Origin of the sequence: Actinoplanes aureus (assembly GCF_015704865.1) — a bacterium.
Classification (GTDB): domain Bacteria; phylum Actinomycetota; class Actinomycetes; order Mycobacteriales; family Micromonosporaceae; genus Actinoplanes; species Actinoplanes aureus.
This window is the reverse complement of record NZ_JADQTO010000011.1, coordinates 55074-111131: the sequence shown is the minus strand read 5'-3', so window position 1 is coordinate 111131 and position 56058 is coordinate 55074. Positions and strand designations below refer to the sequence as shown.

Below are 56058 nucleotides of genomic sequence, written 5' to 3'. Positions count from 1 at the left end.
GCGGTCTCCCCCGTCCTCGGCAGGTCCTGGCGCACCGGGACGACCGGCAGGCCGGCGCGCGCCACCTTCACCACGGCCAGGTCGGTGATCTGATCGGCGCCGGTCACCTGGCCCGCGAGCCGGGTTCCGTCGGCGAACGAGACCGTGACGGTCTTGGCGGCACCGACCACGTGCTGGTTGGTGACGATGACACCGTCGGCACGGTAGACGACGCCGCTGCCGATCCCGCCCGTGGTGTTGTGGATCGTCACCACGGAGGGTTCGACCCGCGCCACCACGTCGACCATCGGGGGCACCGGCGCAACGGTCTGCGCCGGCCGGTCAGCGACATACACCCCGGCCATCACAAGCGCTCCGACAACTCCGGCCACCGGCCATTCCGCGACACGCATCCGCATCCCCCTTAAATCGTCTGAAATACGACAATACCGGCTGAACCTTGTCCTCGTCCTTTTGTTAGTTGACACTAACGTTAGCAGCGACTAACGTATGGGCACCGACGACGAAAGGGAGGCGGTCATGGGCCGTCCAGTTGCGTTCTTCGAGATCACCAGCACCGACGCCGAGCGGGCGCGGTCCTTCTACTGCGACCTGTTCGGCTGGTCCGCACCCACCGATCCGGAGGACGGCTACGCCCTGGTGGACACCGGGGCCGGCGAGGCCGCGATCGGCGGCGGCATCGGCCCCGCGCAGGGCGCCGGCGACGCGGGTGTGAAGATCTACGTTCAGGTGGAGGATCTGGAGCAGTCGCTGCGGCGCGCCACCGCGCTGGGTGGCACCACCCTGGTCGCACCGACTCCCCTGCCCGGCGACTACGGTCGGTTCGCGGTGTTCGCCGACCCGGACGGCAACCCGGTAGGCCTGTGGGGGTGAGCTGATGTTCGAGGACGAGCCCGCGGTCGACGACGCCCTGAGGGCGTTGGCGGAGCCCCGCCGCCGGGCGATCCTGCGCCTGGTCGCCAGCGACGAGCTGGCGGCCGGCGAGATCGCCGCGGCGTTCGACGTGACTCGTACCGCGATCAGTCAGCACCTGACCGTGCTCAAGGACGCCGGCCTGGTGAGCGAGCGGCGGGCCGGGACCCGGCGGTTCTACCGGGCCCGGCCGGAGGGGCTCGCCGGGCTGCGCGAGTTCCTCGACTCGATGTGGAGTGACGCCCTCGACGTGGGGCGACGCCTGGTCGAGGCCGAGCGGGCGGGCGACCTGCCGGAGGCCTCGCCGGACGTCGCCTGACCAGGGCGACCGCCTGCCATGATCGTGCGGAACGCGGCCGGGGGCGCCGCGCCGACCACATGGGAATTCGCGTGTCCGACAATGTTCGTCCGTTGCGACGCCCGCCGATCCGGCAGTCCACGCTGGTACGCAGCGACCAGACGCACACCTTCGAGGTGTTCGTCCGCGACATCGGCACCTGGTGGCCGACCCGGCCGTTCTCCCAGGGCGAGGAGAAGGTCGCCGGAGTGACCTTCGAGCGGGAGCTCGGCGGGCGGGTCTACGAGACCTGGGCCGACGGCACCACGGTCGACTGGGGCGAGGTGATCGCCTGGCAGCCGCACGAGCGGTTCGCCATGACCTGGACCGTGCTGCCGGCGGTCACCGAGGTCGAGCTGCGTTTCACCGCGCTGGGCCCGGCACTGACCCGGGTCGCTCTCGAACACCGCGGCTGGGAGCAGCTCACCGAGGAACAGCTCGCCGCCGCCACGTCCGTGCCGGGCGGGTACGCCGCCGGCTGGAAACAGATTCTCGACATATTCGCCAAGACGGTTGAAGGAGTTTGACAGTGCCGTTCGACGAGTGGGAGCGACAGGACGAACTCCGACATGCTCATGTCGTAGCGGTGCCACGGCTCGATGCCGTCCTTGCGGGCGACCACCGGCCGTACGGGGCGTACAGATGCGCGTACTGCGGGCGTGTCTGATGGCAGCGCCACTGGTAGAGCAGGCCGTCGACCGTCTGGTCACCGTCGGCTGCATGAGCCGCAGGAACCCGGAGTAATAGCCGTCCCCGAGGAGTGAGCAGAGCTCGCGGTAGTCGGCCGGAAGAGCAGTACCCAGTTCGGCTTCGACCGGCGCCCGGTCGATGTCACGCGACACCGTCCGCGCGCCGGTCACGTCGATGAGCCGCTAACTCCCATTCATGATCGTCATGATGCCCGCCCGGCGCCGCCGGGTCCCGGTCGGGTAGCAGGAGCAGGACCGAGAGGATCAGCAGCCCGCCGAGCGCCACGACGTTGCCGATCTTGTCGGCTGCCGGGAACACGTCGAGGTGCAGGACGTGCCACAGGAAGTGCTCGGCGTTGAAGATCAGCCAGGCGCCTCCGGCCATGCGCAGGGTGGTCGGCGTCGGGCGCCGCCAGGCCAGGACGCTGAGCACCAGCAGTGCCAGGAACAGTCCGCCGACGTCACGGGTCAGATGTTCGTTGTACGGTCCGAGCGCGGAGACCCAGTGGCGGCCGGGAGCCGGGAAATCGGTGTAGAACGACAGCGGGAAGGCCGCCGCCCAGACGCCGGTGACTGCCGCGGCGACCGCCAGCACCGCGACGATCCGCTGCTTGCTCTTGATGGTCATGACGTGAGGACGAGGCACGGGGTCGTTTCGTGACAGGTCACCGCGGCGGCCGCAGGGCTCCGTCGCGCAGGTAGGTGAGCACGGCGGCGACCCGGCGGTGCACCTGCTGCTCGGCCAGCCCCAGCTTCGCGAAGATCGAGTTCACGTACTTCTCCACCGACGACTCCGACAGCGACAGGTGTTCCGCGATCCGGGCGTTGCCGTGCCCCTGCGCCATCTCCCGGAGCACCTGCGTCTCCCGGGTGGTGAGCCGGGCCAGCGGCGACTCGCGCAGGCGGGCGCGGCGGGTGACGAGCGCGTCCACCACCTGCGGGTCCACCACGGAACCGCCGGCGATCACCGCACGCAGCGCGCCGAGCAGCTGGTGCACGTCGCCGACCCGGTCCTTGAGCAGGTACGCCAGCCCGGCCGTCCCGCTGCGGAACAGCTCGAAGGCGTACGCCTCGTCGGCGTACTGCGACAGGACGACCACGCCGACCGACGGGTTCGCCGCGCGGATGCGGTGTGCCGCGTCGATGCCCGCCATCGACGGTCCGGTGTCCGGGCGGGTGCCGGGGCCGGGCATCCGGATGTCGGTGAGCACCGCGTCCGGCCGGATCCGGGTGACCGCGTCCACCAGTTCGCCGGCTGTCCCGACCGCCACCGGCACCGTCACCTCGCCGGACTCCTCCAGCAGCCGCCGCGTGCCCTCGCGCACCAGGTAGTTGTCGTCGGCGATCACCACACGCAGCGGATCAGGCATCGGCGGCCGCCGGCAGCGGGATCTCGGCGCGCAACGTCGTACCGTGCCCGGGTCTGCTCTCCACCCGCAGGGTGCCGTCGATGGTGGCGACCCGGTCGGCGAGCCCGGCCAGCCCGTGGCCGCCGGTGGTCCCGGTGTCGAATCCGGTGCCGTCGTCGCGTACCTCCAGGGTCAGCCGCCCGTCCGGGCGGCCGAGCCGCACCCGGACCTGCCGGGCGCCGGCGTGCTTGACCACATTGGTGAGCGCCTCGGACAGCACGTACCAGGCGGTCGCCTCGACGTGCTGCGGATAGTGCACGCCGCGCAGCGCCGCGTCGGCCTCGATCACCACGCCGAGCGGGAGCCGCGCCGCCTGCGCCTCGATCGCCTCCAGCAGACCCTGGTCGGCGAGGACCGGCGGGTGGATCGCATGGGCGAACTCGCGGACCTGGTTGAGCAGCCCGGTCACGTCCCGCTGGGCCTCGGCGAGCAGGCCGTCGGCACCGGGACCGCCCCGGCCGAGGCGCTGGCGGACCATCGCCAGCTTGGCGGCGAGCACCACGATCTCCTGCTGGACACCGTCGTGCAGATCGCGCTGGATGCGGCGGCGCTCGGCGTCCTGCGCGGTGACGATCCGCGCGCGGGAGGCGGCCAGGTCGTCGGCCTGCTGCCGGATCACCCGCAGGCGGGCGGTGAGCTCCGCGGTCAGGTGCAGGTTGCGCACCGCGGTGGCGGCCTGCCCGGCCAGGTGTTGCAGCAGCCGGCGGTCCTCGTCCAGCAGCGGGCCGTCGCGGCGGGGACCACACTCGATACGGCCCAGGTGCGCACCCGCTTCGACGAGCGCCACGACCAGTTCCGGTTCCCCGGCGACCGAGCCGGCGACACCGGCGAGGCCGGGTTCCAGGCGTACCCGTACCCAGGTCAGCTCCAGGCCGTCGCGGACCGCACCGGCCATCTCGGTGAGCAGGTCGGCCGAGCGGGGCGCGGACTCCAGTGCCCGGCCGAACCGGGCGAGCACCCGGTAGCCGTCGAGGCGGGCGCCGAACACCCAGCGGTCGGCGACGCGCTCGAGGCGGCGCTGGACCGGCTGGAAGAGCAGGGCGGCGCCGGCGGCGAGGAGAATCGCGGCGCCGGTCGAGAGGAAACTCGCGGCGAGCACGCCGAGGGCGGCGGCGGCCGAGACGTACGCGGCCGCGATCAGCGTCCACAGCACCCGGTAGAGCATGGACCGGCGCAGCGGCTCGTCGATCGTGAATTCGCCGTCGTACACCAGGCCGATCACGACCGAACCGAGCGTGGTCAGCAGGATCAGCGGCCAGAGGATCACCGTGACGATCCGTTCGATGGGCGCGTCGAGCACCGAACCGGCCACGTACTGGGTGACGAACAGGACGGTCGCGACGCTCATGCCGAGCAGCAGCAGCCGGATACGCCGCTTGTCCTGCAGGGAGGTGTGCCGGTAGCGGATCGCCAGCATGCCGAAACCGATCAGCGACCAGCCGATGACGGAGGCGGCCGCCGCGCCGATCACCGGTGCGGCGAAGGCGAGCTCCGGCCGGTAGAACGGGCTGGCCACGCGCGCGGCGTCCGGGTCGGGGTACACCCCGGGGGCCATCAGCGGGTGGGTCAGCGCGTACAGCAGCGGCAGGATCGCCGCGGCCGCGGCCGCGACGTGCACCACCCACCGCTCCATCGACCGTTGCGGGCGCCCGCCGGGGTACCACCCGAACAGTCCGAGCGCGCCGAAGCCGCTGAAGCACTCGGCCCACTGCCGCGCCAGCGCCACCGACCACGCGCCCGGGTGGCCGGCGACCATCCGCAGCACGACGTCACCCAGGACGACCGAGACCATGAACATGGTGCCGGTGAACAGGAACCACACGCCGACCGGCCGGTCCGGCCGGCGCACCGCCACCGCGAGTCCGACCAGGTAGAACGGTCCCGGGCCGGCCAGCATCCACCCGGCCACGGCGAACCGGCCGGTCGCCAGCGCGACGGTCAGGCCGGCGGTGAACGCCACCGCGCCCAGCGCACCCAGCACCACCGTTGTCGGCCGCATGCGCCAAGTCTGGACCGCCCGGCGCCGCCGGCACACCAGGTGAACCGGAAACGAGACTGCGGTTCACCTGGTCCACCCGCGCGGTCACGGTTCCTAGCGTCGAGACATGACTACCTCAACCGTTTCTCGTACCGGTCTCTACGCTCTGGGCGCCGCGGGTCTCCTCGACGCCGTCCAATTCGTCCTCGCGACCGCCGCGCCGGCGGACGACGGTCCACCGGCGTTCGTCGCCGTCGCGACCGTCGTCCTCGGCGTGCTCACCCTCGCCGGTGTCGCCGCCGCCTTCCGTGGCAGCCGGGCCGGACTGGTGACCGCCATCGCCGCACGCGTGGTCGACACCCTGCTGCTGGGCCTGCCCGCCTTCTTCCTCGACGCGCCGTGGTACGTGCTGGTGACGGTCAGCGTCATGGCGGTACTCACGGTCGCCGGCATCTGGTGGTCGCTGCCCGCCCTGCGCCGGACCCGGACCAGGGTGGCGTGACACCGTGCCGCGCCCGGTCCCGCGGCCGGAAATCAGGCGGGTGTGCGACGACCGGCTTCCGCGCACCGTCCAGGGGGTGCCACGCTCGTCGATGTGGGCAGGCTGGCGGTGACCATAGCCGTGACGATCCTCGCGATCGCGCTGCCCGTGCCTGCCCACGCCGCCGAGGCGATCGAGTTCGTCGACATGCGACCGGCGGTGATCGACGTCGCCACCGCGAAAACGGGGCAGCGCTGGCGGGTGCCGGTCATCGACAGCCGGCCGGGCCGGCGCGCGCTCTCGCTCACGGTCGCCTTCCGGCCGGCCGGGGTGCTGCGCGTGGAGCGGTCGCGGCTGACCCTGGACGCGGGCGAGGTGGGCTCGTTCGTGGTGACGCTACGCCGGCCGCTGGAGGGCTCCGGCGAGCTGATCCTGTCGAGCGACGGGGTGATCGTCCGGCGGGCGATCAGCACCAGTCGCCGGCCCGGCCGGGTCGCCGTACCGATCAGCCGTCTGCAGTTCGCCGGGGTGCGCCTGACACCGTTCAGCGAGCGGGTTCGCGCCGGCAGCGTCACCGTGCCGGACGCACCCGGCTCGGCCGACGGCCGGGTCGGCCTGCTCACCTCGCGCCGGGGTGACACCGCCGAGGTGGTCCGTGGCGGGGACACCTTCGCGGTGGCCGGAGCGAGCCGGCCCGGCGAGTACCAGGGCACGGTAGATCTGCTGCCCGGCACGCCGGGCGGTGAGGCGGACGGCGTACTGCGGGTTCGCGACCTGCCGGTCTGGCCGCTGCTGGTGCTGATCCTGGGCCTGCTGGTGGTGCAGCTCCTGGACCGCTACCAGCATCGGGAGCGGCCCCGGCAGATGCTGGACCTGCGTCTGGCCCGGCTCCGCGACCGGGCGCTCGACGTCCAGCGCGACCTGAACGACACGTACCGGATCGCGGCCGGACCGCGAGAGCCGAACCTCCTGCTGGACACGCTGGCGGCCGAGGCACGCAGCCGCTACGACGACGAACTCACCGACGCCGAACGCGCCCGGTGGGACGTCGAGGGCGCCGAGTACCGGAAGGTCGCCGCGCTGGTCGAGTCGTTCGAGACGCTGGCCGAGTCGATCCGGGCGCTGAGCAGCGAGCGTCTCGCGACCGCGGCCGACGAGCAGGCCGAGCGGGCCCTGGACGCTTCGCCGGTCGGCCGGGCGCTGCGCGGGCGGCGGCTGCTTTCGGCGGTCGACCTGGCCGACGCGCTGACGGAGGTGGCGGAGGCCCGCGACTACCTGCGCGACTTCCGCCGGCTGTACCGCCAGGCCACCGAGCTCGCGGCGCAGGACCTGCTGGCGAAACTACGGGCCGGCCCGGAACGCCTGGCCGCCCTGGAGGAGCAGGTTCAGGAGCGCTACCGGGCCTGGAGCCCCGGAGTGCGGGTCGAGATGCCGCGGCGCGAACCGCAGCCACAGCCCGGATACCCGTTCCCTCCGCCGGCGTCGTGGGAGCCGTCGCGATCCCGGGCCCGCCGCCGGTGGCCGGTGCTGGTCGCGGGCGCTGCCGGCCTGGTCCTCGTCTCGTGCCTGGCGGTGTTCTTCCTGGCCCTCACCCGGGACCAGGACTTTGGCGCCGCTCCGGCGCCCACCCAGGCGGCGCCGTCGGCGACGGCGTTGCCGGAACTGCCGGTCGCCCCGGAGCCGAAGCCGCCACCCGCCCTCGACCTCGGGCCGGCCGAACCCAGCACCTGGCAGCTGGGGCTCTACGGCGGCATCGTGCCGCTGCTGCTGACCGGTGCGGCGATCGGCGTGGCGGAACTGGCCCGCCGCCGGTGGAAGCCACGGCGAACCGCTCTCGACAGCACCTTGCTGAACCGCCGGGTGCGGCGGGCCGACCGCCGATTCGCTCTCGCCGGTGGCACCCTCGTGGTGCTCAGCGGGATGTCGGTGCTCTACTTCGCCAACCCGACGTTCGGCACCCCGGGCGACTATCTCGCGGTGGCGTTGTGGGGCACCGCGTTCGGCGAGGGGCTGACCCTGGCCCGGCGGCTCTGGCCCATTCCGGCCTGACAACGGTCAGGGCTTGCGCCCCACCGCGGTCCACACGTTGATGTCCGAACGCACGGGAACCTCCGCGTCCGGCTCCGGGCGCCACTCGCTGGCCGGCACCACGCCCGGATCGACCAGCTCGAGACCGTCGAAAAGCTCGGCGAACTCGTCGCGACCGCGGGTCCACACGTCCGACCGGCCCTGCTCGACGAGCTGCTGATAGAGCGCCTGCTGTTCCGGCGTACCGAAGTCGGAGGTGGCGTGCGTGGCCACCAGGTAGCTGCCCGGCGGCAGCGCGTCGAGCAACCGGCGGACGATCGGCTTGGCCGCGCCCGGCCCGTGGATGAAGTGCAGGACCGCGATCAGCATGAGACCGACCGGCTGCTTGAGGTCCAGCGTGTCGTGCAGCACCGGGTCAGCGAGGATCGCCTCGGGATCGTTGAGGTCCGCCTCGATGTACGCGGTCCGGCCTTCGGGGCTGCTGTTGAGCAGGGCGCGGGCGTGCACCATGACGAGCGGGTCGTTGTCCACGTAGACGACGCGGCTCTCCGGGGCGTGCCGCTGGGCCACCTCATGGGTGTTGTCCGCGGTCGGCAGGCCGGTGCCGATGTCGAGGAACTGCCGGATCCCGGCCTCCGCGGTCAGGAACCGGGTGGCCCGCCGCAGCAGCGCCCGGTTCGCCAGCGCGCCGAGGCGTACCTTCGGGAAGTGCCTCTCCAGCTCGTCGCCGGAAGCCCGGTCGGCGGCGAAGTTGTCCTTGCCGCCGAGCCAGTAGTTGTAACGCCGCGCGGGGTGAGGCTGGGTCGGGTCGATCCCCAAACTTGTGTGATCCACGCGTGCACAATAGACCGGCCCGTCGCACCGGTCTTGATCGTCATCGCGGGGAGGGCGACGCCCGTCACAATTGCCCTATTTACCCTATCCGGCGAGGTGGTCGTCGATAGCGTTCCGTGCGGATCAACCGCCCGCGATAGAAGGCTCCACCAGTGCCCCAGCCACTCGCCGAATTCGTCAATCCACTCACCGTCGTCGCCGTGAGCCTGGCGCTCTGCGCGGTAGCGGCGACGCTTCTGCGCCGCACCGCCAAACCCGCCGTCGAAGGCGTTCTCCGCGCCGTGCTCGCCCGGCTGCGGCCGCATCTGCCGGCCCGGTTGCGCCGGGTGACCCACCGGTACCGTGACCGGATCGACGCGGCCGCCGCCCGGTCGGTGCTGGTGACCGGGGTGGCTGCCGGGATCGCCTGGTCGGCGGCCGAGACCCTGGATCTGGCCGGCTCGATGACCGCGACGATCTCGGCGACGCTGTCGGTGCAGATGAGTTCCCACGCGTCCCTGCGGGAAGGCACCCAACGCCTGGTCGGCACGCTCGCCGGAATCGCTCTGGCGGTCGCGGTGTGGGGCGCGTTCGGCCTCACCCCGTGGTCGATCGCGGTGATCGCCGGATGCGGGCTCGCCGTCGGGCGCCTGCTGCGCCTCGGCGACAGCTCGGTCACCGTGCCGCTGACGTCGCTCGGCATCCTCGTGGCCGGCAGCGCCGTCACCGAGGCGTTCGTCTGGGAGCGCGTCGCGGCGACGGTCCTCGGCATCGCGATCGGAGCGATCCTGTCGCCGCTCGTCGGCGGGATGACGCCGCTGGAACGGGCCCGGGGCGAGCTCGCCCACCTGTCGACCGGGATCGCGCGGCTGATCGGCGACCTCGGCGCCGGAGTGTGCGGCGGGTACACGCCGGACCAGGCCAGGGGGTGGCTGGCGCGCTCGCGTGAGCTCGGCGAGGACCTCGACGACGCGGCCGCCGCGGTCGACGACCTGGCCCGGCAGGCCCGCTGGTCGCTGACGACGCCGGTGACCCGGGTGGCGCCGCTGCACCAGACGTCCCTCGCCCTCGAACACGGGGTGCACCAGGTCAACTCGGTGGCACGGTCGATGTTCGACGCCGCCGCCACGCCGTACGCCGCTCGCGTACCGGAACAGATCGGCCAGGTCCTCACCGCCGCGGCGGAGGCGTTCGCGGCGCACGCCGCCCTGGTCGCGGACCCCGACGCGGACGCCGCGCAGCAGGCCGGGCACCTCCACGACCTGCTCGACGGACTGCGCGACGCGCGGAGCCGGACGCTGCGGAAGGTACGCACCGAGGTCGACGACACCGGCGTGCTCGTTCTCACCGGCTCGATCATCACCGACATCGACCGGATGACCGGAACACTCGAACGGTCCGCGCCGGCGCTCACCGTCGGCGTGCGGGAACCGGGCCCGGGCATCCCCGCGATCTCGGAGATGCTGCCCGCCGCCCGGCTGATCTGGGCGAAGAAGGTGACCGCGAGGAGCGGGCGCTGACCCCCGTCGGTTCTGTACAAGACGGCCGCGCCGTCCACTCCGTAGCATGCCTGACGCAAGCTCACGAGGAGGAACCGCACATGCGTGATCTGGTCTATACCGCGTTCATGTCGCTCGACGGCGTCGTGGACTCCCCGGGCGGCGGGCCGGGTGAGGAGCACCGCAGCGGCGGCTGGGTGTTCAAGGACATCGAGATGCTGCCCGAGGCGTTCGCGCTCAAGGGCGAAGAGCTCGCGGACACCACGGCGCTGATGTTCGGCCGCCGCAGCTACCAGGCGTTCGCGCCGACCTGGCGTGAGTCGGAGGACCACGCCGCCTACAAGGAGCTGCCCAAGTACGTGGTCTCGTCCACGCTGGCCGAGGACGCCCTGGTCGACGGGTGGGGACCGACGACGATCCTGCGCTCCACCGACGACGTCGCGGCGCTGAGGAAGGGCGAGGGCGGTGCGATCTTCATCCACGGTAGTGCGGAGCTCGCCCGGCGCCTGTCCGACGCCGGCCTGATCGACCGGTACCACCTCCTCGTCTTCCCGGTCCTGCTCGGCGCCGGCAAGAGCCTGTTCAGCGACGCGGACCGGGAGAAGCAGGTGCTGCGCCTGCGGGAGTCCGCGGCGTACCCGAACGGGATCGTCAAGATGATCTACGACGTGGTGCGCTGACCCAGGTCCAGGGCGATCGCGCCGCCGACGCCCTCGCGCAGCTGCCCCGCCGTACGCCCGACGTACCGCTGCAGCGCGCGGGCCAGGTGCGGCTCGTCGAAGTAGTCGAGCCGGGAGACGGCGTCGGCGGCCGGGACACCGGTCGCCAGCAGGGCGGCGGCCTCGCGCGCGCGTTCGATCTGCCGCACGGCGCCCTGGGTCAGGCCGGTCGCCGCCCGGAACCGGCGTTCGACGGTTCGCGCCGTGACCGCGGCGGGCTCGCCGCGCCGGACCCCGGTGACCAGCGGGTCCCGGATCAGGGCGCCGGACCGGACGAGACGGGCGACAAGCGCTTCGGCGTCGTCCGGGCCGGGCGTCTCCCACCGGGTGCCGTCCAGCCGGAACGACCGACGCGTGGCGTCCGGCAGCTCGGCGCCGCCGTCGACGAGGGCCGGGACGGGCACGGCCCGCAGCGAGGTGCCGATCGCGAACTCGATGCCGACGAAGGCGGCGCCGTCCGGCACCGGCGCTGGGGTGGACCTGGTCTCGGGACCGGAGAGGGAGGCGTACGCCGTGCCGTCGCGTTCCCAGAACACCAGACCCCAGCGCGGCGTCGCGACCGAGGTCATCTCGGTGACCGTCCCGCTCGTACAGGTCCACACGGCATCGATCCACGGCGAGTCGGACGCGCGTGTCGTGAACCGCATTCCCACGAGAGGACGATACGTGACGATCTAGTCTTGCTCCCATGCACTCCTGGCCCGAGCACGTGATGTGGTGGCACGTTTACCCCCTAGGCTTCACCGGCGCTCCGATCCGGCCGGCCGAGACCGAGTCCGGCGTCGTGCACCGGCTCGCACACCTCGAGGCGTGGCTCGATCACGTGGTGCGGCTCGGGCTCAACGGCATCGCGCTCGGGCCGATCTTCGCGTCGGCCACCCACGGCTACGACACGGTCGACTATTTCCGCATCGATCCGCGGCTCGGTGACGACGGCGACTTCGACCGGCTGGTGGCGGCGGCCCACGATCGCGGCATCCGGGTGCAGCTCGACGGGGTGTTCCATCACGTCGCGCGTACGCATCCCGCCTTCCGTGAGGTGGAGAGCGCCGGGCCGGACGCGCCCTCGGCCGGCATGTTCCGCATCGACTGGGCCGGATGGCAGCCGGGCGACGCCGTCCGGGCCGACGTCTTCGAGGGCCACGACACGCTCGTGGCTCTCAACCACGAGGCACCCGAGGTGACCGACCTCGTCGTCCGGGTGATGAACCACTGGCTGGACCGGGGTGTGGACGCGTGGCGCCTCGACGCGGCGTACGCGGTGCCGCCGACGTTCTGGGCCGGCGTGCTGCCCCGGGTGCGGGAGAGCCACCCCGAAGCCTGGTTCAGCGGCGAGGTGATCCGGGGCGACTACGCCGGCATCGTCCGTGTCTCGACCATGGACACGGTCACCCAGTACGAGCTGTGGCAGGCCATCTGGCACGGCATCGCCGACCGCAACTTCTACGAGCTGGCCCACGCCGTCAAGCGCAACAACGAGCTGCTCGCCACGTTCGTCCCGTCGACCTTCGTCGGCAACCACGACGTCACGCGCCTCGCCTCCGCGGTCGGCGCCGACTTCGTGCCGCATGCCGTGGCCGTGCTGTGCACGGTGGCCGGGGTGCCCAGCGTCTACGCCGGCGACGAGTACGGCTGGAGCGGGGTCAAGGAGCAGCGCTTCGGCGGCGACGACGCGGTGCGACCCCAGTTCCCCGACGTTCCGCCGCCGGGCAACGACACCGTACGAATGCACCACGACCTGATCTCCCTGCGGCGCCGGAATCCGTGGCTGCTGCGCGCGCACACCGATGTCGTGCACCTGGCCAACAAGCAGATCGTGCTGCGCACCGGAACCGCATCCGGCGCGGTCATCGCCGCGCTCAACCTCGACGACGAGCCGGCGACCGTGCCGGCCGCCGACGCGTCCTCGATCCACGCCGGCAATGGGCGCCTGGCCGGCTCCGAGATCCACCTGCCCGCGCGCGGATGGGCCGTGTTCGTGTAGCTCAGAAGTTGATGTCGGTGCCGGCGGCCTTGCAGGCGGCGGTGAGCTCGGTGCTGAGCTGTTCGAAGTCCGACTCCGCAGCGGTACCGATCGGGTCGGCGGCCGCGGCGGCCGCGGAGATCTCTTTGGCGACGGCACGCGCCGCGGTGGCCACCTTGCTGTCGGCGCCGGCGAGCGCCTCGTTCACGGTGGTGTGGAACTCGGAGAAGATCTTCTTAACGTCGGCCGGCGGGACGCTGCCGTCGGCCCGCTGTGCGTTCGAGATGTTGGTCTTCATGGTGGATCCGGCCGTGTTCACGGTCTTGCAGAGCGCCTTGTCGTCGGCGGCGACCGGGGCCGCCGAAGCCGCGGCGGCGGACGGGGCCGCCGGACCGGCACCGGTCTCGGTCTCCGCGTCGTCGCAGGAAGCGAGGCCGAGCAGGCACACGCAGAACAGCACGGCGGGAACGATCCGGGAACGCGTCACGTAGACGGACGGTAGCCGACGGCGGTGCACCACGCCCACCGGGGATGCACCCAATGGTCCTCAGCCGGCCGGGCGTCCCTCGACGGCGGCGACGAGCGTGCCGAGCTGCCCACAAATCCGGGCGGCGGTCAGGTGGTCGTTCCGGCACTTCCCCACCAAGGCGGCGCTGCTGCAAGCCGTGCTCGTCCGGCGCTACGACCGGCTGCGGCAGGCGGTCGGCACGCTGCTGCGGCGCGCCCAGCAGGCCGGCCTCAGGTAAGCGGTACGAGGTACGAGTCGACGCGGGCGATCAGCCCGTCCCGGAACGTGAACAGGTCGCTGAACGCGAACCGGAACGGCCCCTGCTCCACGCTGACACCCCCGCCTTCACCGGTGGTGACGACGACCGGCCCATCCACGTAGACGCGCTGAACCTCGAGCTCGGGGCTGCCGCTGAACGCCGGGTTCTCGATCTCGTCGTCGAACTCGGCCTTGCCGCGGGTGGTCCGGTGGCCGTGGATGACCCACTCGACGTCCTCGGTGAGGGTCGCCAGGATCCGCCGATGGTCGCTGGTGCGGAATCCGTCGAAGTACTCGGCGACCAGGGCACGCTGGGTGTCGTCGTGCCGCAGGTATGCGGCCAGGGCGTCGAGGATCGAGGCGAGCCCGTTCGCCGCCTGCTCGGTACGCAGCTCCGGCGGAAGCCGGCGCTGGTGCACGGCGAGGTCCGCGCCCTCGCCGGCCGGGCGGATGATGACGGTCGTGCGCAGGCCGGTAACGGGCTCGTCGAACACCAGCTCGTGCGGTGCGGTGACGCTCACATAAACGAATCGGAGGCGGCGGGTGGCGCCGTCCGGTGCACGGGTGTCGAGGGCGAACTCGCCGCCGGGACGCAGGTCGACGGTCACCGACCCGGCGGGAACGGTGGCGTGCGAGCCGCCCCAGAACGCCGCGACGCCGGCCGGTGTGGTGAAGGCGGCCCAGACCCGGGCGGGCGCCGCGGGCAGGTGGCGCCGGGCGATCAGCTCGTCCCCACGCAGCTCGGCGGTCACCGCGCTGTCCCGTCGTCGCTCAGATGCTGCTCGAGGACGTCGAGCCGGTCGTCCCAGGCGCGGCGCTGGTCCTCGATCCAGGTGCTGAGCAGCGACAGCTGCTCGACATTGAGCCGGCACGGGCGACGGGTGCCCGCCCGTCGCTGCTCGACCAGGCCGCACTGCCGCAGGACACCGATGTGGTGGGAGATCGCCTGCTGGGTCAGGTCGAACGGCTCGGCGAGCTCGCCGACGGTGGCGTCGCCCCGGGCGAGCCGGGTCACCAGGGCACGGCGGACGGGGTCGGCGAGAGCGGCGAAGGTGGAGTCGAGTGCGGTCGGCATGGCTTGAACCCTACAACAAACATCTGTTTGTACAAGCCTTCATTTGTACTAGGAACTCAGAGCCAGCCAGGGACCACGAAGATCAGCCAGGTCACGATCGGGATGATGACCACCATGTGGAAACCCCACCGCATCAGGCCCTTGTAGACGTAGTCGCGCCGATCCTCCGGCGTATTCGCGACGGTGAGCGCCCCGCTGGTGGAGAACGGGCTGGAGTCGACGATCGACGACGACAGGGCGAGGGCGGTGATCAGGCCGACCGCACCCACCGCGTCGGTGCCGGTCAGGAACGGCACGGCGAGCGGGATGAGCGCGCCGAGGATGCCGGTGGTCGAGGCGAACGCGGAGACCGCGGCCCCGATGAAGCAGATGACCAGGGCGGCGATGAGCGGGGTGCCGACGGTGGCGACCTCCTCGCCGAGCCAGTCGATGGTGCCGATGCTCTGCATGACGCCGACGTAGAGCACGATGCCGCAGACCAGCAGCACGGTCGGCCAGGCGACGTGGCCGACGGCGTCCTTCGCGGAGCTCGGCGAGATCAGGGTGAGGATCACCGCGACGGTCATCGCGACCACGCCGACGTTGAGGTCGAAGAAGAGCGCGGTCACGGCGAGGACGAGCAAGCCGGTGATCGTCATGATCCGGTCGCGGTCCAGGGTGAGCGTGGGCGCCGTACCGGTCTCCGGTTCGGCTGTCGTGGTGCCGGCACGAGACGCGGAGCCGCCCTCGGCCGGCGGCGAAGCGGCCGGCGAGGACCCGGCCGGGCCGGATTCGGAGGCAGGCGGCTCGTCTGCGGGGTCGACGCGGCGGCCGAACAGTTCCCGGCCGCCCCACATGAAGAACGCGACGACGCTGATCGCCAGGTTGACGAAGAACGAGGCGAGGAAGAGCAGGATCGGATCACCGGGCAGGCCGGCCTCCTCGACCACCCCGTTGGTGATGCCGCCGAAGATGCTGATCGGCGAGAAACCGCCGGCACTGGCCCCGTTGATGATCAGCAGGCCCATCATCAGCGGGTTGATCCGGTAGCGGACCGCGAAGCCCATGCCGATCGGCGCGATGATCGCCACCGAGGCGGGCACGACCGCGCCCATGGCGGTGAGCAGCGCCGTCACCAGGAACATGATCCACGGGATCAGTCCGATGCGGCCCTGCACCGCCCGGATCGCGCTCTGCACCAGCCAGTCGACCGTGCCGTTGGCGGACGCGATGGCGAACAGGTAGGTGACACCGACGAGGATGACGAACAGCTCGCCCGGGAAGCCGGCGAACACGGCATCGGTCTTCTCGTCCAGATCGGCTCCGTCGAGTACCGCGACGCCGAGGATGAAGCCGGCGACGATGGCGAGCGCTCCGAGATTCACCGATGGCCGCACCGTGGCGATCAGGAAAATCAGGGCCAGGACGAGGATCGAGACGAGTTCTGCCGACATCGCAACCTCCGGGATCACTATAGGCTTGGCGATAGATCAATGTCGATCTCCGCCGAATCGAGAGGTGACCGCGGCATGACACCCACCGGTCGTCACTTCCTCCAGATCCCGGGGCCCACCAACACGCCGGACCGGGTGCTGCGCGCCATGGCCGCCCCGACCATCGACCATCGCGGCCCGGAGTTCGCCGAGCTGGCCCTCGGCGTGATGGAGGGGCTCCAGCCGGTGTTCGGCACCAGCCAGCCGATCGTCATCTACCCGGCGTCGGGCACCGGCGCCTGGGAGGCCGCACTGGTCAACACGCTCAGCCCCGGCGACCGGGTGCTGTGCTTCGAGACCGGCCACTTCGCGACGCTGTGGCAGGAGATGGCGCGGCGGCTCGGCCTGGAGGTCGACTTCGTGCCCGGCGACTGGCGGCACGGCGTCGATCCGCAACAGCTGACCGAGAAGCTGGCGGCCGATACCGGGCACGAGATCAAGGCCGTCCAGGTCGTACACAACGAGACCTCGACCGGCGTGACCAGCCGGATCCCGGAGATCCGCGAGGCCATCGACCGGGCCGGGCATCCCGCGCTGCTGCTGGTGGACACCATCTCGTCGCTGGCGTCGATCGAGTACCGGCACGACGCCTGGGGCGTCGACGTCACGGTGGCCGGCTCGCAGAAGGGCCTCATGCTGCCGCCCGGCCTGAGCTTCAACGCGATCAGCCCGAAAGCCCTGCGGGCTTCGCAAACGGCCCGGCTGCGCCGGTCCTTCTGGGACTGGCAGCCGATCATCGAGGCGGGCCGGCGGGGGTTCTTCCCCTACACCCCGGCAACCAATCTTCTGTACGGGCTACGCGAGGCCCTGCGCATGCTGGACGAAGAGGGATTGCCCCAGGTTTACGCCCGGCACCGGCGCCACGCCGAGGCGACCCGGCTGGCCGTACGCGGCTGGGGCCTGGAGGTGCTCTGCGCCGACGAACGCGAACACTCCGCGTCGCTGACCGGCGTGCTGGTCCCGGCCGGCCACGACGCCGACAAGGTGCGGGCCGTCGTCCTGGACCGGTACAACATGTCGCTCGGCACCGGCCTCGGCAAGCTGGCCGGCCGGGTCTTCCGGATCGGCCACCTCGGCGACTTCAACGACCTGATGCTCGCCGGCACGCTCGCCGGGGTGCAGATGGGCCTGGTGGCGGCCGGCGTCCCGATCGATCCGACCGGCGTCAACGCCGCTCTGGAGAGGTTGCAAAGGTCATGACCAACTGCACCGAGCGGCACCCGGCCGCACCGGCCAGGAGCCTCGCAGGCGAGGGCCCGGCGGGCATGACAAGGCTGGCCCAGCCGTGAACGGTCTCGCCCACGACCTGGAGAAGGCGCTCGACGGTGAGGTCGGGTTCGACGCGTACACCCGGCACCTGTTCTCCCGCGACGCCAGCATGTACACGATCCGGCCGCTCGGCGTGGCCTTCCCCCAGCACGCCGGCGACGTGGCCGCCGCGATCAGCGTGGCCGGCTCGTACGGCGTACCGGTGGTCCCGCGCGGTGCCGGAACCAGCCTGGCCGGCCAGACCATCGGGCGCGGCCTGGTCCTCGACCTGTCCCGGCACATGCGGGACATCGTGGAGATCGACCCGGAGCGCCGGGTGGCGCGGGTGCAGCCGGGCGTCGTGCAGGACCAGCTGAACCGGGCGGCCGCGCCGCACGGCCTGATGTTCGGGCCGGACACGTCGACCAGCAACCGGGCCACCATCGGCGGGATGCTCGGCAACAACTCGGCCGGCAGCGGGTCGGTCCGGTACGGCATGACCATCGACCACGTCCGCGAGCTCGACGTGGTGCTCGCCGACGCGTCCACCGCCCGGTTCGCCCCGGTGGACGCCGGGGAACGGCGTCGCCGCGCGGAGGCGAAGACCCTCGAGGGTGAGATCTACCGGCGTCTGCCGGAGCTGCTGACCGACGAGATCGTCGCCGGCTTCCCGCCCTACTGGCGGCGGGCCTGCGGATACCGGCTCGACCGGCTGGCCGGCGACCCGTCGTTCAATCTGGCGCCGTTCGTCGTCGGTTCCGAGGGCACCCTGGTCACCGTCACCGAGGCGCTTGTCGGCCTGGTGCCGAAACCCGCGCGCACGGTGATCGCGGTCGGGCACTTCACCTCGACGCTCGGCGCGATCGAGGCGACCGGGGACGCGCTGAGCTGCGACCCGGCCGCCGTCGAGATGATGGACCGGACCATCCTCGACCTGTCCCGCCAGAAGATCGAGTACGCCGATCTCGGGCAGATCCTGGAGGGTGACCCGGAGGCGCTGCTGTTCGTGTCGTTCAGCGGCGACGACGAAGATGAGCTGATCGGGCGGCTCGACCGGCTGACCGCCCTGTGGACCAAGCACAAGCACGGCTACCACACCCTGCGCGCCGAGACCCCGCAACAGCAGGCCGGCCTGCTCAAGGTACGCAAGTCCAGTCTCGGCCTGCTGATGGCGGCCAGCACCGGCACCCTGCGCCCGCTCGCCTTCGTCGAGGACACCGCCGTCGACCCGAAGCACCTGGCCGAGTACACCCGGCGGTTCCAGCAGGTCCTCGACCGGCACGGCCTGCGGGCCGGCTTCTACGGGCACTGTTCGGTCGGCTGCCTGCACATCCGGCCGTTCGTCGACGTGCGCCGGCCGGAGCACGTCCGCGCGATGCGCGAGGTGGCCGTGGAGATCAAGGATCTGGTACGCGAGTACGGCGGCGTCAACTCCAGCGAGCACGGTGACGGGCTGGCCCGCAGCGAGTTCAACCGGGAGATCTTCGGCGACACCCTGTACGAGGCGATGCGTACCGTGAAGGAGATCTTCGACCCGGACAACCGGATGAATCCCGGCAAGATCGTCGACGCGCCGACGATGACCGCGAACCTGCGCGACGCCCTGCTCCCGCCGGCGCCGCCGCTGCGCACCCACCTGGACTTCGAGGTGGTCGGTGGGATGCGCGGCGCCGCCGACCGCTGCATGAACATCGGGTTGTGCCGCAAGGACTCGGCCGGCGTGATGTGCCCCTCCTACATGGCCACCTACCAGGAGGAACACGCCACCCGGGGCCGCGCCAACGCGCTCGTGAAGGCGCTGTCCGAACCGGACCCGGCGGCCGCGCTGGACGACGAACGGCTGCACGAGATCCTCGACCTGTGCCTGATGTGCAAGGCGTGCAAGAGCGAGTGCCCGCTCGGCGTGGACCTGGCGGCGCTCAAGGCGGAGACTCTGGCGCAGCGGCATGAGCGGCGCGGCGTACCGTTGCGGTCCCGGGTCTTCGGTGGCATCCGCCGGCTGAACCGCCTCGGCTCGGCCACCGCACCGCTCTCCAACCTGCCCGGCCGGATCCGGCCGGTGCGCCGGTTGCTGGAGCGCGGCCTCGGCATCGCCGCCGAGCGGCCGCTCCCGGTCTTCCACCGCGCCAACCTGGTCCGCTGGTTCCGCGGCCGCCCGGCGGCGGCCGGCGGCGACGAGGTGGTCCTGCTCGCCGACTCCTTCACCACCTACACCGAGCCGCGGATCGGCCGCGCCGCGGTGGAGTTGCTGACCGCCGCCGGCCGGCGGGTCCGTCTCGAGAGCGACGGGTGCTGCGGGCGGGCCAGCTACTCCAAGGGCCTGCTCGACGACGCCCGCCGGCAGGCGGGAGAGCTGGCGCGGCGGCTGGCCGGATCGTCGTCGCCGATCGTGGGATGTGAGCCGTCCTGCGTCCTCACGCTGCGCGACGAGCACCGCCGGCTGCTTCCCGACGACCCGCACGTGCGGGAGGTCTCCGGCCGGGTACGCCAGATCGAGGAACTGCTGCTCGAGGACCTGGACGCCGGCCGCCTGACGCTGAACCTCTCGTTCACCGGCCGGCGCATCGTCTACCACGGGCACTGCCATCAGAAGGCCGAGGTGGGCACCGCCGCGACCGTCGCGCTGCTGCGCCGCATCCCCGGCGCCGAGGTGGTCGAGCTGGACGCCGGCTGCTGCGGGATGGCCGGCTCGTTCGGTTTCGAGTCCGAGCACTACGAGGTGTCGATGGCGATCGGTGAGAGCCGCCTCTTCCCGGCCGTCCGGCAGGAACCGCCCGGGACGATCCTGGCCGCCACCGGCGTCTCGTGCCGCCAGCAGATCCGGCACGGCACCGACCGGGTCGCCTGGCATCCCCTCGAACTGATCCAGAAGGCGGTGGTCGATGTCGCACCGTGACCTCATCCGGCGGGAGTTCGCCCGGCAGGCCGGCACGTTCGAGGACGCGCGCCTCAACACCGCCTTCACCAGCCACCTGAACCGCCTGATCGACTTCGCCGGCCCGGCACCGGACGACGTATGCCTGGACGTAGCCTGCGGCACCGGACTGGTCGCCCGGGCCCTCGCCGCGCGGACCCGGCACGTGACCGCGCTCGACCTGACCCCGGAGATGCTCGCCACCGGCAAGGCCGGAGCGGACGCGGCCGGCGTGCTGAACGTGGTCTTCCAGGAGGGCGACGCCACCCGGCTGCCGTTCCTGGACGCCTCCTTCTCGCTCGTCGTCTCCCGGTTCTCGCTGCACCAGGTGAGCGAGCCGGAGAGGGTGACCGCCGAGATGGTCCGGGTGTGCCGGCCCGGTGGCCGCGTCGTGATCGCCGACCTGGTCCGCAACCCGGACGTGGCCGGCGACCCGGACCGCATCGAGCGGCTCCGCGACCCCTCCCACGGCACGATGCAGACCGTCGCGGCGATCGAAGCGATGCTCGGCTCCGTGACGGCATCGGAGTCCTTCGACGTGGAGCGACCGCTCCAGGTGTGGCTCGAACAGTCCCGCACCCCCGCCGACGTCGCCGCTCGGATCGAGGCCGAACTACGCGACGAACTGGCCGGCGGCACCCCGACCGGCATGCGCCCACTGCTCGTGGAGGGCGCCCTCTGGTTCACCCAGACCTGGGCGCACCTCACGGCCTCGACTTCGCCGCGAACCTCACCTTGACGACTTCAGCCAGTGCCGTGGCGCCGACACCGAACATCCCCAGGATTATCGAGGTTCGCACGGCGCCCGGGTTGTCGCCGATCTTTCCGGTGAGCAGGTATTGGCCGAGCAAGGGAAGGCCCGCACCGACAAGTCCGCTGACGACCGGAGCCAAGGTCTTTCGCACGTCTTGAATGACGACGGACACCAGATAAAAGCTGCACAGCAGACCCGATGCGGCGACGATCACCACGAACATGATTCTCTTGTACGTCTCCCAGAGTGCTCCACTTCCACCGAAGAGCAGGCCGACGCCGGCTGCCGTGCCTATGAGTGTCACCGTTGCCAGTGTTCGCAGCGCCAGGTCGGTCGTGAGTACACGGGCCGAGACGGCAACGAGCTCCTTGAAGTAACGCGGACCCAGGCGGACCTCGGTGGGCTTCACCTTCAGTCCCCGCAAGGCGTCCACTTCCAGGAGCAGTTCGTTGTCGGTGACGCCGTGCTTCGACAACCACTCCCGCTGCGGGATTCGCATCAGCATCTCGCCGGCCCGGTACGCCCGGTGCACGAATGTCGCCGATGCGAGCAGGAAGCCGAAGAAGATGACTAATTCCACAATTGAAACGGCTGAACCGGTCCCGGCTGCCCACCGATAACCGAACCAGAGAGAGGCGAGCACGAAGAAGTCGACGAGCGCCGCGGTGGATGTGGAGGCGCTCAGCCAGTACGGGATGGTCGAGATGGCGTCCGGGTACTCTCGACGAAGCTTGGCAAAGGTTGTCCCTGCGAAGCTGAAGCTCAGAATGCGTTCCCATGTCACGGCCCAGAGCGCCTCCAGGGAGCCTTCGTCCACGCCCTTGAGCCGCTGCGCTTCGACGAACCTGTGCCGCAAGATCGCAGGAGTCACCTTCTCGTCGAGTGCCGCCAGGCGATCCATCAGTTCGCGATCCCGGGAATCGAAGGTGAGCACGACGTCGGGCGCGGATCGAAAGGTGGCCCGTAGGAGCCGGGCACCGACACCGCCCGCATCGCCGAACGCCGGCTTGCCGAACGCCTGGCGACCGATCCACTCGTCTACCGCTTTCCGCTTTCTCGCGTATCCAACAATTTCCACCACAGCGAGGAGAGCGGCGAATATGGCGACGTCGAACCACCACCCGTCGACTTCCTCACGAGCGGGGATGCTGACGATCCACATGCTTGCGACGAGAATGAGCGCAACCAAGACCGGCCGCAGCTTCAGGTAGAACCCGATGGCCTTCCTGATCTTGTCGGTAAGCCGGGTCGACATGGGAATCTCGGTGAGTACGCCCAGGTTGACGTCCGTTGCCGGCGACCCGCCCGCGAAGGGAACCTCCGGAGGCGTCGGCAAGTCCCTCATGATGCTCACCTCCGGGCGAGGGCTCGGCCGCTGCGTCTTGACTACGACGTAACACCTCGAGGTCCGGGCCCGGCAATGGACGCGGGTGTCGTCTATCCGCCTCGCTCACCGTTCATCGTGGGTGCGGTGTTCGCCCCGGCGCGGACCGCGTCGCGGTCCGCGCCGGAGTGGCGCTCTGTTTCCCGGCGGTCGCCGCTGGGCCGCGAGGGAAAGCCGGCTCGCGCTGGGAGAGCGGGGACGGCGTCGTTTCGGCGGGACGGCCGGTCACGCGTACCTCTGACGGGGTGCGCCTACGCCGCGCCCTTAGTGACCAGCGGTTTCAAGGCCGCGCCGACCTGGGCGACGACGCCGGGGCGGTAGCCGGTGCGGGGCAGGTTGATGCAGATGCCGTCGATGCCGGCCGCCAGGACCCTCTCCTGCAATTGCTCGGCCACCTGGTCCGGGGTGCCGAGGAAGGCCCGGTTGCGGCGGTCCTCGGGGATCGAGTCGGCCAGTTCCTTCGCCTCCGCCTCGGTCTCGCCGACCATGCCCATGGCCAGGAAGCTGGTCTCGAGGGTGGCCGGGTCGCGGCCGATCTCCTCGCACCGCTGCCGCAGGACGGCGACCTTGTGGGGCAGGTCGGCCGCGTCGCAGATGATGTTCATGTGGTCGGCGAAGCGAGCCGCCAGCCGGAACGTCTTCTGCTCGCCGCTGCCGCCGAGCATGATCGGGATGGTCGGGCGCAGGCGCGGGTTGTTGATGGCGCCGCGGGCGGTGTACCACTTGCCCTCGAAGGTGGGCTGCTCGCCGCGCAGCATCGGCGCGATGATGGTCAGTGCCTCGTCCAGGCGCTCGAAGCGCTGCCCGAACGTGCCGAACTCGAAGCCGTAGTCGTGGTGCTCGCGCTCGAACCAGCCGGCACCGATGCCGAGGACGGCCCGGCCCTTGGAGACCACGTCGAGGGTGGTCACGGTCTTGGCCAGCAGGGCGGGATTCCGGTACGTGTTACCGGTGACCAGCGTGGACAGCTGGATCGTGGAGGTGGCCGAGGCGAGCGCGCCGAGTGTCGTGTACGCCTCCAGCATCGCGTTCTCCGGCGCGCCGATGCCCGGCAGTTGGTAGAAGTGGTCCATCACCAGGACGGTGTCGAAGCCGGCGGTCTCGGCCTCGCGGGCCTGCGTGGCGACCGTGTCGAAAAGCCTCTCGACCGGCACGCCGGGGTGGGTGAAGTTCGGGATCTGGTAACCGAGCCGGATGCTCACGTTGACTCCACGATGTAAGAGGGCTATCACTTGCTAATGTAAGAGCCTACTTACATGGAGGCAAGCGTGCCGGCGAAAAGGAGCTATCACCACGGCGAACTTCGCGCCGCGCTGATCCAGGCGAGTTTCGACCTGCTCGCCGAGTCGGGGCTGCAACGCTTCTCGGTGGCCGCGGTCGCCCGCCGGCTCGCGGTGAGCACGGCCGCGCCGTACCGGCACTTCCCGGACCGCGCCCACCTGCTCGGCGCGGTCTCCACCACCGCGGCCCACGATCTGCGTGCCGCGATCGCCGAGGCCGCCGGCGCGGCAGGCGAAAACCCGGCTGAGCGGCTGGCCGCGGTGGCCGGCGCCTACGTGCGGTACGTGACCCGCACCGGCGCCGGCTTCCACGTCATCTTCGCCGCCGAGCTGTACCAGCTGCACGACGAGGCCCGCCGGGAGCAGACCAGCGCGCTGATGACGACGCTGATCGACCTGGCCACCGCGGCCGGCCGCGCTTACCGGGAGGCGGTTCCGCTGGTGGAGGCGACGATCGCCATCGGGCACGGCTACGCGTCGCTGTACGCGGACGGCTTCTTCGCCCGCAAGGACGCCACCGTCGACGAGATCGCCAACCGAGCGGTGGACGCCGCCCGGACCCTGATCAGTGACTGGCCTCGGCCAGGTGCGCCTGCCGGGCGCCGGCCGGCCTGAGGCTCCGCTCCACGATCAGGCCGGCCACCGCCAGGATGACCAGGGCGTTTACCGCGTGCAGGCCGAAGACGAGTGAGCCGGCCGTAGTGCCGTCGCCGATCCCGGCGGCGAGCACGGCGATCAGCACCTGGACCGACACCAGGCCGGCGACCAGGGCCGCCAACCCGATCAGCCGTCCCGGGATCCGGGCCGGCACGGCCACAATGATCATCGCGATCGGCAGCAGGAAGCTCACGTACCCGAGCAGGTGGTGCGGCCGGTAGGAGTCGGCGCTGAAGGCGCCCGCCGCGGCGAAGAAGAACTCCGCCACGATGACCAGGAGCAGCAGGACCGCCAATCCGGTGAAGACCTTACGCATGCGCGGAACTCCTTCGTCAGGTGTACGTCTACCCACCCGACGAGACAGGCGCCACGAATGTGAGGTGAGCCTTGACGGAAGATCCCGGCGCGGTGTCTCGTCGGACCGGTGAGCACAACGCACGAGGTCGCCGGCGAGCGGCGTCAGCTGATCCACCTGGCGTACCGGCTTCTCGGATCGCTTTCCGAGGCGGAGGACGCGGCGCAGGAGGCCTACACCCGCTGGTACGCGCTGCCCGAGCGGCAACGGCACGCGGTGGACAATCCCGCGGCCTGGCTGACCAGGGTGGCGAGCCGGATCTGCCTGGACCAGCTCCGTTCGGCCCGGGTCCGGCGGGAGCGGTACGCGGGACCCTGGCTTCCGGAGCCGTTGCCCGCACCGGATCCGGCCGACCGGGTCACCCTCGACGACTCGATCTCCATGGCGTTCCTCGTGGTCCTGGAGTCGATGACCCCGGCCGAGCGCGTCGCGGTCGTCCTGCACGACGTGTTCGACTATCCGTTCGCCGAGATCGCGGAGATCGTCGGCCGTACTCCGGCGGCGTGCCGCCAGCTGGCCACCTCCGGCCGGCGCCGGGTCAGCGCCGCGCGGTCCATCCCGGTGCCGGCCGGACGGCAGGCCGGCGTGGTCCGGGAGTTCCGGCTGGCCTGGGAGGCCGCGGACATCGGCACCCTGATCGGCCTGCTCGATCCGGCCGTCACGGTCACCGCGGACGGCGGCGGCCGGGTGAGCACCCTGCCCCGACCGTTGCGGGGAACGGCGGAGGTGGCCCGCTACGGGGCTGCCATCGTCGGGAACACGGCCGGTCTCACGATCTTGGAGCGTACGGTGAACGGCAGGCCCGGCCTGGTGACCCAGCGCGACGGCGTCATCGAGACGGTGCTCGCGTTCGACCTCGCCGGCGACCGGATCCGCAGCATCTGGATCGTCCGCAACCCGGAGAAACTCCACGCGTGGATTGCCCACAGTCATGGATAGGTGTCTATTGAGGACATGACCGCTCTCAGCAGACGTGGCCTTCTCGCCGGCGTGGCCGGCACCACCGTGCTCGGTCCCGCGGCGACCCGGGCCGCGGCCGCCGGGCTCCGGAGAACCGGGCTCGACCAGGGCACCAACTTCGCCGTACGCCTCTCGCCGGACGGCCGCCGGATCGCGATGGACCTGGCCGGCGTGCTCTGGGTGCTGCCCGCCGCCGGTGGGCCGGCCCGCCGGCTGACCGGTGACCTGTTCGACGTCGCCCAGCCCGACTGGGCACCGGACGGCGGCACGATCGCCTTCCAGTCGTACCGGACCGGCACCTTCGACCTGTGGCTGATCCGCCCGGACGGCTCCGGCCTGCGGCGGCTCACCTCCGGGCCGTACGACCACCGTGAGCCCCGTTTCGCGCCCGACGGGCGCCGCCTCGCCTTCTCCGCGGACCTCTCCGGCAGCTACGGCGTCCACCTGCTCGACCTGGCGTCCGGGCGGATCACCGCGGTCGCCGACAGCACCGCCGAGGAGTACGAGCCGGCCTGGTCCCCGGACGGCCGGCGGATCGCGTTCGTGGTCGCCAACACGCGCGTCGACGTCGTCGAGGTGGCCACCGGTGCCCGCAGCACCGCGGTGACCGTCCCGGCCGGGCAGATCATCCGCGGTCCCGCGTTCACCCCGGACGGCTCGGGCATCGTCTACCAGCTCACCGCGGAGGGGCGTGCCGAGCTCCGGCTGGACGGCGCTCCCGTGGTCACCGGCGAGGAGGTGTTCCCGTTCCGGGTCTCCTGGCGGTCGCCGCGCGAGATCGTCTACACCGCCGACGGCGGCATCCGGCGGCGCACGCTGGGCTCCGCCGGGCCGGCCGACCGGATCGGCTTCGCCGCCCCGGTCACTCTCACCAGACCGCGCTATCGCAAACGGCGCAGAGACTTCGATTCGCGTACGCCCAAACCGGTCCTCGGCATCGGCAGCCCGGTCCTGTCACCGGACGGCGCATCGATCGCGTTCCGGGCGCTCAACGACGTCTGGACCATGCGGATCGGCAGCCCGCCCCGCCCGCTGACCCGGGACCACTGGTGGAAGAGTGACCCCGCGTGGTCGCCGGACGGCCGCTACCTGTCGTACTCCACCGACCGCGGCGGCAAGCTGGACATCTGGCTGCGCGACCTGTCCACCGGCGCCGAGCGGCAGCTGACCGCGCTGCCCAACGCGGCGGCGGTCTCCGGCAGCTGGTCGGCGGACAGTTCCCACCTGGCGTTCCTGGACCAGACCGGCGCGCTCTACACCGTCGAGGTGGCCACCGGCGCGGTCCGGCAGCTGTACGCGGCCACCTTCGAACCCGGCCGGCCCAGTTGGTCGGCCGACGGGCGGACCATCGCGCTCGCCGCCGTCGTGCCGTACTCGGCCCGGTTCCGGGAAGGACTCAGCAAGATCCTGCTGGTCGACGTGGCCACCGGCGCCGGCCGGTACGTCGACCCGCTGCCGCACAAGTCGATCCAGACCCGCGGCGACGACGGCCCGGTCTGGTCGCCGGACGGCCGGAAACTGGCGTTCGTGCTGGCCAGCGTGCTGTGGGTGGTGGACGTCAACCCGGACGGCACTTATGCGGGCACACCACGGCAGATCACCCACGAGGTGACCGACGCGCCCAGCTGGAGCGGTGACTCCCGGACGCTGCTCTACCTGCACAACGGGGTGCTGCGGACGGTGTCCGTGGACGGTGGGCGGCCGCGGACCGTACCGATGAGATTGACCTGGGCGAACGCCGCGCCGCGCGGCCGGACCGTGATCCACGCCGGACGGATGTGGGACGGCGTGCGCCGGGATCTGGCCCGCGACGTGGACATCGTGGTCGAGGGGCACCGGATCACCGCGGTGGAGCCGCACCGGCCGGGACGCGACGGCCGCCTGGTCGACGCCCGGGACGCGGTGGTCATCCCGGGACTCATCGACATGCACCATCACCGGGAGATGCAGGGGTACGCGTACGGGGCCCGGCAGGGGCGGCTGTGGCTGTCGCTCGGCGTCACCACGACCCGCTCCCCCGGCAGCCCGGCGTACCACATGGTGGAGGAACGGGAGTCGGTCCAGTCCGGAGCGCGGATCGGGCCCCGCTACTTCGCCACCGGTGAGGCGGTCGACGGCTCCCGGATCTTCTACAACTTCATGCGCCCCACCTATGATCCGCGGCAGGTGGCCCTGGAGCTGGAACGCGCCGGGGCGCTCGACTACGACCTGATGAAGGCGTACGTCCGGTTGTCGCCGGAACGGCAGCGGCAGGTGATCCAGTGGGCGCACCGGCACCGCGTCCACGCCACCTCGCACTACCACTACCCGGCGTTCGCGTTCGGCGGCGACGGCCAGGAGCACGTCGGGGCGACCAGCCGGTTCGGCTACTCACGGACGGTCACCGCGATCGGCAACGTCTACTCCGACGTGGACGACATCTTCCTGACCACCCGCGCCGCCCGCACGCCCACGCTGTTCCTGTCGACCACGCTGCTGCGCGAGGATGACAGCCTGCTCCTCGACGAACGCGTGCGGACCCTCTATCCGAGCTGGGAGTACGCGAACCTGCAGACCATCGCGGCGACCGCCCGGACCACCGACCAGACGGTGACCCGGCAGAACCTGGCCCGGCAGGTCGCCCACCTGATCCGGCTGTACCGCGGCGGCGGCCAGGTGATCACCGGCACCGACTCACCGATCTCACCGAACGCGGTCAGCACCCACCTCAATCTGCGCGCCATGGTCGCCTACGGGATGACCCCGTACGAGGCGCTGAGCACGGCGACCCGGCTGCCCGGCGAATTCCTGGAGGAGCCGCTCGGCCGGATCGCCCCCGGTCACTACGCCGACCTGACGCTGCTCGGCGGCGATCCGCTCGCCGACATCAAGCAGGCGGCCAACGTACGCCAGGTGATGGCCGCCGGTGTCCTGCACACCGTGCCGGACCTGCTGGAACCGTTCGCCACGGCCGCGGTGGTGCGCAGCGCGGCCCGGACATCGCCGGCGGCCGCACGTCCGGAGACCGAGCGCTACTGGTGGCACGACCCGCACTACATCGAGGAGAGCCGGCACGCCTGCTGCGACCACTGATCACGGCCGGTGGCGGTCGACTCCTACCCTGACCGCGTGGATCTGCGAACCGCAGCGATCGCCGTCACCGGGTTCTTCGGGTTCGGGCTGCTCGTACTCGTACCGGTGCTGTTGCTGCTGGCCGCGAGCAGCGGCCGGGAGCGACGCTGGGTGGCCCGCAACCGGGTCTCGCCGTGCGCCGCGCTGCGGCCCGGTGTCTCGCTGCCCAAGTACTTCGCCGTCTACGGGCACACCGTGCCGGGGCGCGCCGGCCTGGTGGTCGCGCCGCTCTCCGGTGCGGAGGGTGTCTGGTTCCGCACGATGGTGTACCGGGCGGACGGCAACGGCGACACCACTCGCCTGTCGGTGCTGTGGGAGCAGTCCGGCGGCGATCCGTTCGGGGTGGCCGACGACTCCGGTGTGGCGGCGGTCTCGGCCGACATCCTCCAGGGCCGGGTGTACTCCGGCCATCTGTCGGTCTGGGCCCAGACGCGGCACGCGGTGGGCTCCTCCGGACCGTCACCGGCCGAGCGACCCGTCCACGAGACGACCGCGCGGTGGCGGGACCCCGGACCGTGGCTGCGGCACGTGATCGACCGCGGGCTGATCGCCGAGCGGTCGATCAAGGGCGCCGACCGGGTCGGGGTGGTCGAGGAGTTCGTGCCGTCGCGCGTACCGATGCATCTGATCGGTAAGCCGGCGCCCCTGGCTGATGGAACGGTCGGGCTCACCCTGCCACGCACCGGGCCCTATCTGGTGTGCAGCCGGCCGCCGGCCGAGACCGAGCAGGCGCTGCGCGGCGACGGCAGGTCCGGCCTCGGCTGCGCGTTCTGGGCCGCGGTCGTCGGCGCGGTGTGCCTCGCCGCCTGCCTGGCGATCGCCTACTCGTTCGCCGCCTGATCAGCCGGGGGGCACGGCCCGCACTGTTCGCGCCCTTCTCGCAGGAGGAGCTCGACGCCGTCGAGGAGGCGCTCGAGGCCGAACCGGAACGACCGGTCCGGGTCACCGACCGCGTTGTACTCCTGGCCGGCCGCGGTGCCGACCCGGCCGCCCAGCGGGTACGCGCCCGGCGGCATCACCCGTTCCAGGATCGGCGCGTTGGCCTCCCACCACTGAAGGTCGGATATCCCGGACCGCTCGGTGGTGCTGCGCACGGCGACCGAGAAGCGCGCGGACCCGCCGGTGAAGCTGCTGATCACCGTGACCACCTGATCCATCTCGAGGTCGGTGAATCCGGCGCCCTCGAGCGCGGCCAGCTGCCACTCGTACCGGTCGCAGCCGTGCGGGCCTATCCACGGCCGGCTGCTCTCGATCTGGAGCAGCCACGGATGCCGGTGGAACTCGTCCCACATGTGCCGGGCCACCCCGGCCAGGCGCTGCCGGAGAGTTCCCTCGTGCGGCGGGTGCGGGATCTCCCCGGTGACCTCGTCGACCATGAGGCCGATCAGTTCGGAGCGCCCCGGAACGTACGTGTAGACGGACATCAGCTTGAGCCCGAGCCGGTCGGCCACCTTGCGCATGGAGAACGCCGGCAGCCCCTCCTCGTCGGCCACCGCGATGCCGGCCCGGATCACCTCGTCGACGCTGACCCGCTGTTTCGGTCCACGCCTACCCTGCGGCGTTCCCAGCTTGCGCCGCCACAGCAGCTCGAGCGTGCGGTCGATGTCCTGTCTTTCCATGTGCGGATATTACCCCGTGGGGTGTACGGTGTTTGGCGCAACGTTTTTCCGTGACCCATACGGAGTTAGGAGCCGCAGTGAACACCCTGGTAGCTGAGGGACTGCGCAAGAGGTACGGCGACCTGCACGCCCTCGACGGGTTCGACCTGCACATCCCGCCCGGCGTCATTCACGGACTGCTCGGTCCCAACGGCGCCGGCAAGACCACCGTGGTCAAGGCCCTGACCACGCTGATCGACGTCGACGGCGGCACCGCCACCGTCGCCGGTTTCGACGTCCGCACGCAGTCCGCTCAGGTTCGCCGGCGCATCGGCCTGATCGGGCAGAACGCCGCCGTCGACGAGGTGCTCGGCGGCCGGCAGAACCTGGTCATGTTCGGCCGGCTCTACGGCCTCGGCAAGGCCGCCGCCCGGGAGCGCGCCGACGAACTGCTGGATACCTTCGGCCTCACCGACGCCGCGGACCGAGCGGTCTCCACCTACAGCGGCGGCATGCGCCGCCGCCTGGACATCGCCGCCGGCCTGATCCTCACCCCGGCGGTACTCTTCCTCGACGAGCCGACCACCGGCCTCGACCCGCGCGCCCGCAACGAGGTCTGGGCCACCGTCCGGGAGACCGCGGCGCGCGGCACCACGGTCCTGCTCACCACGCAGTACCTCGACGAGGCCGACCAGCTGGCCTCGGAGATCTCCGTGATGAACCACGGCAAGATCATCGCGAACGGTACGCCCGAAGCACTCAAACGCCAGGTCGGCGGTGACCGCGTGACCGTGACGATCGGCCAGCGCGACGACCTGCACCACGTCGCCGGACGCCTCGCCGAAGCGGTCGGCGAACCCGCGGTCACCGACGACGACACCCGCGGCGTCACGTTCGAGCTGCCCGCCGGGGTCACCGCCGTCTCCGGCGTCGTCCGGGCCCTGGACGACCTCGGGGTCACCCCCGAGGACCTGCTGCTCCGCCGCCCCACCTTGGACGAGGTCTTCCTCACTCTGACCGAAAAGGAGCCCGCCCGATGACGACCCTGCGCGCCGGCTGGATCATCACCCAGCGAGAGCTCGCCCACTGGGTACGCGAACCGTGGGGCCCGATCTTCAACCTGCTCTTCTCGGTGATGCTGCTGCTGGTCTTCGGTTTCCTGTTCGGCGGCGCGATCGACATCCCGGGCGGTGGCGACTACATCACCTTCCTGCTGCCCGGCATGATGGCGCTCAGCATGATGTTCGGCGTCGAGTCCACGGCCACCGCGATGGCCAACGACGCGCGCAAGGGCATCACCGACCGGTTCCGGTCCATGCCGATCGGCAGTGGCTCGGTGGCGCTCGGCCGGGTCGGCGCCGACATGACGAACTCCGCGGTCGAACTGCTCGTGCTGATCGTCGGCGGGCTGCTGATCGGGTGGCGGATCACCTCGGATCCGGGTTCGGCCGTGCTCGCCGTACTCCTGCTGTTGCTCCTGCGGTTCGCCGTTCTCTGGATCGGCATCTTCCTCGGCCTCACCTTCCGCGGTGAGGGCGCGACCACGGCCGTACAGGTGCTGGTCTGGCCGATCGGCTTCCTGTCCACCGCGATCGTGTCCGCCGAGACGATGCCGGCCTGGCTCGGCGCCCTCGCCGCCTGGAACCCGCTGTCGGCCACCGCGACCGCGGCCCGGCAGCTGTTCGGCAACCCGACCGGCATCACCGAGGGTGTCCTGGCCGACCATGCGGTGCTGCTGGCCATCGGCTGGCCGTTGCTGCTGGTCGCGGTCTTCGCCCCGCTGTCGGCGCGCGCCTACCGGCGGCTCCGCGGCTGAGAGCCGGAGGCCCGCGGACCGGCTCGGTCCGCGGGCCTCGTCTCAGTTCGTCAGACGGCGTTGCAGATCTCGGTCATCTCGTCGCGGGCGACGACCTTGACGCGCTTGCGGCCGTGCGGCTCGCCGAGCGCGATCTCGTGGCTGTCCAGCCTCTGCCAGCCCGCCCAGGTGGTGACCTGGAGGCCACGCTGCGACAGGTAGGTGATCACCTCGGCCGGGTCCCGCTCAGCGGCGGCCGGCAGCGACTCGGCGTCCGCCATCAGGCTGGTGACGGTCTCGCCGGAGCAGCCCTTGGTGTGGCCGATCAGCCCGACCGGGCCGCGCTTGATCCAGCCGGCCACGTACATGCCGGGGATGTGCTCGCCGTCGAGGTCGAGGATCCGGCCGGCGTCGTGCGGGATGGTGCCGGTCCTGGTGTCGAACGGCAGGTCGGGCAGGGCGGTGCTGAGGTAGCCGACGGCGCGGTAGACGGCCTGCACGGGCCAGTCGGTGAACTCGCCGGTGCCGCGTACCCAGCCGTCGCCGGTCAGCTCCTGCGTCTCGGTACGCAGGCCGACCACCTTGCCGTCCTCGCCGAGCACCTCGACCGGCGCCTGCAGGAAGTACAGGTGCAGGCGGCGCGGCCGGTCCCGCTCGTCACGGACGGCCCAGTTCTGCAGGATGTCGACGCACATCTTGACGTGCCGGGTCTTGCGCATCGCCTCGAGGCTGCCCTCGTCGAACTCGATGCCCTCCGGGTGCACGATCACCTCGACGTTCGGCGAGTGGTCGAGTTCGCGCAGCTCCTGCGGGGTGAACTTGACCTGCGCCGGGCCACGCCGGGAGAACACGTGCACGTCGGTCACCGGGCTCTGCTTGAGCGCCTGGTAGACGTTGTCCGGGATCTCGGTGACCAGCAGCTCGTCGGCGGTCTTGGCGAGGATCCGGGCGACGTCGACGGCCACGTTGCCGGCGCCGATGACGGCGACCTCCCGGGCCTCCAGCGGCCAGTCGCGCGACACGTCGGGGTGCCCGTTGTACCAGGAGGCGAAGTCGGCGGCACCGTAGCTGCCCTGCAGGTCGATGCCGGGAATGTCCAGGGCCCGGTCCTTCTCGGCGCCGGTGGCGATGATCGTCGCGTCGTAGAAGCGGTTCAGCTCCTCGGGCTTGACGTCCACGCCGTACGCCACGTTGCCGATGAACCGGATCCGCGGGTTGTCCAGGATCCGGAACAGCGCGGTGACGATCTCCTTGATCCGCGGGTGGTCCGGTGCCACGCCGTAGCGGATCAGCCCGTACGGGGTGGGGAGTTTGTCGTAGATGTCGACCGTGGCAGTTTCTGAGGCTTTGATGAGGTGATCGGCGGCGTAGATGCCGGCCGGGCCGGCTCCGATGACGGCAACCCGAAGGGGGCGGTCCATGGTGCTTCCCTCACTCGCGCTAAGAGTCCGGCCGGAGCCAAGATCTTCGACAGGTCGCCTGCGACAGTAGAACCTCAACCCATGTTGAGATCAATGCGGCGGCGGCCAATGCGGCGTTCGTCACCGTCAACCACGCGGGCATACAAGTGAGAGGTCAGTCCGTACAAGTCAGGGACGGAATTCCCGGATCACCGTCGTGCCGGTGCCGGCATGGACGGCCGGGTCGCTCGCGACCCGGTCGATCTCGACGAAGCCGGCCTTGGCCGCCACCGCGGCCGACCCCGGGTTGGCGGCGTCGTGCTGGATCACCACCCGTTCGATGCCCGGCAGCGTCAGCGCGACCCGGGTCAGCACCCGGACGGCGGCGGTCATAAAACCACGCCCGGCCCACGGTGTGCGAATCCAGTAGCCGATCTCCAGGGCGCCCGCGCCGGCCCGCGTCATCAGGCCGATCGAGCCGATCAGGTCGCCGACCGTGGTGAAGATGGCGTAGTTGAACTCGACGCCCTTCGCCCAGCTCTCCGCCGACATCTTGATGTAGGTGGTGGCCGCGTCGACGTCATAGCCGTCGGTCGCCCAGGGCAGGAACGGCTTGAGCTCGGGCAGCGACTCGCGGACGGCGGCCGCGCCCTCCTCGGCCCACTCCGGCTCCCAGCGCTTGAGGACGAGCTCACCGGCGTTGATCATCTCGGGCGGTTCCATGCCGGGTAGCTTGCTGGGCGAACCCCTCCCGAGGCAAACCGGATTTCGAGGACCCACATGCTCGTCGCCACCATCTTTCTCGTCGCGCTCTGCCTGCGCCCGGCCCTCACCACGGTCGGGCCGCTGCTGCCGCAGATCAGCGCCGACGAGCACCTCGGCGAGGTCGCCCAGGGTCTGCTCGGTGCCCTGCCCCTGCTCGCGTTCGCCCTGATCTCGCCTCAGGTGCACCGGGTCTCCGGCCGCTTCGGCGCGGAACGGGCGGTGCTCGGCGCGCTGCTCCTGCTGGCCGCCGGCGGTGTGGTCCGCTCGTACACCGGCGATCCCGGCCTGTGGCTCGGCACCCTCGTGATCGGAAGCGCCATCGCGGTCGGCAACGTGCTGGTCCCGGCCATCGTCCGACGCGACTACGCCGCGAACGTCTCCCGGGCCACCGGCGCCTACACCGCCTTCATCACGATCGGCGCCGCGGTCGCGTCAGCCGTCGCGGTGCCGATCGCCGACGCCGTCGACTGGCGGCTGTCGCTGGCCGTCTGGTCTCTGCTCGCCCTCCTCGTCGCCGCCTTCTGGGCGCCCCGCGCCCGGGTCCCGGCCGCCCGGCACGCCGAGGCGGCAGCCGGTCCCGGCGAGACGGTCAGCGTCTGGCGGCAACGCCGGGCCTGGCTGATCACCGCGTTCATGGGCCTGCAGTCCACCTGCTTCTACGTCCTGATCACCTGGCTGCCGACCATCGAGATCGCGAACGGCGTCTCGGAACGCACCGCCGGCCTGCACCTGTTCGCCTTCCAGGGCTTGGGCATCGCCGGCGGCCTGGCCATCCCGTTCCTGCTGCGGCACCCGCACCGGCGGGCCGCGGGCGCGGTCACCGCCAGCGTCCCGACCGTGCTCGCGGTGCTCGGCCTGCTGGCCGCCCCGCAACTCGCCGTGCTCTGGGTGGTCATCGCCGGCCTCGGCCAAGGCGCCGCCCTGGTCACCGCGCTCACCCTGATCAGCCTCGGTGGACACAACCAGGCCGAGACCACCCGGCTGTCCGGGATGGCCCAGTCCCTCGGCTACCTGTTCGCCGCCGCCGGCCCGATCGCCGCCGGTTTCCTCGCCGAGCGGACTGGCGCCTGGCAGGCCACTCTCATCATGCTGGTGGTCATCGGACTGCTCCAGATCGCGGCCGGCGCGGCCGCGGCCCGCGACACCACGCTCGTTCGATCGGGGGCACTGTGAAAATCCACCACCTCAACTGCGGCACCATGCGCCCGCCGCTCACTCCCCGCCTGGTCTGCCACGTCCTGCTGGTGGAGACCGGCGACGGACTGCTCCTGGTCGACTCCGGCTTCGGCCTGCGCGACGCCGCCCGGCCCGCCCACCGGATCGGCGCCGCCCGGTTCCTGCTCCGCCCCGCCCTCGACCACGCCGAAACCGCGATCCGCCAGGTCGAACGCCTCGGCCACGCCGCCGAGGACGTCCGCGACATCGTGCTCACCCACTTCGACGGCGACCACACCGGCGGCATCGCCGACTTCCCCTGGGCCCGCATCCACCTGACCGCCGACGAAGCCGGCGCCGCCCGGCATCCGCAAACCCGCAACGAGCGCTACCGCTACCTGCCCGCCCAGCGCGAACACGACCCCCAGCTGGTCGAGCACCATCCCGAGCGGGGCACCGGCTGGCGGGGCTTCCCGGCCGCCACCGAGATCAAGCCGGGCATCGTGCTGATCGGCCTGCCCGGCCACACCCGCGGCCATGCCGCGGTCGCCGTCGACGCCGGCGACCGCCGGATCCTGCACGCGGGCGACGCCTTCTACCACCGCGGCCAGATCGACGGCAGCCGCGCACCGCGCATCCTGCCGCTGATGGAGCGGCTCATCGCGCACGACCGCGACCTGGTGCGGGCCAACCATGAACGCTTGCGGCAGCTGTGGGCCGCGGCCGACCCGAGCCTGACCATCATCAATGCGCACGACCCCGGGCTTTTCGAGCAAAACCGTTAGGGGTACGCGTTTCCGGCCATGCCCCCAAGCGGTGATCTTGCTTGGCCCACGCTCAATGCTGTCTCGACGGCCGCCAGACAGCACCCACGTTGGGCCGGATACGACCCCCCGCTAGTCTCGGCGGGTGAACTACGCGCGGCGGACCACCCGCACGGCTCTTCTGACTCGGGTCCGGTCGGTCAGCGCGGTCACCGCGCACATGCGCGAGATCGAGCTCGCCGGGCCGGAGATCTCGCGGCTGCGCGTCCGGCCCGGCGCGCACCTGGTCGTCCGCGTACCGGCCGGGGACGGGCACGCCCGCCGGGTGTACTCGATCTGGCGGCACAGCCCGCGGGACGCCGCCCTGACGATCCGGGTTCTCGAGCACGCGGCGGGCGGTCCCGGGTGTGCCTGGGCCCGTACCGTCGCCGCCGGGGACCGGATCACGGTCGAACCGCCCCGCAGCAAGATCACGCTCGATGAGACGGCCGGGTTTCACCTCTTCATCGGTGATGAGACGGCTGCCGTACCCCTGCTGGCGATGCGCGCCGCGCTTCCGAGCACGGCCCGGGTGGCCGGGGTTTTCGAAGCGGCCGGGGCCGGCGACGAGGTGCCGGGCGCCGAGGGCGCGCCGCCGCTTCCCTGGGTGCACCGCGGCACCGCACCGGCCGTCGCCTCCCGGGTCCTGCTGCGCGCGGTGCGGGAGCTGGAACTTCCGGCCGGGTCCGGCGCCGCCTACCTGGCGGGTGAGAGCGACACCTGCCGGCTGATCCAGCGTCACCTGGTGGAACAGCGCGGCTGGTCCCGGCGGGCCGTCCACCTTCAGCCGCAGTGGACCCCCGGCCGGCCCGGCTTCGGCGCCGGCCAGTCCTGACGTTCGCCGGGGAGATCTCGGTGTGGAACGATCTTCGACACCATCAAGGGGAGGACCACACGTGATCCAGGCTGTGATCGTGGACGTCGATGACACTCTGTGCCTGACCGAGGCGGCGTCGTTCGACCTGGAGAACGAGGTTCTCGCCCGGATGGGCCGGCCGCCGATGTCCCGCGCCGTGCACCTGGCGACCTGGGGTGAGGTGCTGCTGGACGCAATGCCGCACCGCTCGCCCGGCCTGGACCTGGACCGGTTCGCCGAGCTGTTCCCGGTGGCACACCAGGAGTACCTGGCCGACGGCCGGCTGGACGTGATCCCCCCGGAGAACCTGGACGCGCTGGACAAACTGGTCGCCGCCGGCCGTACCGTGCTGCTGCTGACCTCGCGCGCGCAGGAGGAGATCGAGCACATGCTGGCGCCGGACCACGTGCTCGCCGGGCGGGTGACCGCCGCCTACCACCAGGGCAACACCCGGTTCCGCAAACCGGATCCGCGGGCCTTCGACGAACTGCTGGCCGAGACCGGCCTCACCCCGGACCGGTGCGTCTACGTGGGAGATTCGCCCGGCGACGCGGTCGCGGCCGCCGGGGCGGGTATCCGGTTCATCGCCTGCCTGCAGAGCGGCGTGCGCCGCCTCACCGACTTCGACCCCCGCCACGTGACCGCGTCGATCGAGGCCTTTCCCGATCTCGCGCAGGCGGTCGACCAGCTTTAACCCTTTCATCGGTACGCGTGACCGGCTGTCCCGCCGAAGCCGAGGCGTCCCCGCCGTACCGCGCGATCAATTGCCTGGTCCCGGCCGCACCGCGACCGCCGGGACCGGGTAGCCGGTAGCGCGAGCGGCCGCCGTTTCCCGGCGGTCGCGGTGGGGCCGCGGGCAGCGGCCCGATCGCGTCCGACAGCTGGGGACGTGCCGGCTTCGGCGGGACAGCCGGCTACCCGTACTTCAAATGGGTTTGAAAAATCGGACGAGGGTTGTCAGGTTTCGCGATCAGCATCGGGTTCATGACGACGCAACCATTGATCGGCAAGGTGGCCCTGGTGGCCGGGGCGACGCGCGGCGCGGGGCGGCAGATCGCGGTCCAGCTCGGCGCGGCCGGCGCCACGGTGTACGCCACCGGCCGCAGCACCCGCGCCAACCGCTCGGCGATGAACCGCCCGGAGACCATCGAGGAGACCGCCGAACTCGTCACCGCGGCCGGCGGCACCGGCATCGGCGTGGCCGTCGACCACCTCGACCACGAGCAGGTCGCCGCCCTGGTCCGCCGCATCGACGCCGAGCAGGGCCGCCTCGACGTGCTGGTCAACGACGTGTGGGGCGGTGACCCGCTGACCACCTGGCACAAGCCGGTCTGGGAGCAGCCTCTGGAGCCGGGTTTCCGGTTGCTGCGCCAGGCCATCGACACGCACATCATCACCAGCCACTACGCGCTTGCGCTGCTGATCCGTTCGCCCGGCGGCCTGGTGCTGGAGATCGGTGACGGCACCACCGCCTACAACTCGGTCAACTACCGGCTGTCCGCCTTCTACGACCTGGCCAAGTGGTCGGTGAACCGGCTGGCGTTCGCCTGGTCGAAGGAGCTGGCCGAGCACGGCGCCACCGCGGTCGCGCTGACGCCCGGCTGGCTGCGTTCGGAGATGATGCTGGAGATCTACGGCGTCACCGAGGAGAACTGGCGGGACGCCTGCGCGAAGGAGCCGCACTTCGCGATCTCCGAGACCCCGGCGTACGTGGGGCGCGCGGTCGCCGCTCTCGCGGCGGACGAGGACCGGGCCCGCTGGAACGGCAAGTCCGTCTCCAGCGGCGAGCTGGCCCGGGTGTACGGCTTCACCGACCTCGACGGCAGCCAACCGGATGCCTGGCGTTACCTGGTCGAGGTGCAGGACCCGGGTAAGCCGGCCGACGTGACCGGCTACCGGTAGAGGTCGTGCAGGCGCCGCGCGGCGTCGGCGAGCCGCTCGCGTAGTGCGGGCGGCTCCAGCACTTCGGCCTCCGGGCCCAGCCGGGTGACGTACGTGTAGGCGACGTCGATCGATTCGACCGGCATCCGGGTCCGGACCCATCCGTCCGGGTCCGGATCGCCGGCCGCTTCGAGCGCCTCCCGCACGGCCGGTGGCTCGGCGACGTAGCGCAGCATGCGCACGCCGTGCGGGCTGAGCCGGATGGTGATCGTGTCGCGCAGCATCCGCCGCACGAACTCCGCGGCCCGCTCCGCCCAGAACGACGGCAGGTCGAACTCCGGGTCCCGTTCGAAGGTGTCGCCGGCCGGCTCGAGCGAGGTGATCCGGTCGACCCGGTAGGAGCGCAGGTCGTCGCCGATCCTGCCGACCAGGTACCAGACGCCGTTCTTGAGGACCAGCCCGTACGGTTCGACGGTCCGGGTCACCTCGTCGTGCCGCCGGTAACGCATGGTGAGGACACGGTCCTGCCACACCGCCCGGGCGAGTTCGGCGAGGTGCTCGGGCGGGTCGGTGTCGGCGAACCAGCCCGGCGCGTCGAGGTGGAAGCGCTGCCCGGCCCGCTCCGAGGCGTCCCGCAGTCCGGGTGGCAGGGCGGCGAGGACCTTGCGCCGTACCGCCCGGACCGGCTCGTCCAGGCCCATGTCCCGGGCCGGCCCCGGCAGCCCGGCCAGGAACAACGCCTCGGCCTCGGTACGGCTCAGCCCGGTCAGCCGGGTCCGGTAGCCGCCGACCAGACGGTAACCGCCGGCCCGGCCCTGCTCGGCGTAGACCGGGACGCCGGCCGCGGACAGCGCGAGCACGTCGCGGTAGACGGTCCGCTCGGAGACCTCGAGCTCGGTGGCGAGTTCGGCGGCGGTCATCATGCCGCGCGACTGCAGCAGCAGAATCAGATTGATCAACCGGGCGGCGCGCACGGAAAGGATTGTCTGCCTACCGACCACCGGCGCACGTGTCGGGTTGCGTGACGCCGGACGGATGGGTACAGATGCGTGGTGAAGATTGTCGTGCGCACGGCGGCTTCGGCCACGCTGGCGCTCATCCTGGCCGCATGCTCCGCCGGCGAAGCCGAACCCGCCGCCGACCCGCCGGCCGGGACCGTTCCCCCGTCCTCCGGCACCGCCGACGTGGCACCGCTGGCCGCCACGGCCGTACGCGCACTCCCCGGCACCGGCGAGACGCCCTTCGACCAGGATCGGCGGTTGCAGGCGCCGCCCGGCTGGACGGTCACCGTCTGGGCCCGTGTGCCCAGCGCCCGGCTGCTGGCCTGGACGCCGGACCGCCGGCTGCTGGTGTCCCGGCCCAAGGCGGGCGACATCATCGAACTGACCCCGGGCCAGGGCGACACCGCGCCGGCCCAGCGCACCCTGGTCAGCGGGCTGAACCAGCCGCACGGGCTGGCGTTCCGCGGCGACACGCTCTATGTGGCCGAGAGTGACCAGGTGGACGCCTTCACGTACCGGGACGGTGCCCTGTCGCAGAAGCGGGTCGTGGTCGACGGGCTGCCCGATGCGAAGAGCCCGGAGCTGCGCGGCGCCTACTCGCACGCGCTGAAGAGCGTGGCCGTCGGCAAGGACGGCGAGCTCTACGTCTCGATCGGCTCGACCGGCAACGTGTCCGCCGAGGACCGCGACGCCACCCCGGAGCGGGCGTCCGTCCTGCGGGTGCCGGCCGGTGGCGGCGAGCCGGCGGTCTTCGCGCGCGGCGTCCGCAACGGCACCGGCCTCGCGGTCGACCCCGCCGGAGCGGTGTGGACGGCGGTCAACCACCGGGACAACGTCGAGTACCCGCACGACCGGGACTACGACGGCGACGGCGATTCCGACCAGGACCGGGTCCTCCAGGAGTACGTGAACGACCACCCGTTCGAGCAGCTCGCGCGGCTGGTGCAGGGACGCGACCTGGGCTGGCCGTACTGCAACCCGGACCCCGACCTGCCGGACGGCAAGATGAGCTACACCGGGCGCCCGTACGTCCGGGACATCAGGCTGAACCCGGACGGCTCGAAACTGGACTGCGCGGCCCTCCCGCCGACCGAGCAGGGCATGGGCGCGCACTCGGCGCCGCTCGGCCTGAGTTTCGCCACCTCGCCCGGGCTGGCCGGCGGATACGGGCCGGGCGCCCTGGTCGGCGTCCACGGCTCGTGGAACCGCAAGCCGCCGCGCGCCCCGGAGGTGTCGTTCTTCGCCTGGCGCGACGGCACGCTGGGACCGCAGCAGACGCTGCTGACCGGCTTCCAGAACGAGGACGGCTCGCGCTGGGGCCGGCCGGTGATGGCCGTCCAGGGCCCCGACCGCGCACTGTACGTAAGCGACGACCACGCCGGCGCCGTCTACCGCGTCACCGCACCCTAGAGGGGATCTTCACATGGACCTGGGCATCGCGGGCCGTACCGCGCTGATCGTCGGTGGCAGCGGGCTGATCGGCCGGGCGGTGGCCGCCGCGCTGATCCGGGAGCGAGTGCGCGTGGTGCTGGCCGCGCGCACGGCCGACCGCCTGACCGAGGCGGCCGGCGCCCTGGGCGCGAAGGTCGGCACACTCACCCTGGACACCCGCGACGCGAACTCGGTCACTCCCGCGATCGAGGAGCTGATCGCCGCCGAGGGCGCCATCGACATCGTGGTCAACGCGGCCGCCCCGCCGGCCTCCACCCTCGACCCGGCGAAGGACCAGGACCCGGGCCAGGTGCTCGACGCGTTCGACGCGAAGGCGGTCGGGTACCTGCGGGTGATCGACGCGGTGCTGCCGTACATGCGCCGGACCGGCTTCGGCCGCATCATCAACATCAGCGGCCAGAACGCCTTCCTGACCCGCTCGGTGACGGGCGCCGTCCGCAACGCCGCCGTGATCGTCGCCTCGAAGGCCCTGGCCGATTCGGTGGCCGGCACCGGAATCACTATCAATGTGGTGAATCCGGGCCCGGTGACGGCCACGCCGACCCCGGCTCCCGGCCCGGCCGGTCCCGGCGACTCCACCCCGGAACAGGTCGCCGCCCTGGTGACCTTCCTGGCCTCCGCCCAGGCGGCGGCGATCTCCGGCGAGTCGATCGCGGTGGGTCATCGGGTTCATGGCGTTCAATAAACCTTTTGAGGTACGCGTGCACGCCGTCACCATCATTTTCGGCCGTTCCCGCTCTCCCGCGCGAGCCGGCTGACCACTCCAGGCCCCAGCGCGACCGCCGGGCCCATGCAGCCGGTCCCGCAGGCCAGCCGGGCGCCCACTCGCCGTATACAGTGCCGGCCGGCCGGCCACTCGCCGTTCACAGTGCCGGCCGGCTGCCCACTCGCCGTTCACAGTGCCGGCCGCGCGGACGCTCGCCGTCCACAGTGCCCGCGCGCCGTTAGAGGGCTTCGATAGTCAGGGTCCCCAAGCGGTGATCTTGCTTGGCCCACGCTCAATGCTGTCTCAAGGGCCGCCAGACAGCACCCACGTTGGGCCGGACAAGACCCTGACCACGAAGGCTCTCTACGACAGCTTTCGTGGTCGGGGTCCAGGCTGTGATCTTGTTCGGCCCACACTCAATGCTGTCTCAACGGCCTCGAGACAACACTCACGTTGGGCCGAGAGAGTCCGGCCGGCGGACGCTCACCGTCCACAGTGCCTGCTCGCCGTTCACGGTGCCGATCGGGTGCCCGCTCGCCCTTCGTGGTGCCGTTCGCGTAGCGCGACCGGAAAGCGCTGGTCGCGGTAGCCGAGGGGGTCACTTGATCGACGGCTTCCGATAGGCTGCGCGGGACTACCGATCGACGGGGACGCGAGCATGGACTGGCCGGTCGCGGCGCTGCTGGGCATGATCGGCGGCGGCATCGTCGAGGTCGTCGCCGTCTGGGGAAACCTCGTGGCCTGGCAGAAGGCACGCCATGTGGCCCGCCGCCGGGGCCGCCGGCCACCGGCGCTGACCCGCTACGTCGATCCGCCCGCCGACATTTTGATCGCGATCGCCCGGTTCGCGCTGGGTGCGGGCGCGGCGGTGTTGCTGCACAGCCAGATCTCCGGCGCGCTCACCGCGATCGCGGTGGGCGCCTCGGCGCCGGCACTGCTGGCCCAGATCGGCGCGGCGCAGGCGATCGCGGCGCCGCCGGACGGCGCAAACCCATGAGTACGCTCGCGCGGCGCTTCTGGCGCGGCCTGATCGGAATGCCGGCCGGCGGCGAGCGGGCGCCGGCCGAGCGCGGCATCGAGGGTTACGGGCTGTGGCGCCGTTTCTGGTCCGGGCTGCTCGGGTTCCGGCTGCCCCCGCTGCCGGTCGTCGCACCGCCGCCCGGCCGCCCGAATCCGCTGGCCGCACCGCGGGTGGACGGCTCCCGGATCCGGCTTCCGAGGTTCGACCGGGCGGCGCTGCGGCTCGCCGCACCGCAAGACCCGGACCGGCTGGAAGCCCGGTGGACCGCTGCCGGGCGCCGGGTGACCATCCGCGAGTCCGGACCCGGCGAGATCGAGCTGCTCGTGGCGGTCGACCGGGACGTGCCCGCCACCGAGCTGCTGCCGGTCGACGTGACAAGCGCCCACGGCGAGGAGCGCTACTACCTGGTCTTCGTCGCGGAACCGGCGGGCGGCTCGGCCGGCGCGCTGCGATTGTCCGGCGCGCCTGGCTGGGTCGACGTGAGCCTCGACGAGGAGCTGCCGGCCGAGGCGGCCGACCTGGCGGCGATCCCCCGGTCCATCGCCGCGACCCCGGATCCGGGAATGGCCACCTGGGCGCGGATCGTCGCGTCCCGCCCGGAAGGCGACCGGCTGCGCCAGGTGATCGAGGATGCCGCCGGCTGAGGCGGCCCCGGCCGCCGACCGGTCCGAACTGTGCAGCCGCCTGTTGTACGGCCCGGGCACCTGGTTCGAACTGTGCCGTGGCGCGGCCGGCGACCCGGCCGCGCTAGCCGGACTGACCGCCAGGCTGGCCGACCACGGTGACGCCGCCCAGGCCCTGGCAAACCGGGCGAGCTGGCCCGGCCGCTCCCGCCTGGCACAGGCCGAGGTCGTCGGCTCAGCCCTGTCCGCGGCCCGCGCGGCCACCGCTGTGACCGCCCTGCTAACCAGCACCGAACAGCCCGCGGCCCGCGATGCTACGGCCCCGGCGCCCACCGCCACCGAGCAACCCGGCGCCCCCGCTCCTCTCCCCGCGCCGCCCACCGCCACCTGGCTGCCGCAAGCTCTCGACGACCGGGTGCGCGACGCCGCCGCGCACTGGCGGCGGGCGAACGTGCTGCCGACCCTGCCGCTGACCGGCGCCGGCATCGCCACGGACCTGCCGGATCCGGGTGCGGCGGCCGCCGCGCGCCGGCTCGCGGTCATCGCTGACGACGCCACCCCGGCGGGCCGGGCATCCATCGGCTACGCCGCCCTTCTGGTGCGCGCGCTGACCCCCACCTGGCCCGGCAAACGCCGCGAGGTCGAACTGCCGGTGCTGTTCGACCGCCGCTCCACCGGCGGGCACGGCGTCCTGCGGCTGACCCTGCTCGGCGGCGGGCCGCCCGGGCTCTACCCGGATCCGCGGGCCATGCTGTTCCTGGTCGCCGACCGCCGGTTCGCCGCGGCCCTGGACGCGGCCTGGGCCACGGCCGCGCCTCTGCACGGACGGTGCGTGGTGTGGCGGCTCACCACCGACGGCCTGGCCTGCGACGAGGTGGCCGGTGGGTCGCTCGGCGCCGCCTTCGGGGTGGGGCTGGCCGATCTGTCCCGCCGTACCCCACCGCTGCTGCGGGCACGCCGGCTGGACCGGCGCTGCGCGATCACCGCTGAGCTGCGGCCGGACGCCCGGCTCGCCCCGGTCGGTGGTATCCGTAACAAGCTGGAGGAGGCGATCCGGCTGCGGCTGCGGGTCGTCCTGGCTCCGCCGGGTGACGCCGACGCGGTGCCGGGTCCGTTGCTGCGCGACGCCCGGGTGCGGTTCGCGGGCGATCTGGCCGCGGCGGTACGCGCGTGCCGTACCCGAATGAATCCGTCCTTCGCCGCCCTGCTCGTCGCGGTCGTGCTGGCCGCGTCCGGCGTGGCCGGCGGCGCCCTGGCCGCCGCCCGCGGATCCCGCGCCGCGCACCTCCGGGAGGTCGCCGCCGGGCTCCCGGCCGCCGCCGCCGACATCCGCCAGACCGATCCTGCCGGTGCGCTGCTGCTGGAAGCCCTCGCGGTCCGGCTCGGCGCTCCCGGCGCCCGCAACGCCCTGGTGCAGAGCGTGCTGGCAAACCGCTACGCCGGCACCCTGCCGGACGCCGACTACGACCGGTCCTGTGGCCCGCAGACGTGGTCGCCCGACGGCACCCGGGTCGCCACCCTGCGGCATCGCGAGGGCATGCCCAGCGAGCTGCGGCTCTGGGACACCGCCCGGCCCGGTCTGGACCGGGCGATCACCGTCGGCGGCCAGGTGTCCGGGTGCGCGTTCGCTCCGGACGGCCGGACGGTCGCTCTCGCCGTCGACGGCCGGCTGGCGCTGCTCCCGCTCGACCGGCAGGCCGCGCCCTCGATCACCGGTCACCCCGCCCACCAGGTCCAGTTCGCACCCAGCGGCCTGCTCGCGACGGCGGCGGAGGGGCAGCCGGTCGGCCTGTGGTCGGTGGCGGATATCGAGCGGCCGCGCCGGCTCGCCACCATTCCCGCGACGATCACTGGCAGCGAGCCGCCCATGGCCTTCTCGGCGGACTCCCGGACCCTGGTGTTCGGCGAGTACGAGCGCGTCGTCATCGCCGACCTCACCCGCCCGGACCGGCCCCGCATCGCCGCTACGCTTCCGGCCGGGTCGAACTGCCTCGCGCTCTCCTCGACGGGCACGCTGGCGGTCGGCCGGTACGGCGGTGACATCGAGCTGTGGGACGTACGGAAGCCGTCGGCGCCGCAACGGGCGGACCGGGTCCGCTCCCGGTCCCGGGCGGGTCTATCCGCCGACACGGTCGCCTTCACTCCGGACGGTTCACAGCTGGTGGCCGCGGCCGGGGGAACCGCCGAGGTCTGGCGGATCGGCGATTCCGCACCGGAGTGGCTGCGATTCCTGCATCTGGGCGCCGGCCAGGTGACCGGAGCCGACCTCTCCCCGGACGGCCGGACCGCCCTGGTGCGGGCCGGCAGCGGAGGACATTCCCTGTGGCGGGTGGCGGACCGCGAATCACCACCCGCGATCACGACATTGCCGCTCGGCACCGCCCACGTCACCGGCCTGGCGTTCCTGCCGGGCGGCCGGCTCCTGGTGACGGCCTCCGGCGGGGCCGCCACGCTCTGGGATGCCGCCGACCCGGCGCGTCCCCGCCGCCTCCGGGCCGTCGGGCCGCGCGACGGCCGCGGCACACCCGGTTCGTCCCTGCCCGCCGTGTTCAGCGCCGACGGGCGAACCTACGCGGCACCCGACGACGACGGTGGCATCGGCTTGTGGACGGTCGGCTCCCTGCACCGGACCGGCTCGATTCCCCGCCTCGACGACGACGCCCTGTCTCCGCTGGCGCTGTCGCCCGACGGCAGCCTGCTCGCCGCCGTCCCCGGCAAGGACCCCGACGATCCCGAGAAGCCGGTACGCCTGTGGGAGACGCGTGACCAGCCCCGGCTCGTCGCGGAGCTGCCCGCCGGCCCGCGACCGGTTGCCGCGTTCACACCGGACGGACGCACCCTCGCCACCGTGACACACGACGTCGCGACCTGGTGGAACGTGGCCGACCCGGCCCGGCCGGCGCCCGCCGCGCAGCGCCGGTTCACCGTCGGCGAGCACCCCGGCTCGGTCGTATTCAGCGCGGACGGCCGGCTCATGGTCGCAACCGTCGGAACCGGGCCGGGCCTGCTCTGGGACACTTCGGATCCGGCCGATCCCACACTGCTGGCGACGCAGCCGCCGCTGCACGGCGGCAGCGGCATGCGGGCTGTGCTGCACAGGGACACGCTGATCCTCAGCGCGGTCGGCGCGATGAACGTCTGGGACGTCAGCGACCCGGCCCACCCGGCGGAGGCCACCGCGTTCGCCAGCGCCGACGACAACCCGTTCTACGAGCACGTCGCCGTGGCCCCGAACGGCCTGATGGCGACCGCGCAGATCGCCGGCGGCTTCCTCACCGGCCACTACACGAACACGTCCGTCGTGCAGTTGCGCGACCTCTCCCCCATCCTCGAGGTCCTCGCCGACCCGGTCACCGTGGCCTGCCGGATGGCCGGCCGGGACCTCGGCCCGGAGCTGTGGCAGCGGTTCGCCCCGGACCTGCCGCCGCGGCCGGTCTGCCACTGAGCCGGCGGTGGGTGGGCGCGACCAGCGAGCGGATCACCGCGCCCACCCACCCGCTCAGCAGGCAATCTTGGTACGCCCGCTCTTGTTCCCCCACGTGCACTTGTCGTGCTGCTTCTTCGCCGGCGTCCGGAGCACCGCGGTGTCACCGGTGTTGTTCCAGACGTAGTTGCCGCTTCCCCAGTAGACGTGCCGGGCGGTGTCGCGGGCCGACCCGGTGTGCAGCCAGATCCGGCCACCGTTCGCGGCGATCCGCACGCTGCCGAAGGTGTACGTCCGCGACTTGTCGACGATCGTCCAGCCCTTCAGGTCGACCGCCTTCTTGCCGGTGTTGACCAGCGAGATCCACTCGGCGTTCAGGCTCTTGTTGCTGCGGGTGTCCTTGCCCGGCGAGTCGTACTGCGTGCTGTGGAAACGCAGAGCCGGCGCCGCCGACGCGGGCGACGAGACGGCAAGGGCGCCGACGGTCGCGAAAGCCAGCGAAATGCCGGTCACCAACAATTTACGCATGGAAAATGTCTCCTCGATTTCCGGTGAAGACATCGCATTCTTCCGGCTCCGGCACCCTGATGGGAAAACGCCACGGTGGCATCTACGGCCAGTATGGGCAGCCGTTACGGTGCCACATTCGAACCACTCGTCGGACCCGATATCGGGGAGGAGTCACGGCCGCGTGTAGCGATGCTTGACCCCGGCCGGGAAATACTCCGGGTCGCCGGCCGCACGCAATTCCACCCGCGGCAGCTGATACTCCGCCGGCACGTAGTGCGCGAACTCGCTGTTCAGCCGTAGCAGCTCGGCGCGGATCGACTCGGCGACGGTCGCGGCCAGTTCGGGGGTGCCGGCCGCGCCCGGCGCCAGCTCCACCACCACCGACAACCACCGGTCCCGATCGGCGTCCTCGACGCTGCTCAGCACGAACTTGCCGGTGACCCGCCCCGCGACGTGCGGGCGTTCCAGGCCGACGGTGACGTTCTCCGGGTAGACGTTGGCACCGAAGAACGAGACCGTGAACAGGGAGCGGCCGAACACGTAGACGAACGGCAGGTCCGGACCGTCGCCCGGGTCGAAGCCGTGGTCGCGGCACAGCGTCATCAGGTCGGCGTGGCTGATCAGGCCACCCTCGTCGGCGATGTGGTAGCGCAGCAGCGGCAACGCGCCGTCGGCGGTGAACGCGAGGGTGCCGTCGACGATCTCGAAGAACCGGGCGGCCGGATCGTACTGGACCAGGGTGGGCAGGCGGGCGTCGCCGAACAGCGGGACGGCGATCTCCGGGCGGTCGGCGAGGAACCGGCGCACCCGTACGCTCAACGGGGTTTCGTTGCCCAGCACCCCGGCGTCGGCCGTGCCGTAGAGGGAGGCCGCGTCCGCGGCCGGATCCGCCATGCCGGCCCGCGCCGCGACCAGATCGCGCCAGGCTTCGCTGAAGACCTCACCGGCCAGCACGATCTTGATTCGGTACGCGGACCAGCCGGTCCCCGCGTCGATCACGTTCTTGATGAACGGCGGGTAGCCGAGCAGGACGACCTGGTCGAAGAGCGGGCCGAGCTCGGCGACCACCCGGAGGATCTCGGCAACGTCGTTGCCCGGTGTGGCGACGGTGATCGGGTAACCCTTGGCGGCGAGGTGCCGGCAGGCGGCGGCGGTGTACATGCCGCCGACCCAGTTGCCGAGGGCGAAGCAGACCACCGCAAGCGTGCTGCGCCCGGCGGCACCGAAACCGTCGGCGAAGACCTGCTCGAAGCGGGCGGTCACGGCCAGTTCGTCGACAAGCGAGCGGGGCCAGACGGTGGGCCGGCCCGAGGAGCCGGAGGAGACCGCCACCATGTCACAACCGGCCAGGGTGCCGCCGTGGCAGCGCTGCGGTAGCGCGTACCGAGAATGGTAGTTGATCTTGGTCATCACCGGGATGTCGGTGAGTGACCGGACCGCCTCGGTCTCCACCCGGTGTTCGCGGAGGAATTCGCGGTAGGCCGGCACGCCCGCCGCCATCCGGTGGAACAGCTCGAGAGGGTCGACCATCGTCTCATCATCGCCGACTTCCTGCGGCACGTCAGCCGGGGCGGCGCCCCGGGCTCAACTCACGGCGCGGTAGAAGACGTGGCCGCCGAAGCGGCCGGAACCGCGGCCGTTCTCGGTCACCTCGCTGAATCCGGCCGCCCGCAAGGTGCCCAGGACCCGGGCCGGCAAGTCGCCGACCAGATGGGGATGCCTGCGCGCCAGGCGGCGGCCGGACTTCGCCACGCCGGACACGTCCACGATGTGCAGCTGGCCGCCGGGCCGCAGCACGCGCTTGATCTCGCCCATCGCCCGGGCCGTCTCCTCCTCGCCGAGGTGGTGCAGCATGAACGACGACAGGACCCGGTCGAGGCTGGCGTCGGGGAACGGCAGGCTTCCGGCGTACGCCTGCTTGAATTCGATCTTCGCGCCGGCCCGGCGGGCCTTGCGCCGGGCGCGGCGCAGCCCGGCCGGATCCGGGTCGATGCCATTCAGGTGTACGCCGGACGCGCGCTCGGCCAGCGCGATGAGCAGGTTCCCCGTCCCGCACCCGATGTCCAGCACATCCTGCCCGGGTCGCACGTCAGCACGGTCCAGCAGCTCCTCGTGCACCTTCGGCACGCCCCAGAGCCGGGTCAGCGGATCGTAGAGGAAGAGCAGCCACCGCTGTCCCATGGCGGGCAGGTAGTCGTGTCGGGCAGTGGTCATCACGCGACTCCGATCAGACGAAATTCGGTCGTACCATCAGACTCATGCCGCGTGGGTTCTCAGACAATGACGGATTCGTGGGTGCGGTAGGACATTCTTCGGCTGTCGTCGGCTTCGACCGGACGCCCGGCGGGCCGCCCGTCGCGGTGCGCCGCGTCCCCGGCGGGTTCGAGGCCGCCGCCGGGCGCACCCACGCCCACGACTTCCTCGTCGTCTTCTACGCGCACCGCGCCGACGGCCGGATCGTGCTCGACGGCGGCACCTGGACCGTGTCCGACGGCGACGTGTTCGTCATCGCCCCGGGTCAGATGGTCTCGTTCCTCTCACCGCACGACCGGATCGTCGAGGACGGCTGGGTGGCGTACTTCCCAGCCGACGTGATCCGGCCCGCCGACGCGTACCCCTCCTGGCGCGCCCACCCGCTGCTGTTCCCCTTCGCCCGCGGCGAGGACCGCGCCCAGCGCCTGCGCGTGCCGCCGGCCGAACGCACCACCTGGTACGAGCGCTTCGCCACCCTCGACGCCGAACTCCGCGCCCGCCGCGACGGCTACCGGGAGGCCGCCCTCGCCCACCTGACCCTGCTGCTCGTCGCCGTCTCCCGGCTGACCACCGACGTGCCTGGCGCACTGCGAGCCGGCGACGAGCCACTGCTCGCGGCGGTCTTCGACCTGGTGGAACGCCGCTTCCACGAACCGGTGTCGCTGGCCGCCATCGCCGCCGAACTGTCCCTCACCCCGGGCCACCTGACCACTGTCGTACGCCGCAAGACCGGCCGGACCGTGCAGCAATGGCTCACCCAGCGCCGCATGCAGCAGGCCCGCCGGCTGCTGGCCGACACCGATCTGACCGTGGCGGCGATCAGCCGCCGGGTGGGATATCCGGACGTCAGCTACTTCATCCGGCGCTTCCGCGCCGACCACGACATGACCCCGGCCCAGTGGCGAGCCGCCGGCTGAGCTTCTCCGAGGTTTGCTTTTGGTCCCGCTCCTTCGGGGTACGCGTAACCGGCGTCCCGCCCAATTCGGCCCGTCCCCGCTCTCCCGGCGCGAGCCCGGCTTTCCCTCACCGCCCCAGCGCGGCCACCGGAAACACCATTCCGTCACGCTGGGCGCGGGGTTCGCCGGACCGGGCGCGGTGACGTCGTGGTTGCTCGCCACGCGGCCGGATCTTCTCGGCCCAACGTGACTGTTGTCTTGAGGCCGTTGAGACAGCACCCACGTTGGGCCGGACAGGACCCTGACCATGCCCGAGCAACTCCGGCTACCCAACGTCACTTCAGCCGTTCGCCGACCCGAATGACGACCCCAGCACCTACCCCAGGCGGAGGCAACGGGCCGCGGGCCGCGATTGCTCGCGTTCGCCGCCGTAACCGTCGGGTGATGCTGTTTCCCGGCGGTCGTGTTGGGGCCGGGACGGAAAGCCTGGCCCGCGCCGGGATAGCGGGGACGGGGTCGGCTTCGGTGGGACGCCGGTTACGCGTACCTCGAAGAAGCGGGACCGGCAGGCAGACCTCGACCCGGAGCGGGTTTAGAGTTCCCCGACGGCCTTCCGCCGCTCCGGACGCGACCTGGAGGAGCTGAGCTCATGACATCTTTTGACGACCTCGCCGGGTACATCCGCGACTTCCAGGCCGGGGGTTATCCGGTGGCCGCGGTCGTGGAGTCCCGATGCGGTAAGTGTGACGGCCGCGCCTTTCGCGTCGACATCGACGAGGAGGAGAACACCCGGCGGGTGTGCGTTGCCTGCGGCGGCACGGCGTTCATCGGCGACAGCGCCGACCACTGGGACGAGGATGGTCACGACTCGTGTGCCTGCCCGTGCGGAGGTGAGGAGTTCGCGGCCGCTGTCGGGTACGCGTTCTTCAGTGACGGGGAGGTGCGCTGGATGAGCGTCGGGCTGCGCTGTCTGGCGGACAACACTCTCGGCGTCTACGCGGACGTGAAGATCGACTACAGTCCGTCGCGTCATCTGCTGGAGCAGGCGTGACACGAACCGCCGCGGAAGCGCTGGCCGGGGGGTGCGCCGGCATCGCGCGAGGCGCCACCCGTTCGGTGATTCTGCACGGTTCGCTGGCCGCCGGCGGATTCCTTCCCGGCCGCAGTGACATTGACCTGCTCGTCGTCGTCGACGACGGTCTCACCGACGCGCAGGCGAGCGATCTTAAACAGCTGGTTCGTAAGGCGGACACGGGCGACGCCGCCGGAATCGATCTGCATGTCGTGACCGCTGAGGTGGCCGGCGCGCCGACCCGGACGCCGGCGCTGGAGCTGCACGTCGGCCGGTACGACGGGACGTCCGCCGGGTTCGAGGTGGAACGCCGCCTGGCGGAGGCGCCGGACCTGCTCGCCGAGTTGTCCATGGCCCGGGAGCAGGGGCTGCATCTCGCGGGTGCCGCACCGCGTACGGTGATCGGGCCGGTGCCCGCCGGATGGGTGGTCGATCGTGGACGGTACTGGCTGCGGAGCTGGCAGTCGCTCACCGACGACAGCGAGAACGCCGCCTTCATGGTCCTCACCGCCTGCAGGATCTGGCGATTCGCCATCGAGCACGTGCACTGTTCCAAGGTTGAGGCGGCCCGGTGGGCTCTGACCCGGAACCCGTCGCTGAAGGTCGTCGAGCAGGCGATGCAGCGGTATCTGGGCGACCTGGCTGTACCCGTGGACGAGCAGAATCTGGCGGCGCTGCTCGACCTCGTGCTGCGGGAGACAGCGATCCGGCGGCCGCTCGGTTAGCGTATGGCGATGGCGTCCTTCAACGACCAGATCATCGCGACGTTCCGGGCCAACGACGGTGTGGTGGGCATGCACTGGGAGGGCAAGACCCTCGTCCTGCTGCATCACATCGGGCGGCGATCCGGCAAGGAGTTCGTCACGCCGCTGGTCGCGGCGCCGGACGGGGACGCGTACGTGGTGTGCGGCACCGTCGGTGGCGCGCCGAAGGACCCGGAGTGGGTCGCCAACCTGGAGGCGGCCACCGGGCCGGCCACGATCGAGCTCGGCCCGGCCACGCTTGCCGCCGACTACGAGGTGGTCCGGCCGGGCGATCCAAGATGGGAGGATCTGTACGCGATCTGGCGCGAATACTGGCCGGAGGCCCGGGAGTACGAGAAGAAGACCGAGCGCAAGTTCCCGGTCGTGCGGCTTCAGGTCCCGCCCTCCGCCTAGGCTCGGCCCGGATTCTGACCACGGGGGTGTCGATGCGCGTCGTCGCCTGGCTACTGTCGCCTCGTTTTCGCAGGCGCCTGCTCATCGCCGCCGTACTGACCGGCTGTTTCCTGTGGGCGATGGTAATCATCGGGCTGTCGTTCGGGATGGTCGACCACGGCGGCGAACAGTGGTGGGTGATCCCGCTGTTCGGCGCGTTCGTCCTCGCGGTGGCGGTGCTGGCCGTCCGCCGGATCCCGGCCCCGCCGGCCGGGGCGCTCGCCCCCGCGGCGACCCGCAGGCTCGCGGACCAGCTCAGCGCGCGAGAGCTGGAGGTGCTGCACCATCTGGCGGCCGGCCGCTCCAACGCGGAGATCGCGAGGGCGCTCTTCGTCGCGCCCGGCACGGTGAAAGCGCACCTCAACCACATCTTCCGCAAGCTCGAGGCGGCGAGCCGTCTGCAGGCCGTCGCCCACGCGCGCGAGGCGGGCCTGCTGGACTGAACCCGGTTTAGTCCACCGTTTGAACCTTTGGCAGATGCCCGCGCGGGCCGCATGTTCCTAGCGTTCGCGGGCATGACGCAACGTATCGATCGGCTCGCCCCGTTCGCCTTGGTCGCAGTGTTCACCGTCGCGCTGCAGACCCTGTCCCTGACGGAATTCCTGCCCCTGCCGCTGCCCCTGCTGATCGGTGTCGGCTGGGCGGCCGTCATCAGCTTCGCCGCGTATCGGGTCAGTCGCAGACCGGTGCTCAGCGCCTGGCTGGAGGACACTCTGGTCGCGCTGGGCTGCGTGACCATGGCGCTGTTCGCATTCGGCGGCGCCGTCGGGCTGCTGCTGTTGAACACCGCGATGGACAGTTCGTCGATCACCGCGGAGAGCATGGTGGTGATGTTCCTGCCCAGCATTCCCATCGCGATCGCGGCTAACGTGCCCACCGAGCTGGTGATCATCCCCGCTCTGCTGATCCTGGGATGGCGCCCGGGAACCCGCCGGATCCTCTTGGTCGTCGCGGCCGCCCTCTACTTCGTGCACCGAGTCTGGAGCTACCTGACGTTCGTCTCCGACCGCCTGGACTTCGCCGCGGCGGAACAATCCACGACGCGGATGACCGCGGCGGAGAAACAGCAGTTCTCCGAAGCACTGCACCTCGACGACCCGCGCTGGATCCTCAACCTATTGATCTTCGCGGTTTTTCTGCTCGCGGCGTTCTTCTCACGCCTGCGCGAGAACGAATGAGTTGCGCCACCGAACATGATCGCGACCCCGGTCGGATGCTTCGATGAGCGCATGACCGATAGCCATGACAACGAGCGTGTCGTCAGCGCCGGCCGGGAGATCGCAGCCGGAGCCGACAGCATCTTCGAGCTCATCGCCGACCCGGCGCGGCAGCCGGCCTGGGACGGCAACGACAACCTCTCCGAAGCCGCCGAGGGCCAGCGTGTCCGCGCCCTCGGTGACGTGTTCACCATGACCACCACCCATGGCAACGTCCGGGAGAACCACGTCGTGGAGTTCACCGAAGGCCGCCGCATAGCCTGGCGCCCCGCCGAGCCGGGCCGCACGCCTCCCGGCCACCTGTGGCGGTGGGAGCTCAATCCCATCGACGCCGGCCGAACACGCGTCACCCACACCTACGACTGGACGCAGCTGACCGACGAAAAGCGCATCCCGCGTGCCCAGGCGACCACTGCGGACAGACTGCGTGCCTCCCTCGACCGGCTAGCCGTCTTGGCGGAAGGCAGCCAAGCCCCGGGCGACCCCGCATAGTCTCTGTCGAAGCCACCCGCTACGCGGGATGAAGGGCTCATTCAGCGACACCACCGAACTGCCATGGCCCCCGGCGCTCGCCGGGGGCCATGGAGAAGAGCAGGCATCGACTCCTTCAGTGCGTCAGGAGGCCTGCCGGTAATGGAGCTCGTAGTGGGCTCCGGATGTCTTGAACACCGCCGGCGATGACGACTTGGCCGTGATGGTCACCGGTTCCCCGATCCTCTTGGGATTGTCGCCGTTCATCTCGTCCACCTGCACGACGACAGAGCCGTCGAATGTGACGGAGAGCGGCGGACGCCACTCATGACTCCTGCCCCTGTCGATGGCGCCGTTCCAGACTGTCCTGCCGTCGACCACCAGCCGCGGCTCGTCAACCCCCGACACGTCCTGCTGCCTCAGGCAACGCAATGAGGTGAAATTCAATTCTGACATTGTTCCTCCTCCTGCCCAGAATTCCTTCCGGGCATCGAAGCCTCGTGCCGCCACGAGGCTGTCAGTGATTTCCAACGGCTGCGCCGTCAGGAATCGATTCATTTCTTCTGCTCTGCTGATACTGATCGTGAGCCACTGCCTTGATCGATGCGCCGCCGGAGATCGACGATTCGGGGCGTGCCGGTGGGCGAGCGGGCCCGCTGGACGGGGGCGCCGACAAGGTCTTGCCGGCGCTGCGCCGAGCTCACGGCGGCCTGCCGCACTTCCCCGGCAGGCAGCAGCCTGACAATCCGGTCCATCGTGGACTCTCCCCCTTCCGGCCTGCCGCAGGCGTCCGGCTGAGACCTTCTGCGGCCACTCCCCGACCGGAGCTTCGTCAGAGGGGGCGCGATGGCCGTCACCTTCGGCTTGCTCGGCGAGACAGAAGCTCACCTCGACGGCCGCGCCCTGGACCTCGGACCGGCACGCCAGCGCTGCGTGCTGGCCGCTCTGTTGGTGGATGCCAACCGCAGCGTGCCGGTTGAGCAGCTGATGGACCGAGTCTGGGCGGACCGTAAGCCGCAGCGGGCCCGGGAAGTGCTTTACAGCTACCTGTCCCGATTACGGCAAGCTCTGGCCGGCGCCACCGATATGAACATCGGCCGTCAGCCCGCCGGCTACGTCCTGACCGTCGAGCCGACGGCAATCGACCTGCACCACTTCC

At 71.4% G+C, this 56058-nt stretch carries 57 protein-coding genes and 1 pseudogene (3 of these 58 only partly in view); 36 read left to right on the top strand and 22 right to left on the bottom strand.

What is annotated here, in order from left to right:
• Positions 1–392, bottom strand: the start of a protein-coding gene (locus I4J89_RS23515) for a S1C family serine protease (protein ID WP_230859454.1). Its footprint begins 601 nt before the window's first position; the window shows 392 of its 993 coding nt (coding positions 1–392); its start codon is at positions 390–392; its stop codon lies beyond the left edge, outside the window.
• A gap of 127 nt (positions 393–519) precedes the next feature.
• On the opposite strand from I4J89_RS23515, the gene I4J89_RS23510 reads away from it, so the two are divergent.
• The 3 genes from I4J89_RS23510 (at position 520) to I4J89_RS23500 (ending at position 1776) form a co-directional block, all read left to right on the top strand.
• A complete protein-coding gene (locus I4J89_RS23510; protein ID WP_196416204.1) occupies positions 520–873 on the top strand; it encodes a VOC family protein in 354 nt (117 codons plus the stop codon).
• A 4-nt stretch (positions 874–877) separates the two neighbouring features.
• Positions 878–1231, top strand: coding sequence for an ArsR/SmtB family transcription factor (locus I4J89_RS23505; RefSeq protein WP_196416203.1), 354 nt, complete (start codon positions 878–880; stop codon positions 1229–1231).
• Between the two features lie 71 nt (positions 1232–1302).
• Positions 1303–1776: an SRPBCC domain-containing protein gene (locus tag I4J89_RS23500; protein WP_309238445.1), complete on the top strand. Its 474-nt coding sequence runs from the start codon at positions 1303–1305 to the stop codon at positions 1774–1776.
• Positions 1777–2080: 304 nt separating this feature from the next.
• On the opposite strand, the gene I4J89_RS23495 is transcribed toward I4J89_RS23500, so the two are convergent.
• Genes I4J89_RS23495 through I4J89_RS23485 form a run of 3 tightly spaced genes read right to left on the bottom strand, consistent with a single transcriptional unit; the run spans position 2081 to position 5346 of the window.
• Positions 2081–2566 carry a hypothetical protein gene (locus I4J89_RS23495; protein WP_196416201.1) on the bottom strand — a complete coding sequence of 162 codons (486 nt, stop codon included), beginning with the start codon at positions 2564–2566 and terminating at the stop codon, positions 2081–2083.
• A gap of 37 nt (positions 2567–2603) precedes the next feature.
• A complete protein-coding gene (locus I4J89_RS23490) occupies positions 2604–3308 on the bottom strand; it encodes a response regulator transcription factor (protein WP_196416200.1) in 705 nt (234 codons plus the stop codon).
• A complete protein-coding gene (locus I4J89_RS23485; RefSeq protein WP_196416199.1) occupies positions 3301–5346 on the bottom strand; it encodes a sensor histidine kinase in 2046 nt (681 codons plus the stop codon). Before I4J89_RS23485 ends, I4J89_RS23490 begins: the two co-directional genes overlap by 8 nt.
• Before the next feature lie 106 nt (positions 5347–5452).
• Between I4J89_RS23485 and I4J89_RS23480 the strand changes: the two genes are divergently transcribed.
• The gene (locus tag I4J89_RS23480; protein ID WP_196416198.1) at positions 5453–5827 is read left to right on the top strand and encodes a hypothetical protein; all 375 of its coding nucleotides are present in this window, start codon (positions 5453–5455) and stop codon (positions 5825–5827) included.
• A gap of 108 nt (positions 5828–5935) precedes the next feature.
• Positions 5936–7855: a hypothetical protein gene (locus I4J89_RS23475; protein WP_196416197.1), complete on the top strand. Its 1920-nt coding sequence runs from the start codon at positions 5936–5938 to the stop codon at positions 7853–7855.
• Between the two features lie 6 nt (positions 7856–7861).
• On the opposite strand, the gene I4J89_RS23470 is transcribed toward I4J89_RS23475, so the two are convergent.
• Positions 7862–8668: an SAM-dependent methyltransferase gene (locus I4J89_RS23470; RefSeq protein ID WP_309238444.1), complete on the bottom strand. Its 807-nt coding sequence runs from the start codon at positions 8666–8668 to the stop codon at positions 7862–7864.
• A gap of 152 nt (positions 8669–8820) precedes the next feature.
• Here I4J89_RS23470 and I4J89_RS23465 point away from each other — a divergent pair, with 152 nt between their 5' ends.
• Positions 8821–10167, top strand: a complete 1347-nt coding sequence (locus I4J89_RS23465; protein WP_196416196.1) for an FUSC family protein — start codon at positions 8821–8823, stop codon at positions 10165–10167.
• Positions 10168–10247: 80 nt separating this feature from the next.
• Positions 10248–10826 (top strand): dihydrofolate reductase family protein, encoded by a 579-nt coding sequence (locus I4J89_RS23460; RefSeq protein WP_196416195.1) that lies wholly within the window; start codon positions 10248–10250, stop codon positions 10824–10826.
• Here I4J89_RS23460 and I4J89_RS23455 read toward each other — a convergent pair.
• Positions 10808–11518: a helix-turn-helix domain-containing protein gene (locus I4J89_RS23455; RefSeq protein ID WP_196416194.1), complete on the bottom strand. Its 711-nt coding sequence runs from the start codon at positions 11516–11518 to the stop codon at positions 10808–10810. The two genes, I4J89_RS23460 and I4J89_RS23455, sit on opposite strands and share 19 nt — an antisense overlap.
• A 35-nt stretch (positions 11519–11553) precedes the next feature.
• Between I4J89_RS23455 and I4J89_RS23450 the strand changes: the two genes are divergently transcribed.
• On the top strand, positions 11554–12849 hold the full coding sequence (locus tag I4J89_RS23450; RefSeq protein ID WP_196416193.1) for an alpha-amylase family protein: 1296 nt from the start codon (positions 11554–11556) through the stop codon (positions 12847–12849).
• Between the two features lies 1 nt (position 12850).
• Here I4J89_RS23450 and I4J89_RS23445 read toward each other — a convergent pair whose 3' ends face one another.
• The gene (locus tag I4J89_RS23445; protein ID WP_196416192.1) at positions 12851–13315 is read right to left on the bottom strand and encodes a hypothetical protein; all 465 of its coding nucleotides are present in this window, start codon (positions 13313–13315) and stop codon (positions 12851–12853) included.
• Positions 13316–13412: 97 nt separating this feature from the next.
• Here I4J89_RS23445 and I4J89_RS49745 point away from each other — a divergent pair, with 97 nt between their 5' ends.
• Positions 13413–13574: a hypothetical protein gene (locus I4J89_RS49745; RefSeq protein ID WP_230859453.1), complete on the top strand. Its 162-nt coding sequence runs from the start codon at positions 13413–13415 to the stop codon at positions 13572–13574.
• Here the strand turns inward: I4J89_RS49745 and I4J89_RS49740 are convergent.
• Genes I4J89_RS49740 through I4J89_RS23420 form a run of 3 tightly spaced genes read right to left on the bottom strand, consistent with a single transcriptional unit; the run spans position 13567 to position 16102 of the window.
• Entirely contained in the window at positions 13567–14346 is a 780-nt protein-coding gene (locus tag I4J89_RS49740) for an SRPBCC domain-containing protein (protein ID WP_309238443.1), read from the bottom strand. The genes I4J89_RS49745 and I4J89_RS49740 overlap by 8 nt on opposite strands.
• Complete coding sequence (locus tag I4J89_RS23425) at positions 14343–14669, bottom strand: ArsR/SmtB family transcription factor (RefSeq protein WP_196416191.1); 327 nt, start codon at positions 14667–14669, stop codon at positions 14343–14345. The genes I4J89_RS49740 and I4J89_RS23425 overlap by 4 nt, the downstream gene beginning before the upstream one ends.
• A gap of 56 nt (positions 14670–14725) precedes the next feature.
• Positions 14726–16102, bottom strand: coding sequence for an SLC13 family permease (locus tag I4J89_RS23420; protein ID WP_196416190.1), 1377 nt, complete (start codon positions 16100–16102; stop codon positions 14726–14728).
• Between the two features lie 75 nt (positions 16103–16177).
• Here I4J89_RS23420 and I4J89_RS23415 point away from each other — a divergent pair, with 75 nt between their 5' ends.
• The 3 genes from I4J89_RS23415 (at position 16178) to I4J89_RS23405 (ending at position 21042) form a co-directional block, all read left to right on the top strand.
• Positions 16178–17341: a pyridoxal-phosphate-dependent aminotransferase family protein gene (locus I4J89_RS23415; RefSeq protein ID WP_196416189.1), complete on the top strand. Its 1164-nt coding sequence runs from the start codon at positions 16178–16180 to the stop codon at positions 17339–17341.
• Between the two features lie 85 nt (positions 17342–17426).
• Positions 17427–20285, top strand: a complete 2859-nt coding sequence (locus I4J89_RS51275; protein WP_309238442.1) for an FAD-binding and (Fe-S)-binding domain-containing protein — start codon at positions 17427–17429, stop codon at positions 20283–20285.
• Positions 20272–21042 carry a class I SAM-dependent methyltransferase gene (locus I4J89_RS23405; RefSeq protein ID WP_196416188.1) on the top strand — a complete coding sequence of 257 codons (771 nt, stop codon included), beginning with the start codon at positions 20272–20274 and terminating at the stop codon, positions 21040–21042. Before I4J89_RS51275 ends, I4J89_RS23405 begins: the two co-directional genes overlap by 14 nt.
• Here I4J89_RS23405 and I4J89_RS23400 read toward each other — a convergent pair.
• Both I4J89_RS23400 and I4J89_RS23395 read right to left on the bottom strand, forming a co-directional pair.
• A complete protein-coding gene (locus tag I4J89_RS23400) occupies positions 21008–22402 on the bottom strand; it encodes a hypothetical protein (protein ID WP_196416187.1) in 1395 nt (464 codons plus the stop codon). The genes I4J89_RS23405 and I4J89_RS23400 overlap by 35 nt on opposite strands.
• A 290-nt stretch (positions 22403–22692) precedes the next feature.
• Complete coding sequence (locus I4J89_RS23395) at positions 22693–23643, bottom strand: LLM class F420-dependent oxidoreductase (protein WP_196416186.1); 951 nt, start codon at positions 23641–23643, stop codon at positions 22693–22695.
• A gap of 66 nt (positions 23644–23709) precedes the next feature.
• Between I4J89_RS23395 and I4J89_RS23390 the strand changes: the two genes are divergently transcribed.
• Positions 23710–24336, top strand: a complete 627-nt coding sequence (locus I4J89_RS23390) for a TetR/AcrR family transcriptional regulator (RefSeq protein ID WP_196416185.1) — start codon at positions 23710–23712, stop codon at positions 24334–24336.
• Here the strand turns inward: I4J89_RS23390 and I4J89_RS23385 are convergent.
• On the bottom strand, positions 24287–24694 hold the full coding sequence (locus I4J89_RS23385) for a DUF6220 domain-containing protein (protein ID WP_196416184.1): 408 nt from the start codon (positions 24692–24694) through the stop codon (positions 24287–24289). The two genes, I4J89_RS23390 and I4J89_RS23385, sit on opposite strands and share 50 nt — an antisense overlap.
• A 108-nt stretch (positions 24695–24802) precedes the next feature.
• On the opposite strand from I4J89_RS23385, the gene sigJ reads away from it, so the two are divergent.
• From sigJ to I4J89_RS23370, 3 genes are read left to right on the top strand one after another with little or no spacing between them, the layout of a single operon-like run.
• Positions 24803–25672, top strand: a complete 870-nt coding sequence (sigJ, locus tag I4J89_RS23380; protein ID WP_309238441.1) for an RNA polymerase sigma factor SigJ — start codon at positions 24803–24805, stop codon at positions 25670–25672.
• A 15-nt stretch (positions 25673–25687) separates the two neighbouring features.
• Complete coding sequence (locus tag I4J89_RS23375; protein WP_196416183.1) at positions 25688–28765, top strand: amidohydrolase family protein; 3078 nt, start codon at positions 25688–25690, stop codon at positions 28763–28765.
• A gap of 36 nt (positions 28766–28801) precedes the next feature.
• On the top strand, positions 28802–29644 hold the full coding sequence (locus tag I4J89_RS23370) for a hypothetical protein (RefSeq protein WP_196416182.1): 843 nt from the start codon (positions 28802–28804) through the stop codon (positions 29642–29644).
• Here I4J89_RS23370 and I4J89_RS23365 read toward each other — a convergent pair.
• A complete protein-coding gene (locus I4J89_RS23365) occupies positions 29626–30423 on the bottom strand; it encodes a TetR/AcrR family transcriptional regulator (protein WP_196416181.1) in 798 nt (265 codons plus the stop codon). The genes I4J89_RS23370 and I4J89_RS23365 overlap by 19 nt on opposite strands.
• 77 nt (positions 30424–30500) lie before the next feature.
• Between I4J89_RS23365 and I4J89_RS23360 the strand changes: the two genes are divergently transcribed.
• The gene (locus I4J89_RS23360) at positions 30501–31442 is read left to right on the top strand and encodes an ATP-binding cassette domain-containing protein (RefSeq protein ID WP_309238440.1); all 942 of its coding nucleotides are present in this window, start codon (positions 30501–30503) and stop codon (positions 31440–31442) included.
• Entirely contained in the window at positions 31439–32218 is a 780-nt protein-coding gene (locus tag I4J89_RS23355) for an ABC transporter permease (protein ID WP_196416180.1), read from the top strand. Before I4J89_RS23360 ends, I4J89_RS23355 begins: the two co-directional genes overlap by 4 nt.
• Positions 32219–32268: 50 nt before the next feature.
• On the opposite strand, the gene I4J89_RS23350 is transcribed toward I4J89_RS23355, so the two are convergent.
• Positions 32269–33618: an FAD-dependent oxidoreductase gene (locus I4J89_RS23350; RefSeq protein ID WP_196416179.1), complete on the bottom strand. Its 1350-nt coding sequence runs from the start codon at positions 33616–33618 to the stop codon at positions 32269–32271.
• Between the two features lie 168 nt (positions 33619–33786).
• A complete protein-coding gene (locus I4J89_RS23345; RefSeq protein WP_196416178.1) occupies positions 33787–34320 on the bottom strand; it encodes a GNAT family N-acetyltransferase in 534 nt (177 codons plus the stop codon).
• Positions 34321–34377: 57 nt separating this feature from the next.
• Here I4J89_RS23345 and I4J89_RS23340 point away from each other — a divergent pair, with 57 nt between their 5' ends.
• The 5 genes from I4J89_RS23340 (at position 34378) to I4J89_RS23320 (ending at position 39078) form a co-directional block, all read left to right on the top strand.
• Positions 34378–35535 (top strand): MFS transporter, encoded by a 1158-nt coding sequence (locus I4J89_RS23340; protein WP_196416177.1) that lies wholly within the window; start codon positions 34378–34380, stop codon positions 35533–35535.
• Positions 35532–36302, top strand: coding sequence for an MBL fold metallo-hydrolase (locus I4J89_RS23335; protein ID WP_196416176.1), 771 nt, complete (start codon positions 35532–35534; stop codon positions 36300–36302). The genes I4J89_RS23340 and I4J89_RS23335 overlap by 4 nt, the downstream gene beginning before the upstream one ends.
• 124 nt (positions 36303–36426) lie before the next feature.
• Complete coding sequence (locus I4J89_RS23330; RefSeq protein ID WP_196416175.1) at positions 36427–37155, top strand: siderophore-interacting protein; 729 nt, start codon at positions 36427–36429, stop codon at positions 37153–37155.
• A 61-nt stretch (positions 37156–37216) separates the two neighbouring features.
• Positions 37217–37870 carry an HAD family hydrolase gene (locus I4J89_RS23325; RefSeq protein WP_309238439.1) on the top strand — a complete coding sequence of 218 codons (654 nt, stop codon included), beginning with the start codon at positions 37217–37219 and terminating at the stop codon, positions 37868–37870.
• A 290-nt stretch (positions 37871–38160) separates the two neighbouring features.
• Positions 38161–39078 carry an SDR family oxidoreductase gene (locus I4J89_RS23320; RefSeq protein ID WP_196416174.1) on the top strand — a complete coding sequence of 306 codons (918 nt, stop codon included), beginning with the start codon at positions 38161–38163 and terminating at the stop codon, positions 39076–39078.
• On the opposite strand, the gene I4J89_RS23315 is transcribed toward I4J89_RS23320, so the two are convergent.
• Positions 39069–40031 (bottom strand): helix-turn-helix transcriptional regulator, encoded by a 963-nt coding sequence (locus tag I4J89_RS23315; protein ID WP_196416173.1) that lies wholly within the window; start codon positions 40029–40031, stop codon positions 39069–39071. The genes I4J89_RS23320 and I4J89_RS23315 overlap by 10 nt on opposite strands.
• Positions 40032–40109: 78 nt before the next feature.
• Here I4J89_RS23315 and I4J89_RS23310 point away from each other — a divergent pair, with 78 nt between their 5' ends.
• From I4J89_RS23310 to I4J89_RS23290, 5 genes are all read left to right on the top strand, one after another.
• Positions 40110–41468, top strand: a complete 1359-nt coding sequence (locus I4J89_RS23310) for a PQQ-dependent sugar dehydrogenase (RefSeq protein ID WP_196416172.1) — start codon at positions 40110–40112, stop codon at positions 41466–41468.
• 13 nt (positions 41469–41481) lie between these two features.
• Positions 41482–42195 (top strand): SDR family NAD(P)-dependent oxidoreductase, encoded by a 714-nt coding sequence (locus tag I4J89_RS23305; RefSeq protein ID WP_196416171.1) that lies wholly within the window; start codon positions 41482–41484, stop codon positions 42193–42195.
• Between the two features lie 679 nt (positions 42196–42874).
• Complete coding sequence (locus tag I4J89_RS23300; RefSeq protein WP_196416170.1) at positions 42875–43213, top strand: hypothetical protein; 339 nt, start codon at positions 42875–42877, stop codon at positions 43211–43213.
• Positions 43210–43881, top strand: a complete 672-nt coding sequence (locus I4J89_RS23295) for a hypothetical protein (RefSeq protein ID WP_196416169.1) — start codon at positions 43210–43212, stop codon at positions 43879–43881. Before I4J89_RS23300 ends, I4J89_RS23295 begins: the two co-directional genes overlap by 4 nt.
• Positions 43868–47305: a WD40 repeat domain-containing protein gene (locus tag I4J89_RS23290; protein WP_196416168.1), complete on the top strand. Its 3438-nt coding sequence runs from the start codon at positions 43868–43870 to the stop codon at positions 47303–47305. The genes I4J89_RS23295 and I4J89_RS23290 overlap by 14 nt, the downstream gene beginning before the upstream one ends.
• Before the next feature lie 54 nt (positions 47306–47359).
• Here I4J89_RS23290 and I4J89_RS23285 read toward each other — a convergent pair whose 3' ends face one another.
• From I4J89_RS23285 to I4J89_RS23275, 3 genes are all read right to left on the bottom strand, one after another.
• On the bottom strand, positions 47360–47812 hold the full coding sequence (locus I4J89_RS23285; RefSeq protein ID WP_196416167.1) for a lamin tail domain-containing protein: 453 nt from the start codon (positions 47810–47812) through the stop codon (positions 47360–47362).
• A gap of 153 nt (positions 47813–47965) precedes the next feature.
• Positions 47966–49324, bottom strand: a complete 1359-nt coding sequence (locus I4J89_RS23280; protein ID WP_196416166.1) for a phenylacetate--CoA ligase family protein — start codon at positions 49322–49324, stop codon at positions 47966–47968.
• A 54-nt stretch (positions 49325–49378) separates the two neighbouring features.
• Positions 49379–50008 (bottom strand): class I SAM-dependent methyltransferase, encoded by a 630-nt coding sequence (locus I4J89_RS23275; RefSeq protein WP_196416165.1) that lies wholly within the window; start codon positions 50006–50008, stop codon positions 49379–49381.
• 44 nt (positions 50009–50052) lie between these two features.
• Between I4J89_RS23275 and I4J89_RS23270 the strand changes: the two genes are divergently transcribed.
• The 7 genes from I4J89_RS23270 (at position 50053) to I4J89_RS23240 (ending at position 54920) form a co-directional block, all read left to right on the top strand.
• Positions 50053–50964: an AraC family transcriptional regulator gene (locus I4J89_RS23270; RefSeq protein WP_196416164.1), complete on the top strand. Its 912-nt coding sequence runs from the start codon at positions 50053–50055 to the stop codon at positions 50962–50964.
• Between the two features lie 628 nt (positions 50965–51592).
• A complete protein-coding gene (locus tag I4J89_RS23265; RefSeq protein WP_196416163.1) occupies positions 51593–51994 on the top strand; it encodes a hypothetical protein in 402 nt (133 codons plus the stop codon).
• Positions 51991–52740, top strand: coding sequence for an aminoglycoside adenylyltransferase domain-containing protein (locus I4J89_RS23260; RefSeq protein WP_196416162.1), 750 nt, complete (start codon positions 51991–51993; stop codon positions 52738–52740). The genes I4J89_RS23265 and I4J89_RS23260 overlap by 4 nt, the downstream gene beginning before the upstream one ends.
• Positions 52741–52749: 9 nt before the next feature.
• Complete coding sequence (locus tag I4J89_RS23255; RefSeq protein WP_196416161.1) at positions 52750–53172, top strand: nitroreductase/quinone reductase family protein; 423 nt, start codon at positions 52750–52752, stop codon at positions 53170–53172.
• 32 nt (positions 53173–53204) lie between these two features.
• The gene (locus tag I4J89_RS23250) at positions 53205–53654 is read left to right on the top strand and encodes a helix-turn-helix transcriptional regulator (RefSeq protein ID WP_230859452.1); all 450 of its coding nucleotides are present in this window, start codon (positions 53205–53207) and stop codon (positions 53652–53654) included.
• Positions 53655–53726: 72 nt separating this feature from the next.
• A complete protein-coding gene (locus I4J89_RS23245; RefSeq protein WP_196416159.1) occupies positions 53727–54389 on the top strand; it encodes a hypothetical protein in 663 nt (220 codons plus the stop codon).
• Positions 54390–54440: 51 nt separating this feature from the next.
• The gene (locus I4J89_RS23240) at positions 54441–54920 is read left to right on the top strand and encodes an SRPBCC family protein (RefSeq protein ID WP_196416158.1); all 480 of its coding nucleotides are present in this window, start codon (positions 54441–54443) and stop codon (positions 54918–54920) included.
• Between the two features lie 123 nt (positions 54921–55043).
• Here the strand turns inward: I4J89_RS23240 and I4J89_RS23235 are convergent, their stop codons facing one another.
• Together I4J89_RS23235 and I4J89_RS49725 are read right to left on the bottom strand one after the other, a co-directional pair.
• The gene (locus I4J89_RS23235; protein WP_196416157.1) at positions 55044–55457 is read right to left on the bottom strand and encodes a hypothetical protein; all 414 of its coding nucleotides are present in this window, start codon (positions 55455–55457) and stop codon (positions 55044–55046) included.
• 498 nt (positions 55458–55955) lie between these two features.
• On the bottom strand, positions 55956–56058 hold the 3' portion of the coding sequence (locus tag I4J89_RS49725; protein ID WP_230859451.1) for a hypothetical protein. It continues 65 nt past the right edge of the window; only the last 103 of its 168 coding nucleotides appear in the window; the start codon falls outside the window, past its right edge — the gene reads right to left on this strand; its stop codon occupies positions 55956–55958.
• Positions 56046–56058 (top strand): annotated as a pseudogene (locus tag I4J89_RS23230) (AfsR/SARP family transcriptional regulator); its annotated part runs 1931 nt beyond the window's last position; the annotation flags it as partial. The gene I4J89_RS49725 and the pseudogene I4J89_RS23230 overlap by 78 nt on opposite strands.

Coding starts and splice junctions, on each gene's coding strand:
- I4J89_RS23510 (WP_196416204.1), top strand. CDS start 520: ATGGGCCGTCCAGTTGCGTTCTTCGAGATCACCAGCACCGACGCCGAG.
- I4J89_RS23505 (WP_196416203.1), top strand. CDS start 878: ATGTTCGAGGACGAGCCCGCGGTCGACGACGCCCTGAGGGCGTTGGCG.
- I4J89_RS23495 (WP_196416201.1), bottom strand. CDS start 2,566: ATGACCATCAAGAGCAAGCAGCGGATCGTCGCGGTGCTGGCGGTCGCC.
- I4J89_RS23490 (WP_196416200.1), bottom strand. CDS start 3,308: ATGCCTGATCCGCTGCGTGTGGTGATCGCCGACGACAACTACCTGGTG.
- I4J89_RS23485 (WP_196416199.1), bottom strand. CDS start 5,346: ATGCGGCCGACAACGGTGGTGCTGGGTGCGCTGGGCGCGGTGGCGTTC.
- I4J89_RS23480 (WP_196416198.1), top strand. CDS start 5,453: ATGACTACCTCAACCGTTTCTCGTACCGGTCTCTACGCTCTGGGCGCC.
- I4J89_RS23460 (WP_196416195.1), top strand. CDS start 10,248: ATGCGTGATCTGGTCTATACCGCGTTCATGTCGCTCGACGGCGTCGTG.
- I4J89_RS23450 (WP_196416193.1), top strand. CDS start 11,554: ATGCACTCCTGGCCCGAGCACGTGATGTGGTGGCACGTTTACCCCCTA.
- I4J89_RS23425 (WP_196416191.1), bottom strand. CDS start 14,669: ATGCCGACCGCACTCGACTCCACCTTCGCCGCTCTCGCCGACCCCGTC.
- I4J89_RS23420 (WP_196416190.1), bottom strand. CDS start 16,102: ATGTCGGCAGAACTCGTCTCGATCCTCGTCCTGGCCCTGATTTTCCTG.
- I4J89_RS23415 (WP_196416189.1), top strand. CDS start 16,178: ATGACACCCACCGGTCGTCACTTCCTCCAGATCCCGGGGCCCACCAAC.
- I4J89_RS23405 (WP_196416188.1), top strand. CDS start 20,272: ATGTCGCACCGTGACCTCATCCGGCGGGAGTTCGCCCGGCAGGCCGGC.
- I4J89_RS23400 (WP_196416187.1), bottom strand. CDS start 22,402: ATGAGGGACTTGCCGACGCCTCCGGAGGTTCCCTTCGCGGGCGGGTCG.
- I4J89_RS23385 (WP_196416184.1), bottom strand. CDS start 24,694: ATGCGTAAGGTCTTCACCGGATTGGCGGTCCTGCTGCTCCTGGTCATC.
- I4J89_RS23375 (WP_196416183.1), top strand. CDS start 25,688: ATGACCGCTCTCAGCAGACGTGGCCTTCTCGCCGGCGTGGCCGGCACC.
- I4J89_RS23365 (WP_196416181.1), bottom strand. CDS start 30,423: ATGGAAAGACAGGACATCGACCGCACGCTCGAGCTGCTGTGGCGGCGC.
- I4J89_RS23355 (WP_196416180.1), top strand. CDS start 31,439: ATGACGACCCTGCGCGCCGGCTGGATCATCACCCAGCGAGAGCTCGCC.
- I4J89_RS23350 (WP_196416179.1), bottom strand. CDS start 33,618: ATGGACCGCCCCCTTCGGGTTGCCGTCATCGGAGCCGGCCCGGCCGGC.
- I4J89_RS23345 (WP_196416178.1), bottom strand. CDS start 34,320: ATGGAACCGCCCGAGATGATCAACGCCGGTGAGCTCGTCCTCAAGCGC.
- I4J89_RS23340 (WP_196416177.1), top strand. CDS start 34,378: ATGCTCGTCGCCACCATCTTTCTCGTCGCGCTCTGCCTGCGCCCGGCC.
- I4J89_RS23320 (WP_196416174.1), top strand. CDS start 38,161: ATGACGACGCAACCATTGATCGGCAAGGTGGCCCTGGTGGCCGGGGCG.
- I4J89_RS23305 (WP_196416171.1), top strand. CDS start 41,482: ATGGACCTGGGCATCGCGGGCCGTACCGCGCTGATCGTCGGTGGCAGC.
- I4J89_RS23300 (WP_196416170.1), top strand. CDS start 42,875: ATGGACTGGCCGGTCGCGGCGCTGCTGGGCATGATCGGCGGCGGCATC.
- I4J89_RS23295 (WP_196416169.1), top strand. CDS start 43,210: ATGAGTACGCTCGCGCGGCGCTTCTGGCGCGGCCTGATCGGAATGCCG.
- I4J89_RS23290 (WP_196416168.1), top strand. CDS start 43,868: ATGCCGCCGGCTGAGGCGGCCCCGGCCGCCGACCGGTCCGAACTGTGC.
- I4J89_RS23285 (WP_196416167.1), bottom strand. CDS start 47,812: ATGCGTAAATTGTTGGTGACCGGCATTTCGCTGGCTTTCGCGACCGTC.
- I4J89_RS23280 (WP_196416166.1), bottom strand. CDS start 49,324: ATGGTCGACCCTCTCGAGCTGTTCCACCGGATGGCGGCGGGCGTGCCG.
- I4J89_RS23275 (WP_196416165.1), bottom strand. CDS start 50,008: ATGACCACTGCCCGACACGACTACCTGCCCGCCATGGGACAGCGGTGG.
- I4J89_RS23270 (WP_196416164.1), top strand. CDS start 50,053: ATGCCGCGTGGGTTCTCAGACAATGACGGATTCGTGGGTGCGGTAGGA.
- I4J89_RS23265 (WP_196416163.1), top strand. CDS start 51,593: ATGACATCTTTTGACGACCTCGCCGGGTACATCCGCGACTTCCAGGCC.
- I4J89_RS23255 (WP_196416161.1), top strand. CDS start 52,750: ATGGCGTCCTTCAACGACCAGATCATCGCGACGTTCCGGGCCAACGAC.
- I4J89_RS23250 (WP_230859452.1), top strand. CDS start 53,205: ATGCGCGTCGTCGCCTGGCTACTGTCGCCTCGTTTTCGCAGGCGCCTG.
- I4J89_RS23245 (WP_196416159.1), top strand. CDS start 53,727: ATGACGCAACGTATCGATCGGCTCGCCCCGTTCGCCTTGGTCGCAGTG.
- I4J89_RS23240 (WP_196416158.1), top strand. CDS start 54,441: ATGACCGATAGCCATGACAACGAGCGTGTCGTCAGCGCCGGCCGGGAG.
- I4J89_RS23235 (WP_196416157.1), bottom strand. CDS start 55,457: ATGAATCGATTCCTGACGGCGCAGCCGTTGGAAATCACTGACAGCCTC.